This window comes from Methylobacterium haplocladii (assembly GCF_007992175.1).
GTDB lineage: Bacteria > Pseudomonadota > Alphaproteobacteria > Rhizobiales > Beijerinckiaceae > Methylobacterium > Methylobacterium haplocladii.
The window spans coordinates 1-54,975 of sequence record NZ_BJZT01000027.1; the positions used below are offsets into that span (position 1 = coordinate 1).

General features: G+C 67.5%; 54 protein-coding genes, 1 tRNA gene and 1 other RNA gene (1 of these 56 only partly in view). 21 read left to right on the forward strand and 35 right to left on the reverse strand.

Annotated elements, in window-relative coordinates; all coding sequences use genetic code 11:
• Positions 1–91: 91 nt before the first annotated feature.
• The gene (gene bchI / locus MHA02_RS12370; protein WP_147079033.1) at positions 92–1,108 is read right to left on the reverse strand and encodes a magnesium chelatase ATPase subunit I; all 1,017 of its coding nucleotides are present in this window, start codon (positions 1,106–1,108) and stop codon (positions 92–94) included.
• Between bchI and MHA02_RS12375 the strand changes: the two genes are divergently transcribed.
• Positions 1,089–2,030 carry a hypothetical protein gene (locus MHA02_RS12375; protein ID WP_147079035.1) on the forward strand — a complete coding sequence of 314 codons (942 nt, stop codon included), beginning with the start codon at positions 1,089–1,091 and terminating at the stop codon, positions 2,028–2,030. The genes bchI and MHA02_RS12375 overlap by 20 nt on opposite strands.
• A gap of 16 nt (positions 2,031–2,046) precedes the next feature.
• On the opposite strand, the gene hemA is transcribed toward MHA02_RS12375, so the two are convergent.
• The 14 genes from hemA to bchF all read right to left on the reverse strand — a co-directional run bounded on the left by hemA (position 2,047) and on the right by bchF (position 17,691).
• Positions 2,047–3,264: a 5-aminolevulinate synthase gene (gene hemA, locus MHA02_RS12380; protein WP_147079037.1), complete on the reverse strand. Its 1,218-nt coding sequence runs from the start codon at positions 3,262–3,264 to the stop codon at positions 2,047–2,049.
• Positions 3,265–3,313: 49 nt separating this feature from the next.
• Entirely contained in the window at positions 3,314–4,123 is an 810-nt protein-coding gene (puhE, locus tag MHA02_RS12385) for a putative photosynthetic complex assembly protein PuhE (protein WP_147079038.1), read from the reverse strand.
• Positions 4,124–4,130: 7 nt separating this feature from the next.
• A complete protein-coding gene (gene acsF, locus MHA02_RS12390; RefSeq protein ID WP_147079040.1) occupies positions 4,131–5,222 on the reverse strand; it encodes a magnesium-protoporphyrin IX monomethyl ester (oxidative) cyclase in 1,092 nt (363 codons plus the stop codon).
• A complete protein-coding gene (locus MHA02_RS12395) occupies positions 5,219–5,515 on the reverse strand; it encodes an O2-dependent cyclase accessory protein (protein WP_147079042.1) in 297 nt (98 codons plus the stop codon). The genes acsF and MHA02_RS12395 overlap by 4 nt, the downstream gene beginning before the upstream one ends.
• Positions 5,512–5,973 carry a photosynthetic complex assembly protein PuhC gene (gene puhC / locus MHA02_RS12400; protein WP_147079044.1) on the reverse strand — a complete coding sequence of 154 codons (462 nt, stop codon included), beginning with the start codon at positions 5,971–5,973 and terminating at the stop codon, positions 5,512–5,514. The genes MHA02_RS12395 and puhC overlap by 4 nt, the downstream gene beginning before the upstream one ends.
• 20 nt (positions 5,974–5,993) lie before the next feature.
• Positions 5,994–6,656: a photosynthetic complex putative assembly protein PuhB gene (puhB, locus tag MHA02_RS12405; protein WP_147079046.1), complete on the reverse strand. Its 663-nt coding sequence runs from the start codon at positions 6,654–6,656 to the stop codon at positions 5,994–5,996.
• Positions 6,656–7,429: a photosynthetic reaction center subunit H gene (gene puhA, locus MHA02_RS12410; RefSeq protein ID WP_147079182.1), complete on the reverse strand. Its 774-nt coding sequence runs from the start codon at positions 7,427–7,429 to the stop codon at positions 6,656–6,658. Before puhA ends, puhB begins: the two co-directional genes overlap by 1 nt.
• A 21-nt stretch (positions 7,430–7,450) precedes the next feature.
• Positions 7,451–8,911 (reverse strand): BCD family MFS transporter, encoded by a 1,461-nt coding sequence (locus MHA02_RS12415; RefSeq protein ID WP_147079048.1) that lies wholly within the window; start codon positions 8,909–8,911, stop codon positions 7,451–7,453.
• Positions 8,908–9,609: a magnesium protoporphyrin IX methyltransferase gene (bchM, locus tag MHA02_RS12420; RefSeq protein WP_147079050.1), complete on the reverse strand. Its 702-nt coding sequence runs from the start codon at positions 9,607–9,609 to the stop codon at positions 8,908–8,910. The genes MHA02_RS12415 and bchM overlap by 4 nt, the downstream gene beginning before the upstream one ends.
• Before the next feature lie 13 nt (positions 9,610–9,622).
• A complete protein-coding gene (bchL, locus tag MHA02_RS12425) occupies positions 9,623–10,516 on the reverse strand; it encodes a ferredoxin:protochlorophyllide reductase (ATP-dependent) iron-sulfur ATP-binding protein (protein WP_147079053.1) in 894 nt (297 codons plus the stop codon).
• Positions 10,513–14,232 (reverse strand): magnesium chelatase subunit H, encoded by a 3,720-nt coding sequence (locus MHA02_RS12430; RefSeq protein ID WP_147079055.1) that lies wholly within the window; start codon positions 14,230–14,232, stop codon positions 10,513–10,515. The genes bchL and MHA02_RS12430 overlap by 4 nt, the downstream gene beginning before the upstream one ends.
• Positions 14,207–15,796, reverse strand: coding sequence for a ferredoxin:protochlorophyllide reductase (ATP-dependent) subunit B (gene bchB / locus MHA02_RS12435; RefSeq protein ID WP_147079057.1), 1,590 nt, complete (start codon positions 15,794–15,796; stop codon positions 14,207–14,209). Before bchB ends, MHA02_RS12430 begins: the two co-directional genes overlap by 26 nt.
• A gap of 102 nt (positions 15,797–15,898) precedes the next feature.
• On the reverse strand, positions 15,899–17,179 hold the full coding sequence (locus MHA02_RS12440; protein ID WP_147079059.1) for a ferredoxin:protochlorophyllide reductase (ATP-dependent) subunit N: 1,281 nt from the start codon (positions 17,177–17,179) through the stop codon (positions 15,899–15,901).
• On the reverse strand, positions 17,176–17,691 hold the full coding sequence (gene bchF / locus MHA02_RS12445; protein WP_147079061.1) for a 2-vinyl bacteriochlorophyllide hydratase: 516 nt from the start codon (positions 17,689–17,691) through the stop codon (positions 17,176–17,178). The genes MHA02_RS12440 and bchF overlap by 4 nt, the downstream gene beginning before the upstream one ends.
• 256 nt (positions 17,692–17,947) lie before the next feature.
• On the opposite strand from bchF, the gene MHA02_RS12450 reads away from it, so the two are divergent.
• The 7 genes from MHA02_RS12450 (at position 17,948) to MHA02_RS12480 (ending at position 25,619) form a co-directional block, all read left to right on the forward strand.
• Positions 17,948–18,838 (forward strand): cobalamin B12-binding domain-containing protein, encoded by an 891-nt coding sequence (locus MHA02_RS12450; RefSeq protein WP_147079063.1) that lies wholly within the window; start codon positions 17,948–17,950, stop codon positions 18,836–18,838.
• Between the two features lie 26 nt (positions 18,839–18,864).
• On the forward strand, positions 18,865–20,316 hold the full coding sequence (gene ppsR, locus MHA02_RS12455) for a transcriptional regulator PpsR (protein ID WP_147079066.1): 1,452 nt from the start codon (positions 18,865–18,867) through the stop codon (positions 20,314–20,316).
• A 230-nt stretch (positions 20,317–20,546) separates the two neighbouring features.
• Entirely contained in the window at positions 20,547–21,899 is a 1,353-nt protein-coding gene (locus tag MHA02_RS12460; protein WP_147079068.1) for a BCD family MFS transporter, read from the forward strand.
• Positions 21,900–21,904: 5 nt separating this feature from the next.
• Entirely contained in the window at positions 21,905–23,122 is a 1,218-nt protein-coding gene (locus MHA02_RS12465) for a geranylgeranyl diphosphate reductase (protein ID WP_147079070.1), read from the forward strand.
• Positions 23,119–23,616 carry a TspO/MBR family protein gene (locus MHA02_RS12470; RefSeq protein ID WP_147079072.1) on the forward strand — a complete coding sequence of 166 codons (498 nt, stop codon included), beginning with the start codon at positions 23,119–23,121 and terminating at the stop codon, positions 23,614–23,616. Before MHA02_RS12465 ends, MHA02_RS12470 begins: the two co-directional genes overlap by 4 nt.
• Before the next feature lie 4 nt (positions 23,617–23,620).
• Complete coding sequence (locus tag MHA02_RS12475) at positions 23,621–23,992, forward strand: hypothetical protein (RefSeq protein ID WP_147079074.1); 372 nt, start codon at positions 23,621–23,623, stop codon at positions 23,990–23,992.
• A gap of 28 nt (positions 23,993–24,020) precedes the next feature.
• Complete coding sequence (locus MHA02_RS12480) at positions 24,021–25,619, forward strand: c-type cytochrome (protein ID WP_147079076.1); 1,599 nt, start codon at positions 24,021–24,023, stop codon at positions 25,617–25,619.
• A gap of 12 nt (positions 25,620–25,631) precedes the next feature.
• Here MHA02_RS12480 and MHA02_RS12485 read toward each other — a convergent pair whose 3' ends face one another.
• From MHA02_RS12485 to polA, 6 genes are all read right to left on the reverse strand, one after another.
• Positions 25,632–25,931, reverse strand: a complete 300-nt coding sequence (locus MHA02_RS12485; protein WP_147079078.1) for a hypothetical protein — start codon at positions 25,929–25,931, stop codon at positions 25,632–25,634.
• Positions 25,932–26,151: 220 nt separating this feature from the next.
• Positions 26,152–26,227: transfer RNA gene (locus MHA02_RS12490), tRNA-Val, on the reverse strand.
• Between the two features lie 58 nt (positions 26,228–26,285).
• On the reverse strand, positions 26,286–26,489 hold the full coding sequence (locus MHA02_RS12495) for a SlyX family protein (RefSeq protein ID WP_147079080.1): 204 nt from the start codon (positions 26,487–26,489) through the stop codon (positions 26,286–26,288).
• Positions 26,489–27,241: an oxygen-dependent tRNA uridine(34) hydroxylase TrhO gene (gene trhO / locus MHA02_RS12500; protein WP_147079082.1), complete on the reverse strand. Its 753-nt coding sequence runs from the start codon at positions 27,239–27,241 to the stop codon at positions 26,489–26,491. The genes MHA02_RS12495 and trhO overlap by 1 nt, the downstream gene beginning before the upstream one ends.
• Before the next feature lie 204 nt (positions 27,242–27,445).
• A complete protein-coding gene (locus MHA02_RS12505; RefSeq protein ID WP_306424471.1) occupies positions 27,446–27,682 on the reverse strand; it encodes a GIY-YIG nuclease family protein in 237 nt (78 codons plus the stop codon).
• Between the two features lie 277 nt (positions 27,683–27,959).
• Positions 27,960–31,043 (reverse strand): DNA polymerase I, encoded by a 3,084-nt coding sequence (gene polA / locus MHA02_RS12510; RefSeq protein ID WP_147079084.1) that lies wholly within the window; start codon positions 31,041–31,043, stop codon positions 27,960–27,962.
• Between the two features lie 155 nt (positions 31,044–31,198).
• Between polA and MHA02_RS12515 the strand changes: the two genes are divergently transcribed.
• Positions 31,199–31,684, forward strand: coding sequence for a cupin domain-containing protein (locus MHA02_RS12515; RefSeq protein WP_147079086.1), 486 nt, complete (start codon positions 31,199–31,201; stop codon positions 31,682–31,684).
• A gap of 268 nt (positions 31,685–31,952) precedes the next feature.
• Positions 31,953–32,597, forward strand: coding sequence for a hypothetical protein (locus tag MHA02_RS12520; protein WP_147079088.1), 645 nt, complete (start codon positions 31,953–31,955; stop codon positions 32,595–32,597).
• A 131-nt stretch (positions 32,598–32,728) separates the two neighbouring features.
• On the opposite strand, the gene MHA02_RS12525 is transcribed toward MHA02_RS12520, so the two are convergent.
• From MHA02_RS12525 to MHA02_RS12540, 4 genes are all read right to left on the reverse strand, one after another.
• Entirely contained in the window at positions 32,729–34,195 is a 1,467-nt protein-coding gene (locus tag MHA02_RS12525) for a UdgX family uracil-DNA binding protein (protein WP_147079090.1), read from the reverse strand.
• A gap of 1 nt (position 34,196) precedes the next feature.
• Positions 34,197–35,408 carry a putative DNA modification/repair radical SAM protein gene (locus tag MHA02_RS12530; RefSeq protein ID WP_147079093.1) on the reverse strand — a complete coding sequence of 404 codons (1,212 nt, stop codon included), beginning with the start codon at positions 35,406–35,408 and terminating at the stop codon, positions 34,197–34,199.
• A gap of 87 nt (positions 35,409–35,495) precedes the next feature.
• Entirely contained in the window at positions 35,496–35,927 is a 432-nt protein-coding gene (locus tag MHA02_RS12535) for an OsmC family protein (protein WP_147079094.1), read from the reverse strand.
• A 79-nt stretch (positions 35,928–36,006) separates the two neighbouring features.
• Positions 36,007–36,582, reverse strand: a complete 576-nt coding sequence (locus MHA02_RS12540; protein ID WP_147079096.1) for a RecX family transcriptional regulator — start codon at positions 36,580–36,582, stop codon at positions 36,007–36,009.
• A 107-nt stretch (positions 36,583–36,689) separates the two neighbouring features.
• On the opposite strand from MHA02_RS12540, the gene MHA02_RS12545 reads away from it, so the two are divergent.
• Positions 36,690–38,108: a TAXI family TRAP transporter solute-binding subunit gene (locus tag MHA02_RS12545; protein WP_147079098.1), complete on the forward strand. Its 1,419-nt coding sequence runs from the start codon at positions 36,690–36,692 to the stop codon at positions 38,106–38,108.
• A gap of 11 nt (positions 38,109–38,119) precedes the next feature.
• On the opposite strand, the gene MHA02_RS12550 is transcribed toward MHA02_RS12545, so the two are convergent.
• From MHA02_RS12550 to MHA02_RS12560, 3 genes are read right to left on the reverse strand one after another with little or no spacing between them, the layout of a single operon-like run.
• Positions 38,120–38,989, reverse strand: a complete 870-nt coding sequence (locus tag MHA02_RS12550) for an SDR family oxidoreductase (RefSeq protein WP_147079100.1) — start codon at positions 38,987–38,989, stop codon at positions 38,120–38,122.
• Positions 38,986–40,236, reverse strand: coding sequence for a tRNA epoxyqueuosine(34) reductase QueG (gene queG, locus MHA02_RS12555; protein ID WP_244612420.1), 1,251 nt, complete (start codon positions 40,234–40,236; stop codon positions 38,986–38,988). Before queG ends, MHA02_RS12550 begins: the two co-directional genes overlap by 4 nt.
• A gap of 44 nt (positions 40,237–40,280) precedes the next feature.
• Complete coding sequence (locus tag MHA02_RS12560; protein WP_147079102.1) at positions 40,281–40,973, reverse strand: glutathione S-transferase family protein; 693 nt, start codon at positions 40,971–40,973, stop codon at positions 40,281–40,283.
• 197 nt (positions 40,974–41,170) lie between these two features.
• On the opposite strand from MHA02_RS12560, the gene MHA02_RS12565 reads away from it, so the two are divergent.
• From MHA02_RS12565 to MHA02_RS12585, 5 genes are all read left to right on the forward strand, one after another.
• A complete protein-coding gene (locus MHA02_RS12565; protein WP_147079104.1) occupies positions 41,171–42,028 on the forward strand; it encodes an undecaprenyl-diphosphate phosphatase in 858 nt (285 codons plus the stop codon).
• Positions 42,029–42,306: 278 nt separating this feature from the next.
• Positions 42,307–43,191 (forward strand): hypothetical protein, encoded by an 885-nt coding sequence (locus MHA02_RS12570; RefSeq protein WP_147079106.1) that lies wholly within the window; start codon positions 42,307–42,309, stop codon positions 43,189–43,191.
• Between the two features lie 272 nt (positions 43,192–43,463).
• Complete coding sequence (locus MHA02_RS12575) at positions 43,464–45,290, forward strand: methylmalonyl-CoA mutase family protein (protein WP_147079108.1); 1,827 nt, start codon at positions 43,464–43,466, stop codon at positions 45,288–45,290.
• 75 nt (positions 45,291–45,365) lie between these two features.
• Positions 45,366–45,761: a hypothetical protein gene (locus tag MHA02_RS12580; RefSeq protein WP_147079110.1), complete on the forward strand. Its 396-nt coding sequence runs from the start codon at positions 45,366–45,368 to the stop codon at positions 45,759–45,761.
• A 143-nt stretch (positions 45,762–45,904) separates the two neighbouring features.
• Positions 45,905–46,357 (forward strand): hypothetical protein, encoded by a 453-nt coding sequence (locus MHA02_RS12585; RefSeq protein ID WP_147079112.1) that lies wholly within the window; start codon positions 45,905–45,907, stop codon positions 46,355–46,357.
• Positions 46,358–46,377: 20 nt separating this feature from the next.
• Here the strand turns inward: MHA02_RS12585 and MHA02_RS12590 are convergent, their stop codons facing one another.
• The 7 genes from MHA02_RS12590 to gap form a co-directional block, all read right to left on the reverse strand.
• Positions 46,378–46,848 carry a hypothetical protein gene (locus MHA02_RS12590; RefSeq protein ID WP_210245067.1) on the reverse strand — a complete coding sequence of 157 codons (471 nt, stop codon included), beginning with the start codon at positions 46,846–46,848 and terminating at the stop codon, positions 46,378–46,380.
• A 297-nt stretch (positions 46,849–47,145) separates the two neighbouring features.
• Positions 47,146–48,195, reverse strand: a complete 1,050-nt coding sequence (locus MHA02_RS12595) for a tetratricopeptide repeat protein (RefSeq protein WP_147079116.1) — start codon at positions 48,193–48,195, stop codon at positions 47,146–47,148.
• Positions 48,192–48,854, reverse strand: coding sequence for a thiamine phosphate synthase (locus MHA02_RS12600; protein WP_147079118.1), 663 nt, complete (start codon positions 48,852–48,854; stop codon positions 48,192–48,194). Before MHA02_RS12600 ends, MHA02_RS12595 begins: the two co-directional genes overlap by 4 nt.
• A 102-nt stretch (positions 48,855–48,956) precedes the next feature.
• Positions 48,957–50,024, reverse strand: coding sequence for a class II fructose-bisphosphate aldolase (gene fba, locus MHA02_RS12605; RefSeq protein WP_147079121.1), 1,068 nt, complete (start codon positions 50,022–50,024; stop codon positions 48,957–48,959).
• 188 nt (positions 50,025–50,212) lie between these two features.
• The gene (locus MHA02_RS12610) at positions 50,213–51,415 is read right to left on the reverse strand and encodes a phosphoglycerate kinase (protein ID WP_147079123.1); all 1,203 of its coding nucleotides are present in this window, start codon (positions 51,413–51,415) and stop codon (positions 50,213–50,215) included.
• A 10-nt stretch (positions 51,416–51,425) separates the two neighbouring features.
• Positions 51,426–51,926, reverse strand: coding sequence for a hypothetical protein (locus MHA02_RS12615; protein WP_147079125.1), 501 nt, complete (start codon positions 51,924–51,926; stop codon positions 51,426–51,428).
• A gap of 69 nt (positions 51,927–51,995) precedes the next feature.
• On the reverse strand, positions 51,996–53,003 hold the full coding sequence (gap, locus tag MHA02_RS12620) for a type I glyceraldehyde-3-phosphate dehydrogenase (protein WP_147079127.1): 1,008 nt from the start codon (positions 53,001–53,003) through the stop codon (positions 51,996–51,998).
• 384 nt (positions 53,004–53,387) lie between these two features.
• Between gap and MHA02_RS12625 the strand changes: the two genes are divergently transcribed.
• The 5 genes from MHA02_RS12625 to MHA02_RS12645 form a co-directional block, all read left to right on the forward strand.
• The gene (locus tag MHA02_RS12625) at positions 53,388–53,675 is read left to right on the forward strand and encodes a DUF4164 family protein (protein ID WP_147079129.1); all 288 of its coding nucleotides are present in this window, start codon (positions 53,388–53,390) and stop codon (positions 53,673–53,675) included.
• Positions 53,676–53,686: 11 nt separating this feature from the next.
• Complete coding sequence (locus tag MHA02_RS12630) at positions 53,687–54,055, forward strand: cell division protein ZapA (protein WP_147079131.1); 369 nt, start codon at positions 53,687–53,689, stop codon at positions 54,053–54,055.
• Positions 54,056–54,188: 133 nt separating this feature from the next.
• Positions 54,189–54,345: non-coding RNA, 6S RNA (ssrS, locus tag MHA02_RS12635), on the forward strand.
• Positions 54,346–54,358: 13 nt separating this feature from the next.
• On the forward strand, positions 54,359–54,943 hold the full coding sequence (locus MHA02_RS12640) for a 5-formyltetrahydrofolate cyclo-ligase (RefSeq protein WP_147079133.1): 585 nt from the start codon (positions 54,359–54,361) through the stop codon (positions 54,941–54,943).
• A 4-nt stretch (positions 54,944–54,947) separates the two neighbouring features.
• Positions 54,948–54,975 carry the beginning of a TIGR00282 family metallophosphoesterase gene (locus MHA02_RS12645; protein WP_147079135.1) on the forward strand. Its footprint extends 794 nt past the window's final position, so the window shows 28 of its 822 coding nt (coding positions 1–28); the start codon lies at positions 54,948–54,950; the stop codon falls past the right edge of the window.

Genomic DNA, 54,975 nt, shown 5'->3' on the forward strand with positions numbered 1-54,975 from the left:
GCGCCCTCTCCGGAAGCGGTGCGCCCCCCTCCCGACCCGCTTCGCGGGCCACCCTCCCCCGCAGAGGGGGGAGGGAGGCGACGCCCGCGCATCATCCTGGAAACACTTCAGCCACCGCCCGCGCCACCCGCGCCGTCGAGCCGGATTCGTCCAGCGGGTTGCGGCGGAGACGGTGACGCAGCGCGGAGGGCGCGATGCGCTGGAGGTGATCGTCGGTGACCGTGGTGGCGCCCTCAAAGGCGGCAAGCGCGCGGGCGGTGCGCATCAGGGTGAGTTCGCCGCGCAGGCCGTCGGTGCCGAGCGCCAGGCAGAGGCGCGCCGCGCTCTCCAGGGCGGCGTCGGGAACGTCGACGTCCGGCAGCCGCTCGCGAGCGCTCGTGAGTTTTTTCTGAAGCGCCTTCTCGGATTTGGCGTGCGCGGCGCAGAAGGCGTCGGGGTCACGCTCGTAGGCGTCGCGGCGGCGCACGACCGCGATGCGGGTCGCGATGTCGGTGGGCGTCACGACCTCGCAGGCGAGGCCGAAGCGGTCGAGGAGCTGCGGGCGCAGCTCGCCCTCCTCCGGGTTGCCGGAGCCGACGAGGACGAACTTGGCCGGGTGGCGCAGGCTCAGGCCCTCGCGCTCGACGGTGTTCACGCCCGAGGCCGCCACGTCGAGCAGCAGGTCCACGAGGTGGTCCTCCAGCAGGTTGACCTCGTCGATGTAGAGGAAGCCGCGATTGGCCTTGGCGAGCAGGCCCGGCTCGAACGCCTTCTCGCCGAGGCTCAGTGCCCGCTCCAGGTCGAGCGCGCCGACGACGCGGTCCTCGGTCGCCCCCAGCGGCAGGTCCACCACCGGCACGGGGACCTGCACGCTCTTCTTCGGGCGTGGGTTTTTTGCGCAGTGCGGGCAGGCCTCCGCCGGGCTTGCGGGATCGCAGGCATAGGGACAGCCGGGTACGGCCAGCATCTTCGGCAGCAGCGCCGCGAGCGCGCGGATCGCCGTCGACTTGCCGGTGCCGCGATCCCCGAAGACCAGAACGCCGCCGACGGACGGATCCACCGCCGCGATCAGCAGCGCGAGCTTCATCTCGTCCTGGGCGACGATGGCGGTGAAGGGGAAGGTGGGCACTTGCACAACTATCACTAGAAAATCTGAAACATTCTGTTATGCCACTCTTGAATTCTTGGCTTGGATACTTGAAAAGAACATGGTTTTGAAAGGCTTCCAAATCACATCGGAGTGGCTAACTGAAGCTAAGCGGTTATTGGATGAAAGTCCATCGAGTGAAAACGCTTACGTGAAGCCATCAGTCGGTTCAGCTTCTGCATTGATCTTTTTTAGAAATTTGGAAAAATATAATAGAATTCCCATTTTGTTTGTTAGTGTATGCGCTTTTGCAGACAACGCTGCGCACGTCGCGAAGTCTATACAGGGGCATCTGTCTGATCCAGCGATTCCTATCAAGAAAAACGAAGATCCATTCAGGGTTAATCCTGAAGCAACCAACTTGTTTGGTAAGGAGCTTCGTAAGGTGTCTGCTCCTTTGTTAGAAATGGTCTTCAGTCGTTTAGTTGATAATCTATCTAGTTATCTTTCATCAGTTACAAGAGAGTGTCTTGTATCGAAACATGAAATTCTTCGATCGAAAGAAACAATTACGTTCGAGCTTGCTCTAAATTGCGATTCTATGGAAGAGTTGCGAGAGTTAATTGTCGATCGGAAAATTGACGAACTCGCTTATCTTGGCTTCGGGAAGCTTTCGGATTGGATATCCGAAAGACTCGGTATCGATTCGCCCAGAAGACTTCCATTCTATAATCATCTTGTTGAGAGTGTCGAAATCAGGAATTGTATAATTCATAATGGATCTAGGATTGGCCATAAGTACTTGCGCACAATGCCGAGTGCTCTGCAAGTGCAGCTAAATGATCATATCGATGTTGATATCGATATGATTTACTGTTTTTCACGCGCCGCTGCAGAATATGTCTGCTGCTTGGAGGCGGGCCTTATCGAAAAATTTGCCCTTCCTACAAGTTCGACTTCTTGAGGCATCACGAAAAATCTTACTCCGCCGCTTCCTGCCGCAGCCCGATCCGCTGCCAGATCGTGCTCAGCGCCCCGACCAGGTGATCGATATCCGCATCCGTGTGGAGCGGGCCCGGCGTTATCCGCAGGCGCTCGGTGCCGCGCGGTACGGTCGGATAGTTGATCGGCTGCACGTAGATGCCGAACTCGTCGAGCAGGGTGTCGGAGATCGCCTTGCAGAGCACGGGGTCGCAGACCATCACCGGCACGATGTGCGAGGTGTTGGGCATGTAGGGGATGTTGGCCGCGTCCAGCGCCTTACGGACGCGGGCGACGCGCTCCTGGTGGCGGGCGCGCTCCGATGAGCTGCCCTTGAGATGGCGGATGCTGGCGGCGGCGCCGGCGGCGACGGCCGGGGGCAGCGAGGTCGTGAAGATGAAGCCCGAGGCGAAGCTGCGCACGAAGTCGCAGAGCTTTTCGCTCGCGGTGATGTAGCCGCCATGCACGGCGAAGGCCTTGCCCAGCGTGCCCTCGATCACGTCGAGGCGGTGGGCCAGCCCCATGCGCTCGGAGATGCCGCCGCCGCGCGCGCCGTAGAGGCCGACCGCGTGGACCTCATCGAGATAGGTCAGCGCGCCGTGCTTCTCGGCGACGTCGCAGATCTCGTCGATCGGCGCGATGTCGCCGTCCATCGAGTAGACCGACTCGAAGGCCACCAGCTTCGCGCGGCCCGGCTCGATCAGCGAGAGTTTGCGGTCGAGATCCTCGGGGTCGTTATGGCGGAAGATCTGGCGCTCGGCGCGGGAGGAGCGGATGCCCTCGATCATCGAGGCGTGGTTTTCGGAATCCGAAAAAATCACGCAGTTGGGGAGCTTCGAGCCGAGTGTGCCGAGGGCGGCCCAGTTCGAGACGTAGCCGGAGGTGAAGATCAGCGCGGCCTCCTTGTCGTGGAGGTCGGCGAGCTCGCGCTCCAGCAGCACGTGGTAGTGGTTGGTGCCGGAGATGTTGCGGGTGCCGCCAGCGCCGGCACCGCAGCGGTCGAGCGCTTCGTGCATGGCGTCGATCACCTTGGGGTGCTGGCCCATGCCGAGATAGTCGTTCGAGCACCAGACGGTGACGTCGCGCGGGCCTCCCGGCGTGTGGTGCGTGGCGCGGGGGAAGCCGCCGCGATGGCGCTCGAGGTCGGTGAAGACGCGATAGCGGCCCTCCCGATGGAGTCCGGCGATCTCGGCACCGAAGAACGCTTCGTAGTCCATGGCCGTCCTCCCAAACCGCGGGTTTTGTCCCGTACGGTGTTCAGTTCGATCAGTCGCGCGGCGATGCCGCGGTGTCTTCGGTCTTGACCGCGATCGGCGCGGCCTTGCCCGGCAGGCTCCAGTTCCAGAGCGCGGCCGAGGGCAAGGGTAGCATCAGGAACCAGTGTTCCAGCACCGCCAGAGCCGTGAGGCTGGCCAGCAGCGTGAAGCCGACCACTTCGTATGTGGCGATGCCCTCGGCCAGCAGCGCGCGACCCATCAGCGCGACGGCGATGGTGCCGAGGCTGACCGAGAACGGAAACAGCAGGTTCATCGGTTTCTTGGTGAGGAAGCCGGCGAGGTAGCCGAGATGCGGCGGCAGGAACTCGGCGTTGAGGTTGCGCACGCCCAAAAACATGTTGAGCCGGGCCGAGGCGTTCATCAGCACCAGCGTCGCGTAGGTGCAGAGCGCGAAGTGGTTCGGCTGGCCCCAGGTCAGCACCAGGATGGCGAGGCCACCCAGAACGATCGCGAATTCATGCCAGAGGCTCGTCGCCAGAGCCGCAAAAAACTTGTCGACGCCGCGCAGGTGCGGCGGGCAGGCCACCGGCCGCGGGCCGGAGACGAAGCCCATGTAGTAGCTCATCTCCTGCCAGCCCCAGACCAGCACCGCCGCGGTGAAGGCGGTGTAGACGCCGGTCTCCGTTGCGTCCGCTGCGCTCGCGCCGATCGCCCACAAAGCCGCGAACAGCACCAGCGTCCCGCCTGCCATGCTCCACTTGTGGGTCTTTCGCGGTAGGTGATCCAAGAGAAGGATCACGCCGGTCGAGAACCACCAGAGCAGAACCGCGTAGAGCGCAGGCGTGGCGTAGGCCGACATTCGCGCCCTACCACACCGGCTGGAGACGGATGTCGGCCGGCATCTGATGGTCCTTCACGGGAAGAAGGTACAGACGCACGAAGGTGGCGGCGGCGATGGCGGTCTGCCCGGCGTGCTTGAGCTTGCCGCCGATGCCGCCCTCCGCCTTCGCCTCGGCGATCTTGGTCGAGCAGGCGAGGAGCTTGTCGAGGCCCTGTTTGAATTTCGGATTGTCGATGTCGAGGGTGATCGGAAAGGTTTGCTTCGAGATTTCGGAGGTGATCCGGAACACCGTGAAGTCGTAATCCGTCGGCGTGACCCCGAGCGCCTTGTGGAAGGCCGGCCGGCAATGGTCGCGGACGTACATCGTCGCGTAGACGGCGAGCAGGAAGAAGCGGATCCAGTAGCGGTTCACGCCCTGGGTGAGCTTCGGGTTCGCGCGCATCAGCAGGGCAAAGGCCTCGCCGTGGCGGAACTCGTCGTTGCACCAGAGTTCGAACCACTTGAAGATCGGGTGGATGCGCCGCTCAGGGTGCCGTTCGAGCTCACGGAAGATGGTGATGTAGCGGGCGTAACCGATTTTTTCGGACAGATACGTCGCGTAGAAGATGAACTTCGGCCGGAAGAACGTGTATTTTTTCGTCTTCGTCAGAAAGCCCAAGTCGACGCCGATGCCGAAGTCTTTCAGCGTGTCGTTGATGAAGCCGGCGTGGCGCGCTTCATCCCGGCTCATGAAGCCGAACAGCTCCTTGATGTCCTTGTTCTTCGCGCGCTTGCGCATCTCGGCGTAGAGCACACAGCCCGAAAACTCGGCGGTGATCGACGAGACGAGAAAGTCGAGGAATTCCCTGCGGAGCGCAGGCTCCATCGCGTCGAGGTCGCAGTCGAAGGCGCCGTCGCGGGTGAAGTGGCGCTTGTTCGGGTCTGCGCGCAACTCTTCGATGAGGATGTCCCATTCCCGCCGCACCGGCTCGACGTTGGTCTTGTCGAGCTCGACGAAGTCGGTCGTGTAGAAGCGCGGGGACAGGAAGGTGGTCTCCTGCGCCGACTTGGTCGACTCGTTGACCGGATAGCGCGGCACGGGACCCGTGGCGTTCGGGGGCTGAACGTTCGCGTTCACAGCGACCTCCTCTCCGAAAAACTCACTTCGTAGAGCTCGGTGAGCTCCAGATGGGCGATCAGCTTGGTCCAGGCCCGCTCGATCGCGCCGGCACGCGTCACGGTGGCGTGGCGCTGCACGACGATGCGCTCGCCGAAGGGCGGCAGCGTCGGCGCGTCGTGGACCTGAACCTCGTCGCCGGGCTCGATCTCGAAGCCGGCGTCCAACGTGACATGCGCGTGGAGGCTCTCGGGCGTGTGCTCGATCTCCACGGTGCAGGGCACCTCGACGACGGTCTTGCCGATCCAGCTCATTGCGGCGCCCCGGTGTCGCCGGGGAGCAGGCGGGCGAAGGCGAGCGCGTTCGGCTGGCCGAAGGCTTCCAGCGGCACCTTGCGCCCGGTGGCGTCGTCGTCGAGGGAGAGCGTGCCGTTGTCGTAGCGGGTCAGCTTGAACGGCGCTTCGCGGCCGAGCCCGGCGCGCTGGCGCGCCTGGGCGAGGCCACGCATCGTGGCGCGCATGAAGTTGTCCTCGCCGGGATGGATCGTCAGCAACAGCCGGTCGTCGGCGGCGTCGCGCATGGCGATCGAGCCGTCGGCCACATCCGCCACGCGGAACGCAACGCTGGAGACGATTTCGGCGGCGGGGAGCTGGGTGAGCCCGACGCTCTCGCTGCGGCCGATCGAGACGGCCAGCATCGTGAACCCCATCAGGGCCCCGGCACCAACCATCGCCGCCAACGGCAGCGAGCCTTTTCGCGCAGTCTCCGACATGACCGCCTCCCTGAGATCAGCTAGCGAGCGCCGGCCGCGACGAACGCGCCCTGACGATCGGTTGCGCGTTGCCGCGTCTTGATCACAGGCATAGCCGCATCGACCTGACCGGCATAGGCCGAGAGTGCCCGCGCGAGCAGGGCTGCGACCTTTTCTGCCTCCGGAATCGACCGCAGCATCGGCTCGGGCTGAGTGACGTGCCAGGGCCGGGCATGGGGCCAGAGGTGGAGGTAGGCGACGCGCTCGCCAGCCTTCATCTGCACGGGCAGGTCGCCGCTTCCGTCGGAGAAGCTGTGCAACCCGGCGCCCTCGGTCATGGCGTAGGGCAGGTTCAGCGTGATCGGCAGAGCGATGCCGACCCGCATCACCACGCGGCGGTCGGTGATGGTGTAGACCGTGGTGCGGTGGACGAGCCAGGCGAACAGCAGGAGGAGCGCGAGTGCGCCCGCACCGATCGCCAGCGTCGGTACCGCCATGGCGAGCGCCGAGGCGTAGGAGCCGTCGGTGGCTGCGAGGCCGCCGAAGACGAGGGCGGCCAATGCGAACCACGCCACCACGAGGCGAGCATGGAAGATCCGTGAGAAGGCGCCGGCGACGGTGGGGGCACCCTGCCAGAGGATGCGCTCGCCGGGGGGAAGCGGCTCGGGCAGGCCGCGGGGGGAGAAGGGCTCCGGCTTCGTCATCACAGCAGCGGCTCCGCGCGATACGGGGTGGCGTAGAGGGTGCCGGCGCCGAAATAGGAGACGATCCGCTCCTCTTCCTGCAGGGTCACCGAGTCGGGATCCGCGGTCGCCGGGATACCGGCGAACTGCGCGGCGAGGAGCGCCTCGGACTTCACGGTGCGGGTGATGCTGCCGGTTGTGCAGAAGGTCGCCGGCATCAGCACCCTCTTGCCGCCGACGCCGAGCTCTACCTCGTAGTAGCGCACCATGGATTCACCGCGGTCGATCCAGAGATCGCTGACGGTCCCGGCGACCTGACGGTCTGCGCCGAACACGGTCATGCCGATCGGGTTCGGGCCGTCCTCGTGGACGACGAAATGGTCGGCGACGCGCAGCGGCACGATCCGCTTCTGGCCGTCGAAGGTGTGGTCGTGCTCGTTGTCGCGGTTCGCCCAGGAGCCGGGGCCGACGCGCTCGGTGAGCGGGTTGCCGGTGGGATCGTAGGGGGCGCCCGGCCAGGGCTCGCGCTTCCGGCTGGCCACGTCTGTGTCGTAGGTCGGATCGGGCGCCGGCGCGTACTTGGTGATGCCGTTCGAGAGGTGGAACGCCTTGGGCCGCGGGATCAGGACGGGGTCCGGATTCTTGAGGCGGCCGAAGGCCTCGGCCTCGAGGGGATAGCCCTCGCGGCGGTCCTCGCGGCGCAGCCAGAACACCAGGCCCGCGAAGAAGATCCAGAACGCGTACAGGGTGACCTGCGCGACGTCGATGTATCCGGTGATTTCGCCTCTCGGCAGCATGGTCGTTCTCCCGAAGGTTCAGCTGGGCTGGTTGACGAGGGTTTTGGGTGTAAGCAGGCGCGTGCGTCCCTCGTCGGGGCGTACGACCCGGGTATTCGCGCTGGCTTCCGCACGAACCAGCGGCCCGATCGCGATCAGCGTCGCGAACAGGAAGGCGATCTCGATGTGGTAGACGATGAGGTAGCCGATCGCCGGCTCGTTCATGCCCTCGCCGAGCACCCCCGACTGGGCCACCGCAGCGCCTACGTCGCGCAGGATGCCGCTCGCGGCGATGGCGAGGCCGGCGGCCGAAGCCTGCACGGCGCCCCAGGCGCCGAGGGCGAGACCCGTGTCCTCTGGGCCTGCCTTGGCCATCGAGGCGGTGAGCGTGCCGTGGGCGAACAGGCCGCCGCCGAGGCCGATCAGCGTGACACCGGCGGCGAAGAGCCGGGCCGAGTCGAGGGGCGCCGCGAAGATCACCGCCGAGAAGGCCGCGATGCCGATCACGCTGCCCGCCGCCGCCACGCGAAAGGCGTCGCCGCCGCGATTGAGCCAGCGTGCCGCGATCATCAGTCCGAGCCCGCCGCCGGCCGCGAGCATCGCGGTGAGCGCCGTGGTCTGGCCGACCGAGAGCTTCAGGATCTGGCCGCCATAGGGCTCGAGCAGGATGTCCTGCATCGAAAACCCGGCCGTGCCGAGGCCGATCGCCACGAGCCGCCGCCGCGCCGTGCCGTCGCCAGCATAGGCGCGCCAGGACTCGGCAAAAGTGGCGCGGGGGGCCGACTTGTCGCTGCGGCTGGTGTCGCGGGGTTCCTGCTTCCAGAGGGCGATGCCGTTGAGCACGATCGTCACAAGGGCCGCGCCCTGGATCACCTGGATCAGGCGGACCGGCGAGAAGTTCGCGAGCAGCAGGCCGAAGACGAGTGCGCTCACCACCATGCCGGCGAGCAGCGCGGCGCAGAGCAGCGCGACCACCTTCGGCCGAGCATGGGCCGGGGCGAGATCGGTGGCGAGCGCGAGGCCCACCGTCTGCGTGGTGTGGAGCCCGGCGCCGACGAGGAGGAAGGCGAACGCTGCCGCGACGTGCCCGACCCAGTGCGGTCCGGTGGTGTCGCCCGACAGGATCAACAGGGCGAAGGGCATGATCGCCAGCCCGCCGAATTGCAGCAGCGTGCCGAACCAGATGTAGGGAACCCGACGCCAGCCCAGCACCGAGCGGTGCGTGTCCGAGCGGAACCCGACCAGCGCCCGCAGCGGCGCGAACACAAGCGGCAGCGACAGCATCACCGCGACGATCCAGGCCGGCACCTCCAGCTCGACGATCATCACCCGGTTGAGCGTGCCGATCAGCAGCACCGCGGCCATGCCGACGGTCGCCTGAAACAGGGCCAGCCGCAGCAGCCGGCCGAGCGGCAACTCGACCGTCGCGGCATCCGCGAAGGGGAGGATCGACGGGCCGATGCGCAGGAGCGCATCGGTGAGGGCGCGGGTCGCCTTCATGAGCGCCGCAGCTCCAGCGCGTTCGAGAGGTAGAAGAAGCTGTTGATCCGCTTGGTGCGCTCCACCGAGAAACGGCTCAGGGCGGATTCCTTGGCGATCAGCCGTTTCAGCCCACCCTCGGTGACCGGCACGATCGCGGGTGCCCGGTCGCTCTTCGGGAAGAACGAGCCGGCGGCGTGCATCACGGTCAGCAAGGCGGTGCGCGGCGCCACCGTGAAGACGATCGAGCCGTCGGTGCGCAGCGCCAGTTCCGCCAGCGCGCGGACGATGTCGGTGCTGCGGTAGTGGATCAGCGAATCCATCGCGACGACGTGGTCGAAGCGCCCGAGCCAGGGATCGAGCATGTCGCCAACGCGAAAGTCGATCGAGCCGGGGCCGGCGATCTCCGGCAGGCGCTCGCGGGCGAGCCCGACCAACGTCGGCGAGACGTCGATCGCCACCACCTCGGCCCCGCGCCGGGCCGCCTCGACAGCGAGCGCGCCGGTGCCGCAACCGGCGTCGAGCAGACGCTTGCCGGTCATGTCCTCGGGTAGCCACGACAGCAGGTTCGCCCGCATGGCATCGCGCCCGGCCCGCACCGTCGCGCGGATCCTGGAGACCGGTGCATCGGAGGTCAGGCGCGACCAGGCCTCCACCGCGGTGCGGTCGAAATAGGTGGTGAGCTGGCCGCGGCGGAGGCTGTAGGTCGAGCTGGTCATCGCGCGGAAGCCCTCAATCGAACCCGAGGAACTCGAACAGGTCGCGGTCCTTCATCGGCGTGGCGAGGCACGGGTCGCCGCCGGCCCAGAGCGTCTCGGCGAGCTTCATGTATTCGGCGACGACGAGGTCGCGCTCCGGCGAGGCCTCCATCTCGAACAGCGTCGACTTCTTGAGGCGCGAGCGCCGGACGATGTCGAGGTCGGGGAAATGAGCGAGGCGCTTGAGGCCGACGGCGTCGTTGAAGCGGTCGATCTCGTCGGTCTTGGCCGAGCGGTTGGCGATGACGCCGCCGAGACGGACGTTGTAGTTCTTCGACTTGGTGTGGATCGCCGCGACGATGCGGTTCATCGCGAAGATCGAATCGAAGTCGTTGGCGGTGACGATCACCGCGCGGTCGGCATGCTGGAGGGGCGAGGCGAAGCCGCCGCAGACCACGTCGCCGAGCACGTCGAAGATCACCACGTCGGTGTCTTCGAGGAGGTGATGCTCCTTGAGGAGCTTCACGGTCTGGCCGACGACGTAGCCGCCGCAGCCGGTGCCGGCCGGCGGCCCGCCGGCCTCGACGCACATCACGCCGTTATAGCCCTCGACCACGAAATCCTCGACGCGCAGCTCCTCGGAGTGGAAGCCGACCGCTTCGAGGGCGTCGATCACGGTGGGGGCGAGGCGCTTGGTGAGCGTGAAGGTCGAGTCGTGCTTCGGATCGCAGCCGATCTGCAGCACGCGCTTCCCCATCTTCGAGAAGGCGACCGACAGGTTCGACGAGGTGGTCGACTTGCCGATGCCGCCCTTGCCGTAGACCGCGAACACCTTGGCGGTGTCGATCTTCAGGTCCGGATCGAGCTCGACCTGGAGGCTGCCCTCCTCTTTCCGTGCGATGACCGGGTTGCGAATGGCGATGTTCATGCGGCGACTCCTGCCGGGATGCTTGCCGTGATGCCTTCGAGGCGGTCTTCGAGCTCTTCCTCGGCACGGTCGAGCGCGTCGCGCGTCTCCGAGTCCGGGGTCCAGAAGCCGCGGCGGTGCGCCTCGATCAGTCGCTGGGCGACCTTGGCCGAGGCGGTCGGGTTGAGCGCGGCCATGCGCTCACGCATGGCGGGGTCGAGCACGTAGGTCTCGGTGATGCGCTGGTAGACCCAGGGCGCCACCGCGCCGGAGGTGGCCGACCAGCCCATGGTGTTGGTGAGATGCGCCTCGATCTGGCGCACGCCCTCGTAGCCGTGGCCGAGCATGCCCTCGGTCCATTTCGGGTTGAGCATGCGGGTACGGGTCTCAAGCGAGACCTGCTCGGAGAGCGAGCGCACGACGCCCTCGCCGCGGGTCTGGTCGCTGATGAAGATCGGCACCGCGTCGCCCTTGGCGCGGGCGACGGCGCGGCCCATGCCGCCGAGACCGTCGAAGTAATGATCGACGGAGGTGACGCCGACCTCGACCGAGTCGAGGTTCTGGTAGGCGAGGTCGACCTTGGCGAGCACGCTCGCCATCAGCCCGCGCTGCGCGGCGGCCTTGCCGTCACGGCCGTAGGCGAAACCCTTGCGGCGCGAGAAGGTCTCGGAGATCTCGTCCTCGTCCTCCCAGCGGCCGGATTCGACCAGCTGGTTGACGTTGGCGCCGTAGGTGCCCTCGGCGTTCGAGAAGACCCGCAAAGCCGCCGTCTCGATGTCGCAGCCATGCTCGGCTTGGTGGGCCAGGGTGTGCTTGCGGACGAAGTTCTGCTCCACCGGCTCGTCGGCGGTGGCGGCGAGGAACGAGGCCTCGGCCAGGAGTTTCGTCTGAAGCGGCAGCAGATCGCGAAAGATGCCGGAGAGGGTGACGACCACGTCGATGCGCGGGCGGCCGAGCGTCTCAAGCGGGATCAGCGTCGCCCCGCAGAGCCGGCCGTATCCGTCGAAGCGGGGGGTCGCGCCGACGAGCGCCAGGGCCTGGGCGATCGGGCCGCCCTCGCTCTTCAGGTTGTCGGTGCCCCAGAGCACGATGGCGATGCTCTCGGGAAGCGGCGCGCCCTCGTCGCGGTAGCGGGCGAGGATGCGGTCGGCCTGACGCCGGCCGTCGGCCACCGCGAAGGCGGAAGGGAGCCGGTACGGGTCGAAGCCGTGGATGTTGCGCCCGGTCGGCAACACGGCCGGGTTGCGCAGCAGGTCGCCGCCCGCGACGGGCGGAATGAAGCGGCCGTCGAGTGCCCGCAGCAGCGCCGGGATCTCGTGGTCCCGCGACAGCAGCGCGTCCGTCTCGCGCAAGCCCGCGAAGGCGGCGCGGTGTGTGTCGTCGAGCGGCAGGCCGCCGGCCGCGAGGGCCGCGTCGACGGTCTCGCCCGCGACGAGGGCTTCGATGCCGGCGCGCTCGGGAACGAGGCCGTTCGAGGCTTCGGCCAGCGCCAGCAGCAAGTCGACCCGCTCCTCCAGCGGCGTGCCCTGCCCGACGACGTGCAGGCCGTGCGGGATCAGGGTGTGTTCGAGCTCGGAGATCGCGAGCCCGAGCTTCAGCACCTTGCCGCCGAGGTCGTCGGCCCAGACCGGCTCGGCCGGAGCGAGGTCGAGGGCGGCGGCCTGGACCTGGATCAGCTCGGCGAGGTCGTGGCGCTCGCCCTCGGCCTCCGGCTCGAGGGCGCGCCAGCGCTCGATCGAGCTCTTGAGATCGATCAGGCCGCGGTAGAGGCCAGCCTGGGCGAGGCTCGGCGTCAGGTAGCTCACCATGGTCGCCGCCGAGCGGCGCTTGGCGATCATGCCCTCGGAGGGATTGTTGGCGGCGTAGAGGTAGATGTTCGGCAGTGCGCCGATCAGCCGCTCCGGCCAGCAGGTGTCGGACAGGCCGGTCTGCTTGCCGGGCATGAATTCCAGCGCGCCGTGCGTGCCGAAATGCAGTAACGCGTCGGCGCGAAAATCTTCGCGCAGGTAGCGGTAGAAGGCCGAGAAGGCGTGCGTCGGCGCGAATCCCCGCTCGAACAGCAGCCGCATCGGATCGCCTTCGTAGCCGAAACCCGGCTGCACGCCGACGAAGACGTTTCCGAGTTGCACGCCGAGGACGAACAGCACCGATCCGTTGCTGTTCTGGCGGCCCGGGGCCGGTCCCCATTGCGCCTCGATCTCGGCGAGATAGCGCTCGCGCCGGACATGGTCGTCGGCGGGGATACGGTGATGGACGTTGGCGGGCGTTCCGTAGCGGGCGGCGTTTCCGGCCAGCACGGCGTTGCGCAGGTCGTCGACGCTCTCCGGAACTTCGACGTCGTAGCCCTCGTCCTTCAGGCCCTTCAGGGTGTTGTGAAGCGACTGGTAGACCGACAGGAAGGCGGCCGTGCCGATCGAACCGGCATTCGGCGGGAAGCCGAACAGCACGATCGCGACCTTTCTCTCGGCGACGGCTTTCCGCCGGAGCGAGACCAGGCGCTCGACACGGGCGGCGAGCATGTCGGCCCGCTCGGGGTGAGCGCGCATGTCGCGGGCGTTTGCGCCCATCGAGCTGCTTGAGCGGCCGCCGAACACCATCGGCGCGGTGGCGCCGTCGAGTTCGGGGATCGCGACCATCATCGTGGCCTCGACCGGCGAAAGGCCGCGGTCGGAGCCTTCCCACTGCTCGATGGTCTGGAATTCGAGGGCGTGGGCGGCGAGGTAGGGCACGTCGAGGCCGCTCAGCGTCGCCTCGGCCGCAGCCGCATCGTTGTAGGCGGGACCGCCGACGAGGGAGAAGCCGGTGAGCGAGACCACCGCGTCGACGGCCGGGCGGCCGTCGCGCTTGAAGAAGGCGTCGACCGCCGGGCGGTTGTCGAGGCCGCTGGCGAAGGCCGGCACCACGGAGAGCCCGCGCCCTTCAAGGGCCGCGATCACGCCGTCGTAATGTGCGGTGTTTCCGGCCAGCACGTAGGAGCGCATCACGAGGAGGCCGACGCGGCCCTTGCCGGCAGCGGCCACGGGCAGCCGCGACGCGTCCTCGCCGATGCGGCCGGTCAGGCGCGGATGGTAGAGGCCGGTCTCGGGGTAGCTCAGCGGCGCCGGCGCGGCGGCGGTCTCGCGCCAGGCCTCGCGCGGGCCGGCGGCATAGCGGCCGACGAGGAAGCGCACGAGGTTGGCGATGTTCTCGTCCGAGCCCGAGAGCCAGTATTGCAGCACGAGGAAGTAGGCGCGCAGGTCCTGCGCCTTGCCGGGGATGAAGCGCAGGATCTTCGGCAGTTTGCGGATCATCGCCATCTGCTTGGCGCCGTTGCCCTGGGCGCCCGGCTTGCCACGCAGCTTCTTCAGGAAGTCGAGGGCGCCCCGCGTCGTGCCGTCCATGTTGAGACGGTTCATCCGCGTGGTCTTGACGATCTCGGAGGCCGAGAGCGCGCCGATCATCGCGTCGCAGTGCTCGCGGCGCGCCAGCAGCGCCGGCAGGATCGCCTTCACGTGCTCGTCGATGAACAGCATCGCGGAGAAGACGATGTCGGCCCGGGCGATGTCGGCCTTGCACTCTTCTAGCGCGCGCGGGTTGGTGTCCCATTCGGACGCCGCGTGAAAATCGATCACGAGGCCCGGCATCTCGTCGCGGAGCCGCAGGCGGCCGCGCTCGAGCGCGCTCGCCATGTGGTTGTCCATCGTCACGAGGACGATGCGGAGCGTCGGGCGCTCAGCGGCCGAAATGCGCTTTGGCATCGTACAGGGTCTCGACTGTGATGATCGCGAGCGCGCGCTCGCGGGCGAAGCGTTCGGTGTTCGCGCGGGCCTTGCCGCGCACGAAGAATGGGATCTTCTTCAGTTCCTTCTCGGCCTCGACCGCCCAAGGCGCGGGGCTATGCGTGGTGATGGAATCGACGGTGGCGGGAGCAGGCGACGGCGCGAGGGGCGGCACGACCGTCGCCTGCTCCACGGCGTCGGAACTCTCCCTCGGCTTGCCGCCGAGATGCGAGGGCGCGACGCCATCGTGGAACTCGGGGTCCTCCCGGAACATGCCAAGGAGATGCTCTTCGAGGCCCATCATCAGCGGGTGGACCCAGGTATCGAACAGGACGTTGGCGCCCTCGAAGCCCATCTGCGGGGAGTGGCGGGCCGGAAAGTCCTGGACGTGGATCGGCGCCGAGATCACCGCACAGGGCACGCCCAGGCGCTTGGCGATGTGGCGCTCCATCTGCGTTCCGAGCACGAGCTCCGGCGCGGCCGCCTGGATCGCCGCCTCGACGTCGAGGTAGTCGTCGGAGATCAGCGCCTCGACGCCGTGCTCGGCCGCCTCGGCCCTGATCTCGCGGGCGAATTCGCGGGAGTAGGTGCCGAGGCCGACGACCTTGAAGCCGAGTTCGGTCGCGGCAATGCGGGCGGCTGCGAGCGCATGCGTGGCGTCGCCGAAGATGAAGACGCGCTTGCCCGTGAGGTAGGTCGAGTCGACCGAGCGCGAGTACCACGGCAGCCGCGAAGGTGCGCCGGCCAGCACGGGAGCCGGATCGACGCCGGCCAGTTTCGCCACCGCCTCGACGAAGCGCTCCGTGGCCTTCACGCCGATCGGGACGATGTCGACGAAGGGTTGCTTGAAGGTCTTTTCGAGGTACTGCGCGGCGGCCTTGGCGACCTCCGGATACATCACGACGTTGAAGTCGGCCGCGCCGAGGGTGCCGAGATCGGCCGGGGTCGCGCCCATCGGGGCGACGACGTTCACGTCGATGCCGAGGGCCGCCAGGAGCTTGCGGATCTCGATGACGTCGTCGCGGTGGCGGAAGCCGAGGGCGGTCGGGCCGAGGATGTTGCAGAGCGGCCGGCGGCCCTCACGAGGCATGCGATCCACGGCCTGACCGGCCAACGCGCGGACCAGCCGATAGAAGGTCTCGGAGGCGCCCCAGTTCTCTTTCTTCTGGTAGGCCGGCAGCTCCAGCGGGATCACCGGGATCGGCAGGGCCAACGCCTTGGCCAGACCGCCCGGATCGTCCTGGATCAGCTCGGCCGTGCAGGAGGCGCCGACGATCATCGCCTGGGGCTGGAAGCGCTCGTAGGCTTTTGCGACGGCGTTCTTGAAGATCTCGGCCGTGTCGCGGCCGAGATCCTGTGCCTGGAAGGTGGTGTAGGTTACCGGCGGCCGCGCGTCGCGCCGCTCGATCATGGTGAAGAGCAGGTCGGCGTAGGTGTCGCCCTGCGGCGCGTGCAGCACGTAGTGCAGGCCCTTCATCGCGGTCGCGATGCGCATCGCGCCGATGTGGGGAGGCCCCTCGTAGGTCCAGACGGTGAGCTGCATCAGGAGCGCTCCCCGCCGAATTGGACGCCGGTTCGGCGCGCGGAAGCGCGACCATCCCGGAAGCTGAGGTCATGCATGATTGCGAAGCGATAAGGCATGGCCTCAGACCTCCAGCCGCGTCCGCCGCACGAGCGGGCGGCAGAAGAGTTCGGCGAGGTCGCCGGCCTGGTCGTAGCCCTGGATCGGCGTGAACAGCAGCTCGATCGACCATTTCGTGGATAGCCCCTCCGCTTCGAGCGGGTTGGCGAGGCCGAGGCCGCAGATCGTGAGGTCGGGCTTGGCCGCCCGGCAGCGGTCCATCTGGTCGTCGAGGCTCTGGCCCTCGTTGACGATCGTTCCGCGCGGCAGCAGTTCGAGCTCGTCGGCGAGATGGGCACGGTGCAGGTAGGGCGTGCCGACCTCGACCAGCTCGGCCCCCATCTCGCGGGAGAGGAAGCGGGCCAGCGGCACTTCGAGCTGCGAATCGGGAAAAAAGAAGATGCGCTTGCCCCCAAGCCGCTCCCGGTAATGGTCGAGAGACTGGCTGGCACGCTTCCGGCCCGGTGCCGTCGCCACCTCGAAACGCTTTGGATCGACACCGAACGCATCGGCGGCAGCCTGCAGCCAGCGGGTCGTGCCCTCGGCCCCGAGGGGGAACGGTGCGGAGATCCGCCGGGCGCCACGCTCTTCGAGGGCGCGGGCGGCGTCGGTTAGGAAGGGCTGGGCCAGCAGGTAGCGCGTGTTGCGCCCCACTGCCGGCATCTCGTTCGCACGGCGCGCCGGGAGGAAGCGCACGTCGCTCAGGCCCATCTCGGCGAAGAGGCGGGCAAACTGGTCCTCGACCACGTCGGCCAGCGCGCCGACGACGAGGAGCGAGGTGGCGGCCTCGGCCGGCTCGGACGGCAGATCCGGCACCAGGGAGGCGAGGCAGGCGTCCTCGCCCTGGGTGAACGTCGTCTCGATGCCGGAGCCGGAATAGTTCAGCACGCGCACGTCGGGTGCGAGGCTCTTCGAGAGCCGAAGCGCTGCGCGACTCAGATCGAGCTTGATCACCTCGGAGGGGCACGAGCCGACGAGGAAAAGCAGCTTGATGTCGGGGCGGCGCTCGATCAGGCGGCCGACGACGCGGTCGAGCTCGTCGTTCATGTCGGCGATGCCGGCGAGGTCGCGCTCGTCGATGATCGCGGTGGCGAAGCGCGGCTCGGCGAAGATCATCACGCCGGCGGCCGACTGGATCAGGTGAGCGCAGGTTCGCGACCCGACCACGAGGAAGAACGCATCCTGGATCTTGCGATGGAGCCAGACGATCCCGGTGAGCCCGCAGAAGACGGCGCGCTGGCCATATTCCTGGCGGATCTCGACGCCGCAGCCAGCAGTGGCAGGGATGGAAGCATGGGCGTTCATCGCGCGCCCTCCGCCATCATCGGCAGGGTGTCCTGCTGCGAGGACGATTGCAGCCGTGCCGCGCGGAGCTTCAGCAGAAACTGTCCGGCATTGACGACGTAGGTCGCGTAGGCCGCGAGCGCGAGGATCAGCAGGGCGTGAGCGTCGAGCCAGCCCGTGGCCAGGGCGACGAGGTAGGCCGTATGCAGCGCCAGCACGGCCATGCTGAACACGTCCTCCCAATAGAAGGCCGGCGCGAACAGGTAGCGCCCGAAGACCTCCTTCTCCCAGATCGAGCCGGTCACCATGATCGCGTAGAGGGTGAGCGTCTTGACGACGACGGAGAGGTTGGCAGCGAACAGGCTCTCGCCGGTGGCGAGCGTACGCAGCACCAGTGTCAGGCTGACGAGGAAGACCAGGAACTGGAGGGGCGCGAGCACACCCTGAACGATCGTCCAGCGCGAGGCGTCCCGCCGCTGGCGTTCGGCGCTCGTGTAGAGCGGTGGTGCCGGCTGGTCCCGTCTCGGACCCATGCTTCCGCCCTCTGGTTACCTCAGGCCCCGTCGTTGCGAGGCCTCCCGGATGACCCGAGCCTAAGGCGGACATCCCGCGAGTGTCAATCCAGCTTTACGTCCATTCACGTTTACAAGGGTTTCCGCGTTTGTTGGAATTCTACCATTGCTAAGAAGTCGGGCTTCGCTATCGTAGGGTGCAATAAAATGAGACTTACCTGGAGTCGCGTACCGACCCAAAGATGTCCAGCCGAGCCATACGGGATGGGAGACGCAGATGGGCGCCTGGAGGCATTACGGTCGGGGTTTCGAGCCCGCTGCCGCGCCGCCCGAGTGCGGCTCTGCCCCGTCGCATAGCCCGAGTCGCGCTCCCGATACCGCCAAGCATGACGGTTTCTCCCTGCAAGGCGATCTGGCTCGCATCATCGAAGGCGAGATCCTTCCGCGGCTGATGCTGGCGCATCGCGAGGCCGCCGAGCCGACCCGGCTCAGGGTCGAGCGCCGTCCCTCGCCGGACCAGATCGCTCAGTTCAGCTCGCTGCTTCTCGATCCCGCCGCCGACGACATCACCGAGCATGTACTGGCCCTGCTCGACGAAGGGCTCTCGCTCGACAGCCTCCTGCTGGATCTGCTGGCTCCCGCCGCTCGTCACCTCGGTGAGCTGTGGGAGGAGGACGAATGCGACTTCCTCGACGTCACCGTCGCCATCGGCCGGCTTCATGCCGTGACCCGCGAACTCTGTTCGCAGATGGAAGGCGAGTCCGGTGGCGGCAACGGTCGCAGCATCCTGTTGATGCCCTGTCCGGGTGAGACGCACATCTTCTGCTTGTCGATCGTCGCAAGCTTCTTCCGCGAGGCCGGTTGGGAGGTCACCACGACCGGCGCCGATCCGGGCTTCGATCTCGTCGAGCTCGTGCGGGCCGAATGGTTCGACGTGATCGGCCTGACACTCTCCTACGACGTTCTGTTGCCGGCGCTGACCCAGGCCGTGCGTGATCTGCGAAAGGCATCCTGCAACCGCAACGTCCGCGTCATGGTCGGTGGGCCGCTTTTCGTCCGGCATCCCGAGCAGGTGCGTCTGTCCGGCGCCGACGCGGTGGCGAGCGACGGAAAGATCGCCCCCGGTATCGCAGAAAGCTTGCTTGAAAAGCGGGCGCAAGCCTGCTGAAAGGACCCGCTTTACGTCGTAACGAAGTGGTGAACTTGACCTCGCTGGCGAGACCTATCCCGCATCGCCCTTCCGCGGCGCTGCAGCAGGCGGCCGGTCTCCTCGACGGCGAGGCGACCGGGATCCTCATTGCGGCTACCACGGACCTGTCCCTGGTGGTAGACGCGGACGGGATCATCCGCGATGCGGCGTTCAGCGGCGAAGACCTCGGTGCCGAGGGCGTCGAGTCCTGGCTCGGCAGGCCGTGGATCGACACCGTCACCATCGAGAGCCGTCCGAAGATCGACGCGCTCCTGCGTGATGCCGCGCCCGGCGCGATCACCCGGTGGCGACAGGTGAACCACCCCTCGCCGCGCGGCATCGACCTGCCGGTGCGCTATTCGACGATGCGTCCGAAGGTCGGCGGTCCCGTCATCGTGCTCGGGCGCGATCTCCGCTCCGTCGCCGCGCTCCAGCGCCGGCTGACCGAGACCCAGCAGGCATTGGAGCGCGACTACGTCCGCCTTCGCGCTGCCGAGACCCGCTACAAGCTTTTGTTCCAGCTCTCGGGCGAGCCGGTGCTCGTCGTCGATGCCGGCACGCGGCGCGTCACCGAGGTCAATCCCGCCGCGGCCCGGCGACTCGGGCGGCCGCAGAAGCGGGTGATGGGCCAGGACGTGGTCGAACTGTTCGATTCGTCGAGCGCCCGCGACTTGCAGGTGCTGTTCGCGGGCCTGCGCGTGACGGGGCAAGCTGCCGATCTGCAGGGCCGCTTGGCCGGCGGACGCGGCGAGACGCGCATCTCCGCCTCCCTGTTTCGCGGCGAGACCGCGACGAGCGTGCTTCTGCGCCTTTCTCCGGAGCAGGGTGGTCTCGAGATCGGGAACGGTTCGGCGAATACGCTCGGCGTGATCGCCAAGCTGCCCGAGGGCTTCGTCGTCACGGATACCGCTCGCCGCATCCTGACCGCCAATGCGGCCTTCCTCGATCTCGCTCAGCTCGCCACCGAGGAGCAGGTGCGGGGCGAGCCGCTGGAGCGCTGGCTCGGCCGCGAGGAGACCGAGGCGCAGGCGCTGTTCGCGACGCTGCAGGAGCACGGCTCGGTCCGCCACTTCTCGACGGCTCTGCGTGGAAGCTACGGCTCGTCGGAGGATGTCGAAGTCGCGGCCGTGTCGGTGACTGGCGGCGATCAGCCCTGCTTCGGCTTCACCGTTCGCTCGATGCCGCGCCGTCCCGGTGCGTCGGCGCCGACGGGGACCGGCCTGCCGCGTTCGGTGGAGCAGATGACCGAACTCGTCGGACGCGTCTCGATGAAGACGCTGGTGCGCGAGACGACCGACCTCATCGAAAAATTGTGTATCGAGGCGGCGCTCCGCATCACCCGCGACAACCGCGCCTCGGCCGCCGAAATGCTCGGCCTGAGCCGGCAGGGTCTCTACGCAAAGATGCGCCGCTACGGCATCGGCGATCTTGATTCCCATGACATCGAGTTGAACTGAGCGGCGTTATAATGCATCCACACGAAACGTTTCCGTGAGGAGGTGCAGCCGCTGCGGGCAAACCCGGCGAGCATCTGTAAACAAAACTTGACACCTGCGGGGCCGGAAAACTAGCGTCGAGGCATGTCAGAGCCCGCTCCGAGCGCCGATGTCACGACGTCCGAACCAAGCGTCCGGATCGCTCATGTGCCGGTCGCCGGGGTGCTCCCGATCGCATCGGGGGCGCGGTGATGACGTCCCTCTCCTTCTCCTGGATCCAGATCGTTCGGCTCGGGCTGGTGCAAACGGCGCTCGGCGCTGTCGTCGTGCTGATGACCTCCACGATCAACCGGGTGATGGTCGTCGAGCTGGCACTGCCGGCGATGGTGCCCGGCGCCCTCGTCGCCCTGCATTACGCGGTCCAGATCCTGCGCCCGCGCTGGGGCTACGGCTCGGACAGGGGCGGCCGGCGTACGCCCTGGATCGTTGGCGGCATGGCGGCGCTGGCCCTCGGCGGCTTCGGCGCCGCCGCCGCCACCGCCCTCTGTGAAACGAATGTCACGGCCGGGCTCGTACTCGCCGTGCTGTCCTTTCTGTCGGTCGGCATGGGGGCCGGAGCCGCAGGTACGTCGCTGCTCGTGCTGCTCGCCACGGGCGTCGACGACCACCGCCGGGGAGCCGCGGCCACGGTCGTCTGGGTGATGATGATCGTCGGCTTCGCGGTGACGGCGCCGCTCGCCGGCCATTACCTCGATCCGTTCTCCGGTGCGCGGCTGATGGCGGTCTCCGGTACGGTCTCCGCGATCGCCTTCATCGTCGCGGTTCTAGCCGTCGCCGGTATCGAGCCGGCGCGGTCGGCCTCCGGCACGGCGAAGTCTCGGAACGGCAAGGCATTCTCCGAGGTGCTGAAGCGGGTCTGGGCCGAGCCGATCTCGCGCCGCTTCACGATCTTCATCTTCGTGTCGATGCTCGCCTACAGCGCGCAGGAACTCATCCTGGAGCCCTATGCCGGTCTGATCTTCGAGATGACGCCTGGGGCGACCACCAAGCTCTCCGGCCTGCAACATGGCGGCGTGCTCGCCGGGATGCTGATGGTGGCCGGCATCACCATGGGCATCGGCGGTCCGATCTTCGGCTCGTTGAAGCTCTGGACCGCCATCGGCTGTCTTGGCTCGGCGGTGGCGCTTGCGGCCATCGCCGCCGGTGGCCCCGTCGGTGCGGCCTTCCCGCTGCGACAGGCGGTGTTCGCCCTGGGGCTCTCGAACGGCGTCTACGCGGTGGCCGCGATCGGCTCGATGATGGGACTCGCAGGCCAGGGCGGCGAAGCCGAGCGCGGCACCCGCATGGGCGTCTGGGGCGCGGCGCAGGGCATCGCCTTCGGCGCCGGTGGCTTCCTCGGCACGGCGGCGGTGGACCTCGCCCGGCTCGTCACCGCCGATCCCACCTATGCCTACGCCTCGGTCTTCGCCGGGGAGGCCGTGCTGTTCGTCGGCGCCGCGCTCATCGCGATGCGGATCGAGCATGCCCCGGCCCGGGCGCGTCGCGCCAACCCGCTGATGCAAGCGGCGGCCTATCAGCTGGATCCAGCTATGGAAGCGAGGTAGCTCCGATGTCCGAGTCTCCCGTCGTCACCGAACCATCCGAGTACTTCGATGTCGTCGTGGTCGGCGGCGGCCCGTCCGGTGCGACCGCGGCCACCGATCTGGCGCGGGCAGGACGGCACGTGCTGCTCCTCGACAAGCCGGGCCGGATCAAGCCCTGCGGCGGCGCGATCCCGCCCCGCCTGATCCGCGACTTCGCGATTCCCGACGACCTGATCGTGGCCCGCGTCCGTTCGGCCCGGATGATCTCGCCGAAGGACAAGCGCGTCGACATGCCGATCGGCGAGGGCTTCGTCGGCATGGTCGACCGCGAGCATTTCGACCCTTGGCTGCGCAACCGCGCGGCGCTTGCTGGCGCCGACGTGCGCGAAGCCGCCTACGACCGCATTGTTCGCGATGAGGACGGTGCGACCGTCGTCCACTATACCACCGGCAAGGGCGTCGATCTCGAACGCCATGCGGTCCGCACCCGCCTCGTCATCGGCGCCGACGGAGCGACCTCGCCGGTCGGCCGCTCCGAGATACCCGGCCACGACCGGATGAAGTCGGTTTTCGCCTATCACGAGATCGTCAAGCGCCCCGCCGACGGCAGCGGCGACTACGAGGCCACGCGCTGCGACGTTTACTATCAGGGCAAGCACTCGCCCGATTTCTATTCCTGGGTGTTTCCGCACGGCGAGACCATCAGCGTCGGCACCGGCTCGGCGCATAAGGGTTTTTCCCTCCGATCCTCGATTCGGGCCCTGCGCGAGGCCAGCGGCCTTGATGCCGGCGAGACCGTGCGGCGCGAGGGCGCTCCGATCCCGCTGAAGCCGCTCAAGCGCTGGGACAACGGCCGCGATGTGCTGCTCGCCGGCGATGCCGCGGGCGTCGTCGCCCCGGCCTCGGGCGAAGGCATCTACTATGCGATGCTCGGTGGCCGCCTCTCGGCCGAGGCCGCCGACGTTTTCCTCCGCACCGGCGATGTCCGCTCGCTGGCGCAGGCTCGACGCCGCTTCATGAAGCTGCATGGCCGCGTCTTCATGATCCTCGGCATGATGCAGTGGTTCTGGTATCGGAACGACTCGCTGCGCGAACGCTTCGTCTCGATCTGCCGCGACAAGGACGTCCAGCAACTCACCTGGGACAGCTACATGAACAAGGAGCTGGTCCGGAAGAAGCCGGTCGCCCACGTGAAAATCTTCTTCAAGGATCTGGCGCACCTGTTCCGCTGGGTCTCTCCGTGACGGCATTGCTGGGAGAGGGCTGGGCCCCTCCCCTGACCGCGGCGATCGTGGCGGTGCTCGTCGCGGTCGCGGGTGCCGTCGCGACGACGACGGACGATTGGTACCGGGGGCTTCGCAAGCCCGCCTGGAAGCCGCCGGACTGGGCGTTCGGCCCGGTCTGGACCGTGATCTTCGCGCTCACTGCGACCGCCGGCGTGCTGGCCTGGAACGCTGACACGAGTACGGCTGCAAGGACGGCGCTCATCGCGGTCTATGGCGTCAACGGCGTGCTCAATATCGCCTGGAGCGTCATCTTTTTTCGGATGCGCCGGCCGGACCTAGCCCTCGTCGAAGTCGCTCTGCTCTGGCTCTCGATCCTCGCCATCGTCCTCGTGACCGGCCGCATCACCCTCGTCGCGGCTTTCCTGAACCTGCCCTATCTCGGCTGGGTCAGTATCGCGACCTTCCTCAATCTGCGGATCGTGCAACTCAATCCGCGCCTGCGGGAGGCCTGAGCGCATGGCCGAACTCTTCGCGAGCGGGCGGGTCGTCGACATCGTCCTGGCCCTCGTCGCTCTCGAGGCCGCGGCGCTGCTGGTCTGGCGTCGCCGTCGCGGACGCGGCCCCTCCCCGCTCGCGCTGATCGGCAACCTCGCCTCCGGCGCCTTCCTGATGCTGGCCGTGCGCGCCGCGCTGACCGGTGCGGACTGGACGGTGATTGCCGGATTACTCTTGGGCTCACTCGTCGCCCACATCACAGATCTGTGTCTCAGGTTGCGGGATGATCAGCCGGGGGCGGTTGGTCGCAGATCACAGTCGAGCGAGCCGGGAACATCGGCGGAGACAACAGCGTTCAACCGGCGAAATCAGGCTGGAATGATTTCATCTTAAAGCTGCCCGGCATACGGAGAAGCGCCTCATGGCCCGTCGCACCGCATTCGCGTTCGGATTGCTGATCGGTGCCGGTTTCCTCACTTCTCCCCCCGCATTTGCCCAGGGCGCCGACCGGGATCTGGTGAAGCGCGGCGAATATCTCGCCACCGCGGGCGATTGCGTCGCCTGCCACACCGCCCCGGGCGGAAAGCCATTCGCGGGAAACTACCCTCTCAACACGCCCATCGGCGTGATCATGACCCCGAACCTCACCCCGGACCCGGAGACCGGTCTCGGCAACTGGACCGAGGAAGACTTCGAGAAATCCTTCCGGCACGGCATCGGCAAGGACGGCGAGTATCTGTATCCGGCTTTTCCGTTCGGCTGGTACACCAAGGTTACCGCCGACGACACCAAGGCGATCTTCGCCTATCTGAAGTCTCTGCCGCCGGTGAACGAGAAGAAGAAAGAGAACGGGATCGACTTCCCGTTCAACATTCGCGCCTCGCTGATCACATGGCGCACGGCCTTCTTCAACGAAGGCGAGTTCAAGCCCGATCCGAACGCCAGTGCCGAGGTGAACCGCGGCGGATATCTCGTCGAGGGGCTCGGCCATTGCGGCATGTGCCACAACGAGAACAAGCTCGTCGGCAATTCGAGCCTCGCCGGTAAGCTCGGCGGCGGCGTCATCGATGGCTGGTACGCCCCGAACATCACCCCGGACGACCAGCAGGGCATCGGCGCTTGGACGGACGCGGAGGTCGTGTCCTACCTCAAGACCGGCACCGCCCCAGGCAACCGTCCGGGCGTCGCCGCCGGCCCGATGCGCCAGACCATCGACGAGTCGCTCTCGAAGATGACCGACGCCGACCTCAAGGCCATCGTCGCCTATCTGCGTTCGGTTCCGGCCAAGAAGACCTACAAGCAGCAGGATCTGCAGGCCTACAACAAGCCCGGAGCGCCGGGGGCCGAGACCTACCTGACCTATTGCTCCTCCTGCCATCGGCCGGACGGCAAGGGCGTCGAGGGCGCAATCCCGGCGCTGGCCGGCAACAGCTCCGTTCAGACCAAGGGACCGGAATCGGTCCTGCGCGTGATCTATGGTGGCCTCGCCGCGCAGAACGGCTACGCGCCAATGCCCGCGATCGGCCAGGAGATGACCGAACAGCAGGTGAAGGAAGTTACCGACTACGTCCGCAACTCTTGGGGCAACAGCGCGCCGGTGATGAACGCGGGCGGCGCCGTCTCCGCAGCGAGGGAGGCGACGAACACGATGCTGTCGGGCACGGCCAACTGTGCCGAGGTCACCCCGGAGAAGCTCAAGGCTGCCTTCGATCAGGCGGGCGTCGCCGAGGCCTTGAAGGGGATCACGCCGACGGACTTCGTGCCGCGCCTGGTGCAGATCGTGCCGAAGGTGAAGAGGGCCGATACCGGGGCCAGCGACGACGACATCGTCAACGGCCTTCAAGCGGCCTTCTGCAAGGCCGGAACGGAAGCGGGCCAAAAGGACAAGCCGGGTTGGACCTCGCTGCTCGGCTCCTTCGGCAGCGTTGCCTACAGCCAAGTGCGGCACCCTGAAAAGCAGGCCAGCGCCAAACCGGGCGCACCGCCGGCTTCCGGCATGAGCCCGCCGAGCAAGAACTGAACGAAGGTCTGTTCAGGTCAGTCGTAGCCGGGCGAAATCGAGTTCGTTCTCGACCGACGCTGTGAGGTAAGCCACCGCCTTCGAATCGATACCGGACTCCTTCAGCCGGGTTCGCAAGGCGGCGGTCTCGGCGACAGGGTCGCCGGACGGCCGCTTCGTCGGCATCAGACGCTTCAGCATCGGGCTAACCAAGGCCTCGCGATCGTAGCCCCGATGCGCGGCAAGCCGATGGATGCGGACGATCAGGCGATCGACATCCTGATCAACGGCATTGTAGCCGAGGCCCGGTGGCCGCAGGTTTCGCGAGAGCATGGTTCAACGTTCCGTGTGGCCCGTCACCACCCTGAATGCGCAACCGTCTAGATTTCGTTCAAGTGGTTGATGGAAAGGCTATGTGCCGACGAGGGTGCTGACCACTTGGCGATCATAAGCGCTCGAAGCTGATTCCGGCCGCCTTCGGAGCCGGCTATCACCCAGGGCAGTCCCCGCAAGGTGATCCAACGCTCGGGTCGATCCCGCAAACGACCGAGTATGGTGGGCGGTGACGGGCTCGAACCGCCGACCCTCTCCGTGTAAAGGAGACGCTCTACCAACTGAGCTAACCGCCCGGGCAACGGCCGGGAGCGTTACGGAAAGTGCTCGGGTTTCGCAAGCGTCGCGGGCGGCTCAGTAATGCGGCGGCGGGGCCTCGGGGCCGCTGCCGGCGCCGCGGGCGGAGGCTTCTTCGATCTGGGCGGCGAGTCGCTCGACGCTGCGGGTGAGCTTGTCGATCGTGCGCCATTGCGCGGTGATCGTGGCGTTGAGGTCCTCGATCACGGCCTCCTGCTCGGTCAGGCGGATCTCGATGCGGTCGAGGCGGTCGTCGGTCATCAGCGCAGGGCCTCCGGTGGGTGGTCCGGCCGCTCGACGAGGCCGTGCCCCAGCGCGATGCGGTCGTCGAAGACGAAGCAGTCGCCCGTCCAGCGGCTCTCCGCCTCCGGCACCGTCTCCAGGTATTTCAGGATACCGCCCTTGAGGAGATGTACGGTCGCGAAGCCGCGCCCCTTGAGATAGGCCCCGGCCTTCTCGCAGCGGATGCCGCCGGTGCAGAACAGTGCCACCTCCGGCATCGTCGCCGGGTCGAGCGCGTCCGCGAACGCGCGAAAATCCCCGAAGGTCTTCAGGCCCAGATCGACGGCGCCTTCGAACGTGCCGAGCGCCACCTCGAAGGCGTTGCGGGTGTCGACGAGGAGCAGGTCCGGCCGCCCCAGCAGCGCGTTCCAGTCTTCCGGGGCGACGTTGGTGCCGGTGCCGCGCGCCGGATCGGTGGCGCCGTTGTCGAAGGTGACGATCTCGGACTTCAGCTTCACCTTGAGCCGGCGGAACGGCGGGCCTTCCGCCGTCGACAGCTTGCATTCGAGATCGTCGAGCCGCCCGCCGAAGACGTTTTCGGAGTTCAGTTCGCTCAGGAACGATTGGATCGCCTCCGCCGACCCCGCCACCGTCCCGTTGATCCCCTCCCCCGCCAGCAGCAGCGTGCCGGTGATGCCCAGCCGCGCGCACAGGGCCTGCAACGGCGCCTGCAATGCGGCGGCGTCGGGGAGCGGGGTGAACTGGTAGAGGGCGGCGACGGTGTGGGGCATGGTGGCGGGGGTTTAGCAGCAGTGTGATGCCGGAGAAACGCGCGGCGTGCGCAACCCCATCATCCCACCCACTCCCTCATCCCGAGGTGCGGAGCGAAGGGCAGCCTCGAAGGATCGTCCATGTCCCACAGCGAAACGTGGAAAACTCCATCGACCCCTGCGCGTGCTGAAGGGCTCCTTCGAGGCTCCGCTTCGCTTCGCACCTCAGGATGAGGGGGTTGGATGGGATCTTTCGCGCGAGGTCGGCTGCTTGGCGGCATCCCGGAGGCCGTCCCAATCGCCGCGGATCAGCGCCTCCTGCTCGGCCCGGCTCCAGCCCTTGAGGCGACGCTCGTAGGCGATGGCATCCGTGATCCGCTCGCATTGCTCGGCCCAGACCAGCGTGACGGGGCGACGCCGGCTGGTATAGCCGGGATAGGTGCCGTCGCGATGCTGGCTCATCCGCCGGTCCAGCGCCTCCCCGCGCGCCGACCCGACATAGTAGCTGCCGCCGGCGCAGCGCAGCGCAGGATGTAGACGAAGGCGGCCATGGCGCGACGGACTTCTACAGGCGAATCGCCTTTATCCTACCTAATCCCCTCATCCTGAGGTGCGGAGCGAAGCGCAGCCTCGAAGGAGGGCTCCAGGGATCGCGCGCTGTCTGGAGCCCTCCTTCGAGGCCCGCTGGCGCGTGCACCTCAAGATGAGGGGGGTGGGTGGGACTTCCTCGGAAGCTGCTTCAATGCGCCTCCTCCCAATTCCCAGCCGCCCGGGCCTCCACCACCAGCGGCACCCGCAACACCACAGCCGGCGCCGGCGCCTCCACCATCACCCGCTGGATCACCGGGATCGCCGCGTCGATCTCCTCCTCCGGCGCCTCGAACACCAGTTCGTCGTGCACCTGCAGCAGCATGCGCACGTTCAGCCGCTCGGCCTTCAAGGCCCCCTCCATGCGGATCATGGCGCGGCGGATGATGTCGGCGGCGGTGCCCTGGATCGGGGCGTTGATGGCCTGGCGCTCCACCGAGGCGCGCTCGTTCGGGTTGTTGGAGCGGATCTGCGGGTAGTGGCAGATGCGGCCGAACAGGGTCTTGACGTAGCCTTGCTCGCGGCAGGCCTTCTTCGTGGTGTCGATGTAGTCGCGGATACCTGGGAACCGCTCGAAATACTGCTTGATGAAGGCCGAGGCCTCCTCGCGGCCGATGCCGAGGCGGTCGGCGAGGCCGAAAGCCGAGATGCCGTAGATGATGCCGAAGTTGATCGTCTTCGCCTTGCGGCGGAGGTCGCCCGTCATCTGGTCCAGCGGCACGCTGAACATGGCCGAGGCCGTGGCCGCGTGGATGTCGAGGCCCTGCTCGAAGGCCTCGCGTAGCTGCGGGATATCGGCGATGTGGGCGAGGAGCCGCAGCTCGATCTGGCTGTAATCGGCCGAGATCAGCCGCGTGCCCTCCGGCGCGACGAAGGCCTTGCGGATGCGCCGGCCCTCCTCCGTGCGGATCGGGATATTTTGTAAGTTTGGTTCTGATGACGACAATCTTCCGGTCGTCGTCGCGGCGAGCGCGAACGAGGTGTGGATGCGGTCGTCCGAGCGGTCGGCGTGCTCCTGCAGCGTGTCGGTGTAGGTCGATTTCAGCTTCGAGAGCTGCCGCCAGTTCAGGATCTTTTTCGGGAGATCGTGGCCGGCCTGGGCCAACTCTTCGAGCAGCGTCGCGGGGGTGGCCCATTGGCCGGACGGCGTCTTCTTCGCGCCGGGCAGGCCCATCTTGCCGAACAGGATGTCGCCGATCTGCTTCGGCGAGCCGACCTGGAATTTCTCGCCCGCGTCCTCCTGGATCTCCTCTTCGAGCCGCGCCAGGATCTGCGAAAAGTCGCCCGACAGCCGGCTGAGCATGTTGCGGTCGATGCGGATGCCCTCCGCCTCCATGCGGGCGAGCACCGGGATCAGCGGCCGCTCCAGGGTCTCGTAGACCGTGACGCGCCGCTCGGCGGCGAGCCGCGGTTTCATCATCCGCCACAGGCGGAAGGTCACGTCGGCATCCTCGGCGGCGTAGGCGGTGGCCTTGTCCAGCGGCACGCGCTCGAAGGTGATCTTGTTGCGGCCGGTGCCGGTGACGTCGGAGAAGGTGATCGGCGTGTGGCCGAGATGGCGCTTCGAAAGCTCGTCCATGCCGTGCCCGCCCTTGCCGGCATCGAGCACGTAGGAGATCAGCATGGTGTCGTCGAAGGGCGCGATGGCGATGCCGTAGCGGGCGAGCACCGACAGGTCGTACTTGATGTTCTGGCCGATCTTCAGCGTGCCGGGGTCTTCCAGCAAGGGCTTCAGCGCCGCCATCGCCTCCTTCAGCGGAATCTGCCCCTCGACGGGTTCGGTGATCTCCGAGGCGCCCTTCTCGCCGAACAGGTCGCCGCCCTTGGCCTCGACATGGGCCAGCGGGATGTAGGCGGCGCGGCCTGCACCGACGCAGAGCGAGACGCCGACGAGCCCGGCGCGCTGCGCATCGAGCGCGTCGGTCTCTGTGTCGACGGCGACGATCCCCGCCTCGAACGCCTCCGCGATCCAGACGTCGAGCTGTTCGCGGCTGCGGATGGTTTCGTAGGCGGCGGTGTCGAAGGGTTTGACGGATTCCGCCGCGCGCGCGCTGACGACGCTCGAGGGCGTCGGCTCGGCCGGGCCGCGTTTTTTGGCGATTGGCGCATCGGGCAGATCGAGATCGGCGAACGGGTCGACGTCGGGTGGGGCTTCGCCGGGCCCCCTATCGGCGCCCCCTGCCTCGGTCTCGGGATCGTCGAAGGGGATGCCGTCGTCGCCCCGTGCCCCCGGCGCGAGGGCGGGATCGGGCTTCACCTTCTCCGGGTCGACATGCAGCATGTCGGCGATGCGGCGGGTGAGCGTGTTGAACTCCATCGCCTTCAGGAAGCCGACGAGCTTTTGCGGGTCGGGCTGCGGCACGCCGAGCTCGTCGAGCGCCACGGGCACCGCCACGTCCTCGACCAGAGCCACGAGCTTTCGCGAGAGCCGGGCCTGCTCGATGTTGGCGAGCAGGGTCTCGCGGCGCTTCGGCTGCTTGATCTCGCCCGCGCGCTCCAGGAGCGGCTCCAGCCCGCCATATTCCTTGATCAGCGCGGCGGCGGTCTTGAGGCCGATGCCGGGGACGCCCGGCACGTTGTCCGAGGTGTCGCCGATCAGCGCCAGTGCGTCGCCGATCTGGTCGGGATTCAGCCCCTCCCACTTCGCGACGATGGCCTCGGCGTCGAGGTTGCGCTCGGGCCGGTAGCCGGGCTTGCCCTTGGCGCCGGATTCGAAATCGTAGAACCGGATCTTTTCGGAGACCAGCTGCATCAGGTCCTTGTCGGAGGACACGATGATGACGCCGGCGCCGCGCGCCTCGGCCTGCCGCGCATAGGTCGCGATCAGGTCGTCGGCCTCGTACGTGTCCATCTCGATGGCGTGCAGGCCGAAGGCGCGCACCGCGTCGCGCATCAGCGGCATTTGCCGCTTGAGGTCGTCCGGCGCGTCGGGGCGGTGGGCCTTGTATTCGGGGTAGAGCGCCTTGCGGAACGAGTTCTCGGACTTGTCGAAGACGATGCCGAGATGGCTCGGCTTGATCCCCGCCGCGCCGTCCTGAAGGAACTGGGCGATCTTGGTGCAGAACAGCCGCACCGCCCCCGTGGGCAAGCCGTCGGAGGGCCGGGTGTTGTATTTCTGGTCCTGATTGATCGACTGGAAATACGCTCGGAAGATGAAGGACGATCCGTCGACGAGGATCACCTGATCGCCGTCGCCGACGGGCTTCTTCGGTTGGGCGTCTGGCTCGGCGGTCATGCGGTCGGGCTCTTCCAGCTGTCGAGGCCCTGTCTAGAGGGACGGGCGCAGGCGCGCCACCATCGCACGGGGCAACCGGGCCTCCGCTCGGGCGTTCAGGATCGCGGCGGGAGCATCGGCCCGTCGCCGTTTTCCCAGAATGATCAGAGGACAGGATGAGGACACACGCCGGATCTGCCCTGCTCGCCGCAGCCGCGGGGCTCACACTGTGCGGGGCGGCCTTCGCTGCCGACGATCACGACCTCGTCGAGACGCCCGACACGGCCTCCGTGAAATATGGACCCGGCCCGGCGAACCTGCCGAAGGGCACGCAACTGGCCGTCCTCTCCGGCGACCCATCCAAGCCCGGTCCGTTCGCGCTGCGCATCAAGTTTCCCGCGCAGACGCTGATCGCGCCGCACACCCATTCGAAGCCCGAGACGCTGACGATCCTGGGCGGCGCGATCTTCCATCAGCACGGCAAGACGGTGGACAAGGCAGCCGGCAAGGAACTGCGGGTCGGCGGTTTCGTCTACCTGCCTGAGTTGATGCCGCACGCGCTCTGGACGACGGATCAGCCGGTGGAACTGCAGGTCAACGGCTCGGGACCGTTCGGCGTCGACTACATCGATCTGGCCGACGACCCGAGTAAGGGCCAGTAGTCCGCGAGACGTCGTGGAGCGGCGGGGCATGAGCCTCGCCGTTTTCCAGGCGAAGCGACTTGCGGTCGTGCCACGTGCCGGATCGCTGATCGGGCTGGCGCCCCTGCACTGAAGAAAACTTTGCGGATCGAATTTTGTGTTCATCCGAATTTAAGGTTTGCGCGCAGCGCGCGAGGAACCCGCCAGCGCATCCTCCCGTTGAACGCGTGTCGGCCCAGCTTCACGGAGCCGTGAGGGACAAGCCATGCGCTCGCACCGGACCGCTCGCATGCCGCGCCGTCTCGCCGTCTGTATCGCCTCGGTCGGCTTGGTGTTCGCGACGGCTGCGAGCGTCCAGGCTCAGGACGGCGGCAACTTCTTCGAGATGCTGTTCGGCGGCCAGACCCGCCAGGTGGCACCTGCCCCGGTCGAGGCCTATGGGTTTGGTGACGGATCGCGTCGGCGCTACCGCTCCGAGCGCCGCCATGCCTGGAAGGTGAAGACGCGCTACGCCGCTTTGCCCCGCGCTGAAGCCGTCGACCCCGACAAGATCACCGGCAAGCAGCCCGTCGACCAGAAGGCGATCCTCGCCAATCCGACCAAGGCGATCCTCGAAGACAAGACATTGAGGCCCGGCGACATCGTGGTGATGCCCGGCGGCCCGAAGGTCTTTACGGGCGGTGCCGACAAGCGCCACCGCATGAGCGACTTCGAGGACGTCAAGCACTCGCGCATGATCGACCGGAAGACCCGGGGTCAGCTGCTGGCGATGATGGTGCCCCTCGGCGCGATGCCCGCCGAACAGGCCCGCAAGGTGATGGCGGTGAAGCTCAAGCTCGCCACCCAGGACGAGATCGAGGCGGCCGAGGCCGGCACCACGACTAAGGAAGCCACCGGTCCGCGCATGATCATGCCGTGGAAGACCGCGCAGTAAGGCTGAGCACTTTCCGTCATTGCGAGCGCAGCGAAGCAACCCGGGGCCAACTCGCTATAGGTGCGAATTCGGCCCTGGATTGCGTCGCTGCGCTCGCAATGACGGTGTGAAGTCTTGGTCATCCGCTAAATTCAGGCGGCCAAGCGACCAACCTGCCTGAGATCGTTCACGAACGCCGCGTAGGCCTCCGCCTTCGCCGCCTCGTCCGGCAGACGCAGCAGGTAGGACGGGTGGACGGTGATGAAGCCTGCGAAGGGCTTGCCGCCGAACGCGAACGGGCCGCGATTGCGGGTGATCGGGACGGCTTTTCCGGCCAAGGCCAGCACCGCCGTCGCACCGAGCGCCACCACGATCTTCGGGCCGACGAACTCCAGCTCTCGGTCCAGCCACCAGCGGTAATGGCTGACCTCGCCTGCCGTCGGCTTCTCGTGGATCCGGCGCTTGCCGCGCTGGGTGAACTTGAAGTGTTTTACGGAATTCGTGACATACGCATCGGATCGGGTGAGCCCGGCTTCCTCCATCGCCCGTGAGAAGAGCTGACCGGCGGGACCGACGAAGGGGCGGCCCTGGAGGTCCTCCTGATCGCCCGGCTGCTCGCCGACGAAGGCGATGGTGGCACCGAGCGGCCCTTCTCCGAGCACGGCCTGGGTCGCGCCCGGAACCAGTGGCTCGGAGCGCTTGATGATGGCATTGAGCTCGTCGAGCGAGGTCGGATTCTGATCCGTCATCGCGGCGACGGCCTTGATGGGATCGCGCTTCGTCGGCATCTGCGGCGGCCTTTCGATCATCTCCGCGGTGCGTGCGGCGGCGCTTCGGATCAACGCGGGAATCGCCGCGGTCTCCGGCATGTTCTTCCAGTATTTCTTAGGCATCTCGGCGCGCATCGCGTCGAGGTTGAGCCGGGCTGGATTGAAGGTGCTCTCGTAATAGTCGCGCCAGCCGGCTTCGAAACCGTCGCCCTCCGGCACCTCCTCGCGCCGGCCCGGCGGCCCGAAATGCAGGGCCTGCGTATCCCAGTGCGCCGAGCCTTCGGGAGTCAGGATCGTCCAGTGCAGCGGCCGGAACCGGTCGACGAAGAACGGGGCCGCCGCCTCGAGGATGTGGTGGTCCGGCTCGAACCAAGCCGTAAAGCGCTCCGGCTCCCCGTCGCCGACGCGGCGAAAACGCAGGAAGGCGTGCATCTTGTGCAGGTCGCGCCCGATCGCCTTCCGCATCAGATGCAGCCGGTGGACGAGCGGATCGCTCGCCACCTCGAGAAGCGCCCGCTCGCCTTGGGTGACGCGCCAGATCAATGCGTAGAGCAGTGCGTAACGCTCGGGATCGCGATGCGGCACCACCATCGGGATCAGCGCGGCGACGGTGCGGGGCAGGCTGAGCGGCGCGCCTGCTGGCTGCCCGTCTTCGGTCGGGCCGAACAGGCTGGGAGCCTCGCCGATCTGCCAGAGGACGTGCTCAGGCGACACACCGGTTGCGATCAGTCGGCGGGCGGCGGTGCGGAAGCCGGAGAGGTCGGCGCCGGGTGAAAGGGCAACGATGGAAACACCTCTGCCCTCTGCAGGAGAACGGGGATGGTTCCGATGCGGCGAGCCCAACCCCATCTCAGAACAAGCTCAGCTGCTGCGCCGGCTCCGCCAGCCGCGCGCGCAGGTCCAACCGCTCGCTCATGGCGTTCGGCCGAAAATCCTCTGCAATCAGGAACGATCGCGCTCGTTTCAACCCCGAGGTCAGCCGTCCGACGTCGTCCAGTCGAAGTGTCGTGTGCCGACGCGCCTTGAGAATTGCGTCCACGGCGCGCGTGCCCAATCCCGGCACACGCAACAACATCTCACGGTCGGCGCGGTTCACGTCGACGGGGAAGAGATGGCGGTTCTTCAGGGCCCAGGCGAGCTTGGGGTCGACATCGAGCGCCAACATGCCGCCATCGGTCGCGTCGGCGACCTCTTGGGCCGAGAACTGATAGTACCGGATCATCCAGTCGGCCTGGTAGAGACGGTGCTCGCGCTTCAATGGGGGCGCTTGCGGCGGCAGGGCCGAGGATGCGTCGGGGATCGGGCTGAAGGCCGAATAATAGACGCGCTTCAGACCGAAGGCGCTGTAGAGGAACGAGCTCTTGGCGATCATCGCGGAATCGTCGGTGGCGTCCGCGCCGACGATGACCTGGGTCGATTGCCCGGCCGGCGAGAATCGTCGCTTCTCCGCCTTCGCCTCGATGATGCGCTCGCCGATCTGACCCATGGCATGCTGGATCGTGGCACCGCTCTTTTCCGGCGCCAGCTGCGTCAGGCTCTCCTCCGTCGGAAGCTCAATGTTGATCGACAGCCGGTCGGCATAAAGGCCGGCCTCCTCGATCAGCCACGGGCTCGCCTCGGGGATCGACTTGAGGTGAATGTAGCCGCGAAAGCCGTGCTCGCGCCTGAGCTTCTTCGCCACCAGTGTCATCTGCTCCATTGTATAATCGGGCGAGCGGATGATGCCGGAGGAGAGAAACAGCCCTTCGATGTAGTTGCGCTTGTAGAACTCGACCGTGAGGGTCACCACTTCATCGACCGAGAAGCGGGCGCGCTGCACGTTCGAAGAGCGCCGGTTCACGCAATATACGCAGTCGAACAGGCAGTAATTCGTCAGCAGGATCTTGAGCAGCGAGACGCAGCGTCCGTCCGGCGTGTAAGCGTGGCAGATGCCGGCGCCCGTGGTCGAACCGAGCCCATCCTTCCCGGCTTTCCGCTTCGGCGCCCCGGAGGAGGCGCAGGAGGCATCGTACTTGGCAGCGTCCGCGAGGACGCGAAGTTTCTTCGCGAGAGCGTCATCCATCGAACGGAAGATGAACGTCCCGGCGGGTGCGAACAAGGCCGGACGCGCCAGAAGCGCGCATCCGGCCGGTATTGATGCTGCGACCGATCAGCCCTGATCGAGCGTTGCCTGAAGCGTGATCTCGGCGTTGAGCACCTTCGAGATCGGGCAGCCGGTCTTGGCGTTGCCGGTCAGCTCGTCGAACTTCGCCTGATCGATGCCGGGGATCTTTGCGGTCAGCGTCAGGGCCGACTTCGTTACCTTGAAGCCGTCGCCGTCCTTGACCAGCGTCACCACCGACTTGGTGTCGAGAGCCGTGGCCTTCAGGCCGGCCTCCTGCAACTGGAAGGCGAGCGCCATCGTGAAGCAACTGGCATGTGCGGCGGCGATCAGCTCTTCCGGGTTGGTGCCGGGCTCGTTCTCGAAGCGGGTGTTGAAGCCGTAGGGGTTGTTGTCGAGGACGCTCGATTGCGTGGTGATCGTACCCTTGCCGGTCTTGCCGTCGCCTTCCCAGTGGGCGCTCGCGTGGCGGTCGGTCATGTCATGCTCCTTCACATCGGGATTGATGTGCAATGGGGATCGAGGTGGTGCGAGAGGCCGTGAAGTCGAGGGCTGTCGGCTACGCCTCGAGGTCTTCGTCGGTGGCATCGATCACCGCCTTCGCTACCGGATAGGAGAACCCGGCCCGGGCCATCGCCGCGAGATCGCGTTCGCGGTAGGCGGCGCGGGTTTCCCCTCGGCGATGGGGGCCGAGGCGTCGGCGGCGGGCATAGGCCCGCGCCGCGTCGGATTCGATCACTGATTCGTCTTCCGTCGCGTCCTGCTCGGCGGCGAGTGCCGCCTCGACGAGGGCGCGATCGACGCCCTTGGCCGCGAGGGCGGCGCCGGCGCCGCGTGTCGAGGCACCCCGTCGGCGCAACGTCGCGAGGCGGGCCGCCGTGAAGCGCGCGTCGTCGACCAGGCCCGCGCGGACGGCGCGGGTCACGATCTCCGCGATCAGCTCCGCATGAGAGCCTGGATCCTCGTCGCGCGCGCGTGCGCGCTTCGCGACGCGGCGGGCCAGGACACGCCGCAGCATCTCCTGCGTGGCGCTGTAGCGGTCGAGGTAGAACAGGGCGACGCGCTCGAGCCATTCCGGCGTGATCGGAGGCGCGGGTCTTGCATTGCTCGTGGGCGCAACAATCCGGGTTTTCATCGGTTCTTCACGATCTGGACAGGTTTCCGATCCATGACTGCGATATGGATAGCACGCCGCAACGATCGCTCCGGCGCTCCGTCGCCGCCTTCCTGTCTGCCTCTTTCATGAGGCGGGAGTGGCTTCTGGTCCTTCTCGCGCTCGGCCTCGCGGCCGTCGCCGGGGCGGTTGTCTACCTGTCCCGTCCTACGACTCTGACGGTTGCCGTCGGCCCGCGTGATGGTGCCGAGGCGGTGCTGATGGACGCTTATGCGAAGGCCTTGTCGCGCAACCGCGAGGATATTCGCCTCAATCTCCTGCAGCTCGATGGCGTCGAGGACAGTGCCCGGGCGCTTCAAGAGAATCGCGCCGACCTCGCCGTCGTGCGCCCGGACGTGAAGCTGCCGGATAACGGCCTGACGCTGGCCGTGCTGCACGACGAAGCCTTGATCGTCGCTGCGCCCGCATCCTCCGGCATCGAGACCTTCCCGGACCTGTCGAAGCGGCGCCTCGGCGTGCTCGTGCGTCACGAGGCCGACCTCGCCTTCATCAACCACCTGCTCGACTTTTACGACTTCGCCCCCGCCACCGGGAGCGAGGCGGCCCTCGGCAATACGCTCGGGGCCGGCCGCGTCGGCATCGTCCCGCTCAAGGCCTCCGAGGTGAAGGCGGCTCTCGACGAGAGGCGCGTCGATGCGGTCGCCGTGATCGCGGCGGCCGCCTCGAAGCCCGCGGTCTCCGTCGTGCGCGCGGTGGCCGCGGCCTCCACCGACCGGAAGGTGACGCTCGTCGGCGTGCCGGACGGCAAGGCGATCATCCAGCGGTTTCCGGAGCTGCAGCCGATTTCGGTGCCGGCCGGCACCTTCGGCGGCCGGCCGAAGCTGCCGGAAGAGGATGTCGAGACGTTGGGCGTCTCCTATCGCTTGATGGCGCGCGGTTCGGTGAACCGGGTGGCCGTGGCCTCGGTGGTGCAGCACCTCTTCGAGTGGCGGCCCCGGCTCGCCGCGGCGACGCCGCTGGCGAATCAAGTCAAGGCGCCTGAATACGAGACTACCGTGACCGCGACGAGCGCGCGCCTGCCGAATCACCCCGGGGCGGTCGACTATTTCGAGCGCGAGCAGCAGACATTCCTGGAACGCTACGAGGACTGGATCTACCTGTTCGCCTTCTTCGGCGGCACTATCGGCTCCGCCTTCGCCTGGCTCGGCCAGCGCCTCGCCCGCAAGCGTCGCGAGCGCGTGGACGGCGTACTGGACCGCCTGCTCGACATCCTGGCGGAAGTGCGAAACGCCGAGAACGCCGGGGCGTTGGCCGCTATCGGCCGCGAGATGGACGGACTCATCGCCGATGTCGTGCGGCAGGCCCGCGAGCGCTCGATCGATACCCGCGTGCTCAGCGCGCTGATCCTCGCCATCGACGCCGTTCATGCGGCCCTCGACGACGCCCGTCGCAACCTCGGCGTCGTGCCGCCCCTGGCAGAGAGCCCAGCCACGGCGCGTGTGCGCACGGCGCGGCTGCTGTCGCTGAACTTTCCGGCCGCGGAGTAGAGCGCGAGCCCTCAGCCCCGCGCATCGTCGAGGAGGCCGGCCAACCCCTCGCGATAGGTCGGGAAGGCCAGTTCGACCCCCAACTCGTCCCGGATCAGGCGATTCCGCACGCGCTTGTTCTCGCCGTAGAAGCTGCGCGCCATCGGGCTGAGATCGGCCGTCTCGAAATCCACCTTCGGCGGCAGCGGCAGGCCGGTGAGTTCGGCTGCGTGTTCGATCACGGTCTGCGGCGGCGTCGGCTCGTCGTCGGTGACGTTGTAGATCGCACCGCCACGGGGACGCTCGATCGAGGCGGCGAGCGTCGTCGCGATGTCGCCGACATGGATGCGGTTGAAGACCTGGCCCTCCTTCACGATCCGCTGCGACTTGCCCTCGCGCAGCTTGGTGATCGGGCTGCGGCCCGGGCCGTAGATCCCCGATAGCCGAAACACCTGCACCGCCTTGCCGGTCTCGGCACCGAGCGACAGCCAGCCCTCCTCCGCCTCCAGACGGCCCTTGGATCGGCCGCTCTTCGGGAGCGCCGGGACGCTCTCGTCGATCCAGCCGCCGCCCTGGTCGCCGTAGACGCCGATCGTCGAGAGGTAGCCGATCCAGGCGATGCGGCTCGCGGCGATGGCATCCCGATAGCGTGCGAGCACGGTGTCGCCGTCCCGGCCCGGCGGGGCCGAGACCAGCAGCAGGTCGGTGTCGGCGAGGTCGCCGGCGATGCGCCCGTCGTCGGCGTCCGGGCCGAAGGCGCGCATCGCGAAGCCCGTCTCCTGCGCGATGGCCTCGGCCCTGGCCTCTTCCGTGACGGTGGCCCGCACCGTCGCGAAGCGCGCCCGTTCGCGCTCGGCGAAATGTCGGGCCGTGTAGCCGAGGCCGAAGACGAAGAGGTTCATGCGGCAGGGGTTCCAGGCTTTTCGAATGAAGTGTCGTGGCGATCCCCTCCTCCCTCTGCGGGGGAAGGTGGCCCGCGAAGTGGGTCGGGAGAGGGCGCAGCCCCCTCCCGACCCTCGCTGACGCGATGGCCACCCTCTCCCGCAGAGGGAAGAGGGTTCAGCGCGAGCCATTCTCGAGTGACGTCGGCGTCGCTCTCGCCCGGCGCGTGTTCGGCGTAAAGCGCCCCCGCTCGCTGTCCATCGAGCAATCGCCCGCAAGCCCAGACTGCCGCGCCGCGTACCACCGGTGCCGGGTCGGCGAGACACGCCACGGCCTCCTCGGCCAGCACTTCATCGCCCGAATTACCGATCGCGATCAGGACGTTGCGCAGGAAGCGGTCGCGTCCCGTCCGCTTGATCGGCGTACCGGCGAAACGTGCGCGAAAGCCCGCATCGTCGAGACGGACGAGATCGGCGAGCGGTGGTGACGCGAGGTCCGCACGTGCCGCCATCTTCGCCTCCCCTGCCTGCGCCGCGAACTTGTTCCAGGGGCAGACCGCGAGACAGTCGTCGCACCCAAAGATCCGGTTGCCGATGGCCTCGCGGAATTCGTGGGGGATCGGGCCTTCGTGCTCGATGGTCAGGTAGGAGATGCAGCGGCGCGCATCGAGCCGGTAGGGCGCGGGAAACGCGTCGGTCGGGCAGATGTCGAGGCAGCGCCGGCACGAGCCGCAGGAATCCCGGCCCGGCGCATCGGGTTCGAGGTCGGCAGCGGTGTAGATCGCGCCGAGCAGCAGCCAGTTGCCGTGCTCGCGCGAGACCAGAACCGTGTGCTTGCCCTGCCAGCCGAGGCCGGCCGCTTCGGCCAGCGGCTTCTCCATCACCGGCGCGGTGTCCACGAAGACCTTGGCGGATCGGCCGCTGCGGGCGGAGAGAAGGCCGCCGATCTCCTTGAGCTTGCCCTTGATGACCTCATGGTAGTCGCGGCGCTGCGCGTAGCTCGCGATCGTGCCGCGATCCTTTCGCGTGAGGCTCGCGAGCGGGTCCTGCTCCGGCCCGGCGTTGAGGCCGACCATGACGATGCTGCGCACGCCGCCCCAGAGCGCGGCCGGGGCGGCGCGCTCGTCGCTGCGTTCGGTCATCCAGGCCATCTCGCCGTGGTGGCCCTCCGCGAGCCATTGCGCGAGGCGATCGGGCAGGCCGGGGACGGCGTCTGGCCGGGTGACGGCAAAGGTATCGAAGCCGAGCTTTTTTGCGCGGGCTTCGATGACCGCGCGCAGGTCGCTGCCCGTGAGCGTCCGGCCGGTCGTTTTCAGAAATCCAGATCCGCGTAATGCGCGGCTGGGGCCATGCCCGGCACCCGGTCGGCGAGGATCGCGCGGAAGGACGGGCGCGACTTCAGGCGCGCGTACCAATCCCTCGCCATCTCGTCCTCTTCCCATGGCACGTCGCCGAGATAATCCGCACAGGACAGATGGGCCGCAGCCGCGAGATCGGCATAGGTCAGATGGTCGCCCGCGATCCAGCGCCGCTGGCCGATCAGGTAGCCGATATACTTCAGGTGATAGCGCACGTTGGCCCGCGCCGCGCGGATGGCGCCCATGTCCGGGGGGCCGCCGCCCTGGGCGCTCTTCATGAAACGCTTGTAGATCTTTTCGGTGACCAGATACTCGGTCACTTCGGCGTCGAACTTCACGAGGAACCAGTGCAGCAGGCGCCGGACCTCGACCCGCGCCGTGGTGGTGTCGGGCAGGAGCCGGCGACCGCTGAGGCCGAGGCCCCGGGTCTCGTCGAGATACTCCGCGATGATGGCGGCGCCGGGGATCGCGAGCCCGGTCTGCTCCACGAGCACCGGCGTCGATCCCGCTGGATTGAGCAGCAGGAAGGCGTCGCGGCGCTCCCACGGGCGCTCCTCGACGAGTTCCGGCTCCATCCCCATCTCGGCGAGCGCGAGGCGGATGAAGCGGGAATGCGGGCAGAAAGGGGAGTGGTGCAGCGTCGCCATTCAGGCCGTATTCTGGCTGGGAAGGCCGGCAGGACGGGCGGCGGAATAACGTTTATTGCCCGATCGTTGCCGCCTCATTAACACGCTCGAACCGCGGCGGTAACCGCCCGTCAACGACGATCGGCGACATCTCACGGATGATCGGCGTGCGTCGCACGTGGCGACGCATTCCCCCCTAAAGCGAGGCAATCACGCCGATGGATTTCGCCAATATTCTGAAGGCGCTGGTGCTCGCCGTGGTCGAGGGAGCCACCGAGTTCATCCCCGTCTCGTCGACGGGGCACCAGCTGCTGATCGGGCATTTCATCGGCTTCAAGTCGCCGAACAACACCTACGAGGTGCTGATCCAGCTCGGTGCCGTGCTGGCGATCCTGTACGCCTATTTCGGACGACTCACCAAGATTGCCACCGCCCTGCCGCACGATCCGCGGGCGCGCCGTTTCGTCGGCTCGATCCTGCTCGCCTTCATCCCGGCGGCGATCATCGGCGGCCTCTTCTCGAAGTACATCAAGCTCTATCTGTTCAATCCCTGGATCGTCTGCGCCACACTGGTCGCCGGCGGGCTCGTGCTGCTGGTGATCGACGAGGCCGACCCCTACCAGCAGACCGACGCCGAAGGGGACGACGACCGCGCGGTCCGCACGGAGCGGATCGAGCGCAAGGACGACGTCTTCGAGTTCAGCCTGCCGATGGCGCTGAAGATCGGTTTTTTCCAGTGCCTGGCGATGATCCCCGGGGTGTCGCGGTCCGGCGCCACCATCGTCGGCGCCATGCTGATGGGCGCCAGCAAGCGCGCGGCGACCGAGTTCTCGTTCTACCTCGCGATGCCGACCATGGCCGGCGCCTTCGCCAAGGACCTGCTCGACAACTACAAGAACCTGTCGACCGACGACGCCCTGGTGATCGTCATCGGTTTCGTGGCGGCTTTCCTCGCGGCGCTCGTCGTGGTGCGTAGCGTGCTGGACTATGTGTCGAAGCACGGCTTCTGGCTGTTTGCCTGGTGGCGGATCATCGTCGGATCGCTGGGTTTCGCGGGGCTGATCCTGTTCGGGTAACGCGCTTTCGTGGTTTGGGCCTGATCTGGTTTCCGCTCGATTCATGCCGAGGCAGTTCGGCAACGCCCTATGAGCGCGCTGACGAAAATAGGGATCGTCGGTGGCTTCACCGAACCCTGCCGCCGCACCGAGCGGTCATTCAACGAGATGCGAAGATCTTCCTGATTTTCGTGGCTATCTCACGGGGCTTACCGCTAAGGTTTGCCCGCTCTGCCTCCGCGTCGTTCGGACTGCGCAGGTCGATGACTATGGCGACGTCCCGTCGCTCGGGGGACAGAATGGTACGCATCGCCACGATCACGGCCTTCACCCTCCTGTTCGGCGGCCAAGCGCTGGCGAAGGGCGAAACCCCGTTCGAGACGGTCAAGGGCTGGGAGATCGAGCACACGGCACCCGGCTCGAAAGGGCCGGCCTGCCTGATGAGCAAGTCCTACAAGGACCCCGACGACGACGACGCCGAGAACGCCTTGATCTTCGCGCTGGCAGGGGATCAGGCCATCGTGACCTTCGTCTACGAGCACTGGACCTGGGACAAGAACGAGAAGCTCCAGGTTCCCCTGGTCCTGGACAAGAAGGTCGTCATCGCAAAGTCGGCCTGGACGGGCGACGCCCAGACCCTGACGGCTTTGCTCCCAACCACCATCGTGCCGAACCTTCTGGCCGCGAAGACGATGGTGCTCAAGCTCGACGGCGCCGACGCGGACTTCAAGCTCGCCGGATTTCCTGAGGCCTACGAGTCGCTCCGTCGCTGCGACAGCACTCCGGCCAAGGCGCCGGTCGCCACGACTCCACCGGCGGCCGCCGTGGCCGAGGCATCGTCAGGGTCCGCCCATATCGAGAAGGCCATGACCTTCCCAGGGGACGGCGACGTTCCGCCTCAGACGGTCTTCGCCCGCGCGACGCCCAAGATCCTGCTGGGTCTGGCGGTCCGCGCGGTCAAGCCCGGCGATAGTCTCACGGCCGTCTGGATCGCGGAGAAGACGGAAAGCGCGCCACCGAACTTCACGATCGCGTCCATCCAGATCCCGCTGGGGGCGAGCCCCACCGTCTCGTCCAGCTTGAGCAAGCCGGATGCCGGCTGGCCCCCGGGTCAGTACCGCGTCGATGTAAGCCATAACGGCGGCCCCATCGAATTCAGCCAGCGCTTTACCATCCAGCCATAGACGGTCCTGACGAGCCGGAAGCGCCATCGGTTCCTCGCCAAGCCGAAACCGTATCGGCAAGCTCGCGCGGCAATTGAGCGAAGCCCGAATCCGCGATCCCGACAGGCCCGACCGGATTCGGCAACCGTCCCCTGCAGCTCGCGTCCCGTCCCGAAGCCGCAAACGCGGCTTCGGGCGATTGCACGGCCCTTTGAGGCAGTGCATGGGCTTGCGGCGACGCTGCGGGCATCTCAAAACCCGTGTGACATATCAGTGCCGGGGCCTAGAGACCGATGGAAGACCGTCCGCTAGCCGAGCTGTTCGAGCCCGCGACCGAGGGCCGCTGGCGCGAGGCCGTCCAGGCGGCGCTGAAGGGCGGCGATTTCGAGAAGCGCCTCGTCTCGAAGACCGCCGACGGCCTTCGCATCGAGCCGCTCTACCCGGCCGCCGAGCCGATCGCGCAGCCCGTGCGTGCGCCAGGCCCGTGGCGCCTGTCGCAGCGCGTCGACCATCCCGACTTGGAGAAGGCCGCGGCGCAGGCGCTCGCCGACCTCGAAGGCGGTGCCGATTCGCTCACGATCGTCCATGCCGCCTCGCCGACCGCCCGCGGCTTTGGGCTCGACATCGGCAGCGTCGGAGATCTCGATGCCGCGCTCGACGGAGTGTTGCTCACCATCATCGCCCTGCGGCTCGATGCCGGCGCCAAGGGATTCGAGACCGCCGCCCATCTCAAGGCGCTCGTCGAGAAGCGCGGCGACGATCCGGCCGAACTCGACATCGATCTCGGCCTCGATCCGATCGGGCTCGTCGCTTCCACCGGCCACGCGCCGGAGGGCTGGGAAGCTGAGCTCGCCAAGGCCGTCGCCGACTTCGAGGGCTATCGCGGTCGTGTCGCCCTGGCCGACGGGCGCGCCTATCATGAGGCCGGCGCCAGTGAGGTGCAGGAACTTGCCGCGGTGCTCTCCACCGCCGTCGCCTACCTGCGCGCGCTGGAGACCGAGGGCGTGCCCCTCGATCGCGCCCGCGACGCGCTGTCGATCCTGCTCGTGGCGGATGCGGACGAATTCCTGACCATCGCCAAGTTCCGCGCGATCCGCCGGCTCTGGGCGCGGGTCGAGCAGGCCTGCGGCCTCGATCCGAAGCCCCTGCGGCTCCACGCCGAATCCGCGTGGCGGATGATGTCGCGGCGCGATCCCTTCGTGAATATCCTGCGCACCGGCATGGCCGCGGCCTCGGCCGGGCTCGGCGGCGCCGATTCCGTCGCCGTGCTGCCCTACACCCTGGCGCTCGGCCTGCCGGACGCCTTCGCGCGCCGCGTCGGCCGCAACAGCCAGACCATCCTCATCGAGGAATCGAGCCTCGCCAAGGTCTCGGACCCGGCCGCCGGGGCGGGTGGCTTCGAGGCCCTCACCGCGTCGCTGACCGAGGGTGCGTGGGCGGCATTCCAGGAGATCGAGGGAGACGGCGGCATCCTGACCAGCCTGAAGGCGGGCAAGATCCAGGCCCGCATCGCGGATGTCCGTGAGGCGCGCACCAAGCGCGTCGCGACACGCCGCGATGCGCTGACCGGCGCCAGCGAATTTCCGTTCCTTGCCGAGAAGCCGGTGGCGGTGCTCGACGTCGCGCCGAGGGCACACGCGGCCGCTGGCGAAGGCGCCCTTCCCTCCCTTCGTCTGACAGAGCCCTTCGAGGCGCTGCGCGATTCCTCCGACGTCTTTCTCGCGGCGCATGGGGCGCGCCCGTCGGTGTTCCTGGCCAATCTCGGCCCGGTGGCGATCCACAACGCCCGCTCCACCTTCGCCGCCAACGCCTTCGCCGCCGGCGGCATCGAGGCGCTCGGAAACGACGGTTTCTCGGAGGCCGCCGACCTCGCCAGCGCCTTCAAGGCGTCCGGTGCGCGCATCGCCTGCCTGTGCTCCTCGGACAAGCTCTACGAAACCGATGCCGCGCCTGCCGCCAAAGCGCTGAAGGAGGCGGGCGCCACGTCGGTTTTTCTGGCGGGCAAGCCGGTTGATGCCGACACGCTGAAGGCTGCAGGGGTCGATCGTTTCCTGTTTGCCGGCTGCGACCTGCTCGCGCTGCTCGACGAGGCGCAGCGGCGGGCGATGGCGGAAGCTTGAGTTTGAAACCTCAGGTCGCCTTCACACGTTTCCGCTTCGTCAGACATCGATAGCGCTACGCTTCAGGGACTGCTCATGAGACTCCCGATCCTCGTTGCTACTCTCTTCGCGGTCTCCGTCGGTGGCTTCGCCGGGCCGGCGGACGCGGGCAAACGCAAGGTCGCGGTCCCGAACAAGTTCGACGGCAACTGGAGCATCGAGGTCGTGACCGAGGACGGCCCCTGCGACCGGGCCTATCGCTACGGGATCAAGGTCTATCGGGGTGAGGCGATCTATCCGGGCGGCGATGTCTCGATCCGAGGCCGTGTCTCGAAGGCGGGCGCGGTTTCCGGTGTCATCGCACGCGGCTCCGATTCGGCGCAGGTCACCGGACGTCTCACAACGGGTGGATCCGGCGGCGGAAGCTGGGGCAGCACCGGGAACGGGCCGATCGGTTGCAGCGGCCGCTGGACTGCCGTGCGGCGGGGATAGCACCGCCCCCTGCATTTTGTGGCCGCGCAGCGACAGAAGCGATCGCTGCGCACGTCACTGCATTTTGCACTGCAACTGCCCTGTTCCGGGCTCAATTCTCGGGTGATACTCGACTGCATCAGCCCTGCTTCGAGGCACTCGTGATGAAAGCGCTGCTCCTCTCCGGTCTTGCGGTCATCCTCGTCACGATGGGCGCCCAGGCCCGGCCCGAGCCGCGTGTCCCCGGCAAGCCGCATCCGATCATGGCGCCGGTGGAGCAGGCCGCGACGGATTGTTTCGCCGAGACGGTGATGGCCAACCCGAAGGCGACCGGGCTCGCCAGGGCGGGACGCTGGTACGATGCGGCCGGCGTGATCGGTTTCCTGTGCCGGCCGGAAGTCAGCCGGATGGTCCAGGCTCACGATCGGCTTTACGGGCCGGGAACCGGCGACCGCTATTTCAAGGGCGCCTACGCACGGCACCTCGACAAACAGCTCGAGGCTCGCCTCCAGCCGCTGCTCGAAACGAAGTCCGTCGCAAGCGCGGAGCCGCCCGTCGACGCGACGGGCGGCGTCTCATCGGGCGATCCGTCAGCGGCCGCCGACACGGCGCAGTGATGGTGTGACGGGCTCGCCCGTCAGTTCAGGCGAGCCATTTCGGGCCGTTCCATCTGACGCGCGAGCGACGATGCGATCTCAATGAGGACCATGTCGACGAGGGTCTGCAAGGTCGGGCTCTGGACTTCCTGAACCACGCGCCTCAACTCGATCGCCAACCCGGCCGCGCGATCCAGTGCGGCGAGCACTTTGTGCCCGCTCGACGGCAGCATTCCAGGCTTGTTGTCGCCCGGATAATCGAACAGAGCGCCGCAGGCCCAGTCCGGGCTCCCATTCGCGTCGAACGAGAGCCGCGTGACGTCGAGGATCGTGCGCGTTGCCGCACTGCCTGGGGCCGACACCCGGTAGATCGTCTGCTCAACGCCTCGTCGTCCATGGCCCACACGCGCCGAGAAGGCGGCGCGGTCCTTCGGATGGAGCGCCGCGAGAAAGGCCGAGGCCGGTGCGCCTTCGCGGATGGTGGAGAGATCGAGGCCGAAGATCCGCGCCATGCCGAGGCATGGGAAAATCCGGTTCTCCGCGATGTTCCACTCGAACAGCCCGACGATGTTCGCGGCGTCGAGGATGGGTTCCAGCGGGGCAAGATCCGGCCAGGGCGGAAGTCGCTGCAGATGGGGCAAGGAAGACCCTTTGAGGTCGGGCAATAACGCCGATCACCATATGTGTATCGACCGACCGTTCGGCCGCCAAGCTCTCACGCGTATTCGTTGCCGGTATCCCGCCGTAACGAAAATGTTCGCCGAGGGAGGCTCAGACGTGCCGGGGTTCCATGGACGAAACACCTGCCGCTACGGTTGGACCTTCGCCCGTTCGGAGCCGAGCGCCTCGGCCCGCGTGCGCTCCTCCTTCGTCAGCCCGGTCAGCGATTGGTCGAGCCAGGCATCGGACAGTCCCTGAGCCGCCGCCGCAAGATTCCAGGCGCCCGCCTCGACCAGATTCTTGGAGACGCCCCGGCCTACGACGTAGAGCCGGGCGACCCGGTTCTGCGCGATGGCGTTGCCGCGTGCGGCTGCGTGCAGGAAGTAGCGCGCGGCGCGCGGCTCGTCCTTGGCGACGCCGTTGCCGTTGAACAGCAGAATTGCGAACTCGACTTCGCCGGCGAGGTCTCCGTTATCGGCGGCCCGGCGGAAATACTCCGCGGCCTTGGTCGAATCCTTCGGGACGCCGCGACCTTGCAGGTAAAGCACGCCGAGGTCGTGCTGCGCCGGGGCAAGTTCGGCCTTCGCCGCCTTCTCGAACAAGGTCGCTGCCGCCGTCACGTCCTCGGGCTTGCCGGAGCCCAGTTGGAGCAGCGCGAGGTTGTAGGCGGCGGACGCCTCGCCTTTCTCGGACGCTTGCTCCAGCCAGCGCCGGCCGGCCTTCTGGTCCTTGGGTTGGCCGCGACCGTCCATCGCCATGAGCCCCAGGGAAGCCATGGCATGCGCATCGCCGAGGCCTGCCGCGAGGCGATACCATTCCAGCGCCCGCTTCGGGTCCTGCTTGACGCCGAGGCCCTGGTTGTAGAGCTCGCCGAGCAGCGTGAGCGCTGCCGCATCCTTCGGGTTGGTCTCGACGCGTTTGGACGCCTCGCGGAAGGCGGTGTTGTAGCGCCCGCGCTGGTAGGCGCCGTAGGCCATGTCGGCATTGGCGGTGGAGGGCGGCCGCAAGCCCTCGGCGTTCGGGGTGTAGGGTGATGGCAGATCGCGGGAGAATCCCTTCGGCGCCAGCTTGGGATCGACCGGCTTCAACGTCTGGTCCGCCGTCGGTGGAACGATCGGCGGCGTATTCGGAGCGGCCTCGGCCGCGAGCGGGACCGCCAGCAGAGCGAGCGTGAGGAAGCCGGCTCCGATCTTGGTCATCGGTTTGCGCCCGCTGTCGCAACCGCCTGCATCGCCGCCGCCACAGCGTCGGGTCTCTCGAACCAGAGTGAGCCCTCGAGACCCACGAACTCGGCTCCGGTCGCCGCCAGCACGCCGACCTCGCCGGCTTCCGCCGCCACTGCGATGCACGGCGTCTCGAAGATCTCCGCCCACCAGGCCGCACGCTCGCGGACGAGGTCGCGGTCCGGCGCGACGCCATCGGGATACAGGCCGCCGAACATCAGGTAGTCGGCCTGGGTCTCGCCTGCCGCCATCGCCGCGTGCTTCGATTCCAGGAAGCCGCCACTGCCGAGGATGCGCCCGTCGCGCAGACGTCCGCGCAACTCCCGCAGCTCCGTCTCGTCAGCCTTGTCGACATGCACGCCATCGGCCCCGCCGCGGGCGGCGACGGCGACGAGGTCGCCCTGGAAGCCCGGACTGCAGACAACAACGGCGGCGCCGTGCTCCTGCGCAGCCGGCACCAGGCGCTTCACCAGGCCGACGAGGGAGCGCTCGTCGGCGGTCGCGAGGCGCAGGATCACCGCTGCGACGTCGCCGACCGCACAGGCCGTCTTCAGAGCGGCGACGGTCTTTTCGGCCTGCGCTTCGTCGATGCCGTAGGGCGTCAGAAGGGCGAGGCGGGGGGCGTCTTCGGACATCGGCTCCGGATGTGGCTGCCGCCCCTCCCCGCTTCGAAGAGGAGCCGACGTAGGGATGGGGCTCGCGACGGACGTTCGGTCTTCCGCCGGTGAAGCCGGCGATCAGCCGTCGATGCGCGGATCGAGGGAGCCGTCGGCGTAGCGTTTGGCCATCTGGGCGACGGAAATCGGGCGGATCTTGGAGCCCTGGCCTGCCGTGCCGAATTCCTCGAAGCGCTGCTTGCAGAGCTTCGTCATCGCCTCCATCGCCGGCTTCAGGTACTTGCGCGGATCGAATTCGGCCGGGTTCTCGGTGAGGATCTTCCGGATCTGGCCGGTCATCGCCATGCGGTTGTCGGTGTCGATGTTGATCTTGCGCACGCCGTGCTTGATGCCGCGCTGGATCTCCTCGACCGGCACCCCCCAGGTCGGCTTCATCTCGCCGCCGTACCGGTTGATGATGTCCTGGAGGTCCTGCGGCACCGAGGAGGAGCCGTGCATGACGAGGTGCGTCGTCGGCAGGCGGCGATGGATCTCTTCGATGACGTTCATGGCGAGCACGTCGCCGTCGGGCTGCTTGGTGAACTTGTAGGCGCCGTGGCTGGTGCCCATCGCGACCGCGAGCGCATCGACCTTGGTCTCGCGCACGAACTTCACGGCCTCGTCCGGGTCGGTGAGGAGCTGGTCGTGGGAGAGCTCGCCCTCCGCGCCGTGGCCGTCCTCGGCCTCTCCGGTGCCGCTCTCCAGTGAGCCGAGCACGCCGAGCTCGCCCTCGACCGAGACGCCGGCCCAGTGGGCCATCTTGGTGACGTTGCGGGTGATCTCGACGTTGTAGGCGTAGTCGGCCGGGGTCTTGCCGTCGGCTTTCAGCGACCCGTCCATCATCACCGAGGTGAAGCCGTACTGGATCGCGGTGGCACAGGTGGCTTCGTTGTTGCCGTGGTCGAGATGCATGCAGACGGGGATGTGCGGGTAGATCTCGACGAGGCCGTCGATGAGCTTGGCCAACACCACGTCGTTTGCGTAGGCGCGCGCCCCGCGGCTCGCCTGCAGGATCACCGGAGAATCGGTGGTGTCGGCGGCGGCCATGATGGCCAGCCCCTGCTCCATGTTGTTCAGGTTGAACGCCGGCACGCCGTAGCCATGCTCGGCGGCGTGATCGAGAAGCTGCCGGAGGGTGATGCGTGCCATGTGACTGTCCCCGATCATCTGTGACCGGCGCAGCAAGGCCGATCCAATCCAGACACCTCGTCCCGAGGTGCCGTAGCGAAGCGGAGGCCTCGACGGAGGGCTCCAGACGTCTTGCGATCCCTCGGACCCTCTTTCGAGACCCGCTGTGCGGGCGCCTCGGGATGAGGTCGAGGGGTAGAACGCGAACCTCAGCCTTTCGCCCGCAAAGCCTCCACGCCCGGCAGCTCCTTGCCTTCGAGCCATTCGAGGAAGGCGCCGCCCGCCGTCGAGACATAGGTGAAGTCGTCGGCGACGCCAGCATGGTTGAGCGCAGCGACCGTATCGCCGCCGCCTGCCACGGAGACCAGCTTGCCGGACTTCGTCCGCTCGGCAGCGTGGCGCGCCGCGGCGACGGTGGCGGCGTCGAATGGCGTCAGTTCGAAGGCACCGAGGGGGCCGTTCCAGACCAGCGTCGCCGCCTCGTCGATGGCTGCGTTGACGAGCGCGACCGAGTCCGGACCGGCATCGAGGATCATCGCGTCCCCACGCACAGAGCCGACCCCGACGGTTTCGGTGGCCGGGTTCGCCTTGAATTCCCTGGCCGTCACCGCGTCCGTCGGCAGGATGATGCGGCAGTTCGCGGCCTTGGCGGCTTCGACGATACGCAAAGCCGTGGCCACGAGGTCCTTTTCGCAGAGCGACTTGCCGACGTCTTTACCCTGCGCGTGCAGGAAGGTGTTGGCCATGCCGCCGCCGATCACCAGCATGTCGACCTTGGCGACGAGGTTTTGCAGCAGATCGATTTTCGTGGACACCTTCGCGCCGCCGACGAGGGCGATGACCGGATGCTTCGGTGCTTCCAGGCCCTTGGTCAGGGCGTCGAGTTCGGCCTGCATGCCGCGCCCGGCATAGGCTGGCAGAAGACGGGCGATGCCCTCGGTCGAGGCGTGGGCGCGGTGGGCGGCGGAGAAGGCGTCGTTGACGTAGAGATCGCCGTTCTCGGCGAGCGCCTTGGCAAAGTCCGGGTCGTTCTTTTCCTCACCGGAATGGTAGCGCGTGTTCTCCAGGAGCAGGACGTCGCCGTCCTTCAGCGCGGCGATCGCGGCCTTGGCCGGCGCGCCGATACAATCCTCTGCGAAGGCGACTTGGCAGCCGAGGGCCTTGGACAACGGACCGACGACCGGCAGGAGCGAGTCCTTCGGATCACGCTGACCCTTGGGACGACCGAAATGCGCGAGCAGCACGACGCGGCCGCCCTTCTCGGCGATGGCGCGGATGGTCGGCACGATGCGCTCGATCCGGGTGGCGTCGGTGACGCGGCCGGCATCCATCGGCACGTTCAGGTCCACACGCACGAGGACGCGCCGGCCTGCGAGGGAGCCGGCGTCGTCGAGGGTACGGAAGGCGCTCATCGGGTCTCGCTCAGGGCTGCGTCGCGGCGGGAGCGGCGCGCTGCGGCAGCAGGCTGTCGACGTTCAGGCGCTGCACCGCCACGGTGAGCACCACGGTGAGCACCGAAGTGATGATTGCGGTGAGTATCAGGGCGCCGGTGCCGGGGCTGCGCTTCACGCGCTCGTTGATGCCGCGGACTTCGCCGCGCAACGCCGCGAGATCGGACTGCCGGGCCACCTCGTTCATGCGGGTGGTGGCGCCCTCGATCTTCTCTTCCATGCGGGAGAGAAGCTGCTCGGAGCGGGCGTACTTGTCCTCGATCCGCGCGGTCTTGTCCTCGATCCGGGCGAGCTGGTCGCCGACGGCCGAGCCGGCGGGGGCGGGCGCGCTCGGGGCCACCGCCGGCACAGACCTGTCGGCCGGAGCCGGGTGGGACGACGAGATCGCTGTCGGCGCCGTCGACGCCGTGGGCGCTGGAGAGGATGGAATGAAGCTCTCTCCTGCGGGTTTGGTCTGAGCGTCGTCGGCCATCGTCGGGGTCACTCCGGCTGTCGTTTGGCTAGGCGATGAAACGGGAGGCGCAACGCCTCCCGCCAGTGGTCAGATCAGCTTGCCCAGTGCAACGGCCGTATCGACCATCCGGTTCGAGAAGCCCCACTCGTTGTCGTACCAGGACAGGATCCGCACGAAGGTGCCGTCCATGACCTTGGTCTGGTCGAGGTGGAAGGTCGAGGAATGGGGGTCGTGGTTGAAGTCGATCGAGACGTTGGGCTGGTCGGTATAGGCCAGCACGCCCTTGAGCGGACCGTCCGCCGCCGCCTTGATCGCGTCGTTGATCTCCTGGATCGAGGTCTCGCGACCCGCCGTGAACACGAGGTCCACCGCCGAGACGTTCGGAGTCGGCACGCGGATCGAGGTTCCGTCGAGCTTGCCCTTCAGCTCCGGCAGAACGAGACCGACGGCCTTGGCCGCGCCGGTCGAGGTCGGGATCATGGAGAGGGCGGCGGCGCGCGCCCGGTAGAGGTCTTTGTGCATCTGGTCCAGCGAGGGCTGGTCGTTGGTGTAGGAGTGGATCGTCGTCATGAAGCCGCGCTCGATCCCGACGAGGTCGTGCAGCACCTTGGCGACCGGCACGAGGCAGTTCGTGGTGCACGAGGCGTTCGAGATCACGAGGTGGTCGGCGGTCAGCTTGTCGTGGTTCACGCCGTAGACGACCGTGAGGTCGGCGCCATCGGCGGGCGCCGAGACGATGACGCGCTTGGCGCCGGCCTCGAGATGAGCCTTCGCCTTGTCCTTCGAAGTGAAGATGCCGGTGCATTCCAGCGCGATGTCGACGCCGAGCTCGCGGTGCGGCAGCTCGGCCGGGTTGCGCACGGCGGTGACCCTGATGCGCTTGCCGTCGACGATGATGAACTCGCCGTCGACCTCGACCTTGCTGGTGAAGCGTCCGTGGATCGAGTCGAAGCGCAGCAGGTGGGCGTTTGTCTCGACCGGGCCGAGATCGTTGATGGCCACAACCTCGATGTCGGTGCGGCCGGCTTCATGGATGGCGCGCAGGACGTTGCGGCCGATGCGCCCGAACCCGTTGATGGCAACCTTCACCGTCACGGCGTGACTCCTTCGCAAGCTGCGGCGCCCTGGCGCCGTTCGATCGGACAATGTTGCGCCGCCATGCGGCGGCGCTCGCCGCTCCATGACGGGTCCGCTTGAACCTCGGATGAACCGGGGTGGATCTGCGACGCCGCAGCCCGGCGGGCGCTCGGGATCGTCCGGACGGCGGACGATCTGCTCGAGGGGCCGGGAGCTGTCACGGGCAGGATTTCCGGAAGATTGTGCGCGCCCTGAGACGATTGTGGCGGGCGCGGGCTCTCTACCATGGCGAGGGGGGCTGTCAAAGCACGCCGGAGGGCTTCGAACGGGGATTATGATGCGGCGACGGCTGGAAAATTCACCGCCGCCGGGCGAAACCACGCGTATGGGAGAGCGGTGCGCATGGCGGTGATCGAGGACGCGTGGCGGCGGTTGGACCTGGCCATGGTGCGTCTCGAAGCGGCGGTCACCCGGCGCGTCGAGGCCGAGGCGGCCCGTGCCGACCGGGATGTCGAGCTGGCGTTGATGGACGAGGATCGGGCGCGCCTCGCTGCCGAACTCGATGCCGCGAGCGCGCAGCTCGCGCGCATGGCGAGCGTCACCGGCGATGTGGAGCGCCGCCTCGGCCGTGCCATCGATACCGTCGAAACCGTGCTCGACCGCCGCCCGCCGCCGCGTCCAGGGGCCTGAGGGAGACCCGCATGGCCCACGTCACCGTCACCATCGCCGGCAAGACCTACCGCATGGCCTGCGGCGAGGGCGAGGAAGACCATCTCACGGCCCTCGCCACCGGCTTCGACGCCAAGGTCGCCGAGATGCGGAAAGCTTTCGGCGAGATCGGCGACATGCGCCTCCACGTCATGGCCGCTCTCACCGTTTCGGACGAACTGGCCGAGCTGAAGAGCCGCTTCGCCGCCTTGGAAACCGAAGCCGCGGGCCTGCGCGAAGCCGCGGCATCCGGCGAGGCCCGCCTCGCCGAGGGTATCGAGAAGACTGCGGAACGGATCGAGCGGCTGACGCAATCGCTGAACACGCCGGCATCGCGGGGGGAGACGCCTGGATCGGAATAGGAGCAGGAGCCGTCGTGGCGCCGTTGCCTGCGATGTCCACCGATGCGCCATATGATGCGTCGTCGGCAAATTCCCCCGCTCCGACGCTCATGCCCCACTGGCGTCCGGCCCGCACCCGGCTTACATCGGTGAGGCGGGGCTGCAGGGTTCGACTGGAGCACTATCCCCGGGGCCTTATCGACTCCCCAGGGAGCTGTCCCTGGCCTGGTCCGTGGACTTGGCCAACACGGCGCCCACCTACACTGTAGGTTTCCCGGGATCGATCCTCCGACGGCCCACGTGGCTCCGCACCCTCTTCGAAGCATGCCCGACGCACCTTTCTCCACTGACAAGGCCCGGCTGCGGGCCGAAGTTCTCGGCCGGCGCGATGCGCTCGATCCCGAACTCCGCAAGGCCGGCGCGCGGGGTGTCGCGGAAACGGTGATCGGGATTCCCGCCCTGGCCGAGGCCGGACTCGTCGGCGGCTTCTGGCCGATCCGCAGCGAGATCGACCCGCGTCCCCTCCTCGAAAAGCTGTTCGCCCGCGGCCAGCGCGTGGCGCTGCCCAAGGTGACGCCCGACGGCCTCGTGTTTCGCGAGTGGCGAGCCGGTGAAGCGCTGGTGCGCGGCGGTTTCGGCCTGAGCGAGCCGCGCGACGACCTGCCCGAAGTGTTCCCGACCGCGCTGATCGTGCCGCTCGCGGCCTTCGACCGCACCGGCAACCGCATCGGCTACGGCAAGGGCTATTACGATCGGGCGATCGAGCGCCTGTCCGGCCGCGGCATGGTGCTCACCATCGGCATCGCCTTCGCGGTGCAGGAGGTCCCGCACGTGCCGGCCGAGGCGCACGACCGACCCCTGGACCACCTCGTCACCGAAACCGGCCCCGTGCCATTGACCAGGAGTTGAGGCGTTGCGCCTGCTCTTCCTCGGTGACGTCG

What these genes read in the sequence shown, in the direction of transcription:
- MHA02_RS12460 (WP_147079068.1), top strand. Translation starts at nt 20,547, where the DNA reads ATGACGTCCCTCTCCTTCTCCTGGATCCAGATCGTTCGGCTCGGGCTG.
- MHA02_RS12440 (WP_147079059.1), bottom strand. Translation starts at nt 17,179, where the DNA reads ATGAACGCCCATGCTTCCATCCCTGCCACTGCTGGCTGCGGCGTCGAG.
- MHA02_RS12630 (WP_147079131.1), top strand. Translation starts at nt 53,687, where the DNA reads ATGGCCCACGTCACCGTCACCATCGCCGGCAAGACCTACCGCATGGCC.
- bchM (WP_147079050.1), bottom strand. Translation starts at nt 9,609, where the DNA reads ATGACCAGCTCGACCTACAGCCTCCGCCGCGGCCAGCTCACCACCTAT.
- MHA02_RS12625 (WP_147079129.1), top strand. Translation starts at nt 53,388, where the DNA reads ATGGCGGTGATCGAGGACGCGTGGCGGCGGTTGGACCTGGCCATGGTG.
- MHA02_RS12525 (WP_147079090.1), bottom strand. Translation starts at nt 34,195, where the DNA reads ATGGGGTTGGGCTCGCCGCATCGGAACCATCCCCGTTCTCCTGCAGAG.
- MHA02_RS12565 (WP_147079104.1), top strand. Translation starts at nt 41,171, where the DNA reads ATGGATTTCGCCAATATTCTGAAGGCGCTGGTGCTCGCCGTGGTCGAG.
- MHA02_RS12475 (WP_147079074.1), top strand. Translation starts at nt 23,621, where the DNA reads ATGGCCGAACTCTTCGCGAGCGGGCGGGTCGTCGACATCGTCCTGGCC.
- MHA02_RS12515 (WP_147079086.1), top strand. Translation starts at nt 31,199, where the DNA reads ATGAGGACACACGCCGGATCTGCCCTGCTCGCCGCAGCCGCGGGGCTC.
- MHA02_RS12520 (WP_147079088.1), top strand. Translation starts at nt 31,953, where the DNA reads ATGCCGCGCCGTCTCGCCGTCTGTATCGCCTCGGTCGGCTTGGTGTTC.
- MHA02_RS12505 (WP_306424471.1), bottom strand. Translation starts at nt 27,682, where the DNA reads ATGAGCCAGCATCGCGACGGCACCTATCCCGGCTATACCAGCCGGCGT.
- MHA02_RS12610 (WP_147079123.1), bottom strand. Translation starts at nt 51,415, where the DNA reads ATGAGCGCCTTCCGTACCCTCGACGACGCCGGCTCCCTCGCAGGCCGG.
- MHA02_RS12575 (WP_147079108.1), top strand. Translation starts at nt 43,464, where the DNA reads ATGGAAGACCGTCCGCTAGCCGAGCTGTTCGAGCCCGCGACCGAGGGC.
- MHA02_RS12415 (WP_147079048.1), bottom strand. Translation starts at nt 8,911, where the DNA reads ATGAAGGCGACCCGCGCCCTCACCGATGCGCTCCTGCGCATCGGCCCG.
- MHA02_RS12530 (WP_147079093.1), bottom strand. Translation starts at nt 35,408, where the DNA reads ATGGATGACGCTCTCGCGAAGAAACTTCGCGTCCTCGCGGACGCTGCC.
- MHA02_RS12450 (WP_147079063.1), top strand. Translation starts at nt 17,948, where the DNA reads ATGGGCGCCTGGAGGCATTACGGTCGGGGTTTCGAGCCCGCTGCCGCG.
- bchL (WP_147079053.1), bottom strand. Translation starts at nt 10,516, where the DNA reads ATGAACATCGCCATTCGCAACCCGGTCATCGCACGGAAAGAGGAGGGC.
- MHA02_RS12595 (WP_147079116.1), bottom strand. Translation starts at nt 48,195, where the DNA reads ATGACCAAGATCGGAGCCGGCTTCCTCACGCTCGCTCTGCTGGCGGTC.
- puhB (WP_147079046.1), bottom strand. Translation starts at nt 6,656, where the DNA reads ATGACGAAGCCGGAGCCCTTCTCCCCCCGCGGCCTGCCCGAGCCGCTT.
- puhC (WP_147079044.1), bottom strand. Translation starts at nt 5,973, where the DNA reads ATGTCGGAGACTGCGCGAAAAGGCTCGCTGCCGTTGGCGGCGATGGTT.
- MHA02_RS12550 (WP_147079100.1), bottom strand. Translation starts at nt 38,989, where the DNA reads ATGAACCTCTTCGTCTTCGGCCTCGGCTACACGGCCCGACATTTCGCC.
- MHA02_RS12540 (WP_147079096.1), bottom strand. Translation starts at nt 36,582, where the DNA reads ATGAAAACCCGGATTGTTGCGCCCACGAGCAATGCAAGACCCGCGCCT.
- puhE (WP_147079038.1), bottom strand. Translation starts at nt 4,123, where the DNA reads ATGTCGGCCTACGCCACGCCTGCGCTCTACGCGGTTCTGCTCTGGTGG.
- trhO (WP_147079082.1), bottom strand. Translation starts at nt 27,241, where the DNA reads ATGCCCCACACCGTCGCCGCCCTCTACCAGTTCACCCCGCTCCCCGAC.
- MHA02_RS12545 (WP_147079098.1), top strand. Translation starts at nt 36,690, where the DNA reads ATGAGGCGGGAGTGGCTTCTGGTCCTTCTCGCGCTCGGCCTCGCGGCC.
- MHA02_RS12600 (WP_147079118.1), bottom strand. Translation starts at nt 48,854, where the DNA reads ATGTCCGAAGACGCCCCCCGCCTCGCCCTTCTGACGCCCTACGGCATC.
- MHA02_RS12480 (WP_147079076.1), top strand. Translation starts at nt 24,021, where the DNA reads ATGGCCCGTCGCACCGCATTCGCGTTCGGATTGCTGATCGGTGCCGGT.
- MHA02_RS12580 (WP_147079110.1), top strand. Translation starts at nt 45,366, where the DNA reads ATGAGACTCCCGATCCTCGTTGCTACTCTCTTCGCGGTCTCCGTCGGT.
- bchF (WP_147079061.1), bottom strand. Translation starts at nt 17,691, where the DNA reads ATGGGTCCGAGACGGGACCAGCCGGCACCACCGCTCTACACGAGCGCC.
- MHA02_RS12590 (WP_210245067.1), bottom strand. Translation starts at nt 46,848, where the DNA reads ATGGCGCGGATCTTCGGCCTCGATCTCTCCACCATCCGCGAAGGCGCA.
- MHA02_RS12585 (WP_147079112.1), top strand. Translation starts at nt 45,905, where the DNA reads ATGAAAGCGCTGCTCCTCTCCGGTCTTGCGGTCATCCTCGTCACGATG.
- MHA02_RS12560 (WP_147079102.1), bottom strand. Translation starts at nt 40,973, where the DNA reads ATGGCGACGCTGCACCACTCCCCTTTCTGCCCGCATTCCCGCTTCATC.
- hemA (WP_147079037.1), bottom strand. Translation starts at nt 3,264, where the DNA reads ATGGACTACGAAGCGTTCTTCGGTGCCGAGATCGCCGGACTCCATCGG.
- MHA02_RS12395 (WP_147079042.1), bottom strand. Translation starts at nt 5,515, where the DNA reads ATGAGCTGGATCGGCAAGACCGTCGTCGAGGTGCCCTGCACCGTGGAG.
- polA (WP_147079084.1), bottom strand. Translation starts at nt 31,043, where the DNA reads ATGACCGCCGAGCCAGACGCCCAACCGAAGAAGCCCGTCGGCGACGGC.
- MHA02_RS12615 (WP_147079125.1), bottom strand. Translation starts at nt 51,926, where the DNA reads ATGGCCGACGACGCTCAGACCAAACCCGCAGGAGAGAGCTTCATTCCA.
- MHA02_RS12535 (WP_147079094.1), bottom strand. Translation starts at nt 35,927, where the DNA reads ATGACCGACCGCCACGCGAGCGCCCACTGGGAAGGCGACGGCAAGACC.
- fba (WP_147079121.1), bottom strand. Translation starts at nt 50,024, where the DNA reads ATGGCACGCATCACCCTCCGGCAGCTTCTCGATCACGCCGCCGAGCAT.
- MHA02_RS12495 (WP_147079080.1), bottom strand. Translation starts at nt 26,489, where the DNA reads ATGACCGACGACCGCCTCGACCGCATCGAGATCCGCCTGACCGAGCAG.
- MHA02_RS12465 (WP_147079070.1), top strand. Translation starts at nt 21,905, where the DNA reads ATGTCCGAGTCTCCCGTCGTCACCGAACCATCCGAGTACTTCGATGTC.
- MHA02_RS12485 (WP_147079078.1), bottom strand. Translation starts at nt 25,931, where the DNA reads ATGCTCTCGCGAAACCTGCGGCCACCGGGCCTCGGCTACAATGCCGTT.
- MHA02_RS12430 (WP_147079055.1), bottom strand. Translation starts at nt 14,232, where the DNA reads ATGCCAAAGCGCATTTCGGCCGCTGAGCGCCCGACGCTCCGCATCGTC.
- MHA02_RS12570 (WP_147079106.1), top strand. Translation starts at nt 42,307, where the DNA reads ATGGTACGCATCGCCACGATCACGGCCTTCACCCTCCTGTTCGGCGGC.
- MHA02_RS12640 (WP_147079133.1), top strand. Translation starts at nt 54,359, where the DNA reads ATGCCCGACGCACCTTTCTCCACTGACAAGGCCCGGCTGCGGGCCGAA.
- bchB (WP_147079057.1), bottom strand. Translation starts at nt 15,796, where the DNA reads ATGCAGCTCACCGTCTGGACCTACGAGGGGCCTCCCCACATCGGCGCG.